The organism is Azospirillum sp. BE72 (assembly GCF_031455875.1).
Classification (GTDB): Bacteria; Pseudomonadota; Alphaproteobacteria; order Azospirillales; family Azospirillaceae; genus Azospirillum.
This window is the reverse complement of record NZ_JAVDTO010000024.1, coordinates 1-54,050: the sequence shown is the minus strand read 5'-3', so window position 1 is coordinate 54,050 and position 54,050 is coordinate 1. Positions and strand designations below refer to the sequence as shown.

Genomic DNA, 54,050 nt, shown 5'->3' with positions numbered 1-54,050 from the left:
CTCATGCGCCTGCTCGGCCTGGAGCTGCCGGTTCCGGATCCTACGGCGTTTTCCCCGCGCAGCGCCGGTCTGGAGATGGCGTCGACCCTGGTTGCGACGGATGGGCCAGTCACCGTGATAACCGACTCCACGGGGCTGAAGGTGTTCGGGGCTGGCGAGTGGCACCTGGAGAAGCACGGCGGCAAAGCGCGCCGGACCTGGCGCAAGCTGCACTTGGCTGTCAGCCCCGACACCGGGGAGATCATCGCCTTGGAGCTGACGAGCAACGAGGACAGCGACGCCTCTCTGGTCCGGCCGTTGCTCGACCAGATCACCCGCCCGATGGACGCAGTCACCGCAGACGGCGTGTACGACGCCGAGCCCGTCTATCGCGACGTTGCCGAGCGTGCGCCGGACGCCGAGGTGATCATCCCGTCGCGCGCCACCGCGGTGGTGAGCGACAGAGCCGAGACCGCCCCCACCCAGCGCGACCGCCACATCCGAATCATCAAGGAGCGCGGGCGTCTTGGCTGGCGACGCGCGGTCCAGTATGGACGGCGCGCTCTCGTCGAAGTGGCGATGCTCCGCTACAAGGTTCTCAACGGACGCAGCCTCTGCGCTCGAACTCTGCACGTGCAGAAAGTCGAAGCGGCCATCGGCTGCAAGGTCATGAACGTCATGACTGGCTTGGGCATGCCGGTCACCCGCAAGGTCGCCTGATTACCTCTGCTCTGGGGAGGGATCCGCCGGCACACCCATTTGCGCACCAAAGTTCACCCAGATCCTTCAAAAGCCAAAACAGAAATTAATCCCGGCTATAGTACTAAACGCCCAGCGGCCTCCAACGGGCCACGATCCGGATCAAATCCGCAAAATTATACGACTTCTGGAGCACCGGCTTGTCCTTGTCGCTCTCACGCAGGCCCTCTATCCCGTAGCCGGTGGCGAAGAGATAGAGGAAACTGCGCTCGCTCAGGATGTCCGCCATCTTCAGCGCACGTTCGAGCGCCATACCCACCAGCACCTCGTCCTCCACGATGAGCAGGCGCAGCCCCTGCACGTCGGATTGCGCTATGGCTGAAGTCGTCATGAGGTCGATATCCGATCCAGCGGCAATTCCATCACGCACTGCACCCCCTGCCGCCGGAAATCGAGGTGAACGGTGCCGTCGAGTTCGCCCGCCAAGCCGCACTCGATCAGGAGGGATCCGAAACCCTGCCGGTGGGGCGCCTCAACCCCCGGCCCCTCCGTCTCGCGCCATTCCAGGCATAGGCGCCGGTCCACAGACTTCTTCCGCTCCCAGCTGACGGCAACCTTTCCCGACGGGATGGAGAAGGCTCCGTACTTGGCGGCATTCGTCGCCAATTCGTGGAAGGCCAGCGCGAGCGTCACTGCCGCTTTAGGGCTGACGGAAACGTCGTCGCCATCGATGCTGAAGCGGTCTTCCGTGCGCTACCACGCGGTGGCAACTCGGGAAGCACCACGTCGTGAAGGTTGAAGTCGTGCTAGACGGTGCGGGTGAGGAGATTGTGGGGCTTCGACAGCGCCATCAGACGTTCGATGAAGCCCTTGTGAAAATCGTCCAGGCTGTCGGAATAATGGAAGGTCTGCGTGGCCATTGCCTGCACGATGGCCAGGATGCTCTACACACGGTGATTGAGTTCGTCGGTCAGAAGCTTCTGGCGCTTCTCCGCGCGTTCCCGCTCTTCCAGGTCGTCCAGGAAAGCGTTAAGGCCGCGCGTCAGTTCGGCGATTTGGTCGTCGCCGTGGGCCGGGAGACGGGTCCGCAGGCTGTTCCGGCCCTCCCGCAGCCGCCGGAACTGTCCGGCAATGCGCCGGATCGGATCCACCACCCCTCGTGAATAGGACAGGGCGGCCAAGCCGACCACGACCAGGCAGGCCAGCCCCACCAAGGCCGTCGCCTTACCGATCCCTGCGGCCTGCGTCTCTGGGGGGAGGATAGTAAAGGGCGCTGGACGCCCCCGAACGGGGGGCATTGACGTGGCGGGTCATGGTGGAAGTGACGGGCGAGGACGGCGCGGTGATGCAGCACGTGATCTCCGAGGCTGATGCGGACGGTCACCCGGAGCCGCGGATCAACCGCAGGATGCCCCGGGTCAGCGGATCGTCCCGGCAGGTCATGCCCAGGATGATGTCGAAATGGTTGCGGCCGGGGACTTCGACGAAGCCGGTCGGGTTCCCCTGGCATTCGAGTGCCGCCCGGTAGAGTGCCGTCTGCCGCTTGAACTCGCCGGTGTCGCTGGGGGCGTAGCTCAGTAGCACCGGCAGGTCGGGGCGCGGCAGCCGGCGGAGCGGGCTGTTGGCGGCGGCGCTCTCCGCCGTTAGGCGTGCCCACTCGTTGACATGGCAATGGCGCAGCGGCTCCAGGTCGTAGAGGCCGCTGATCAGGGTGGCGCTCCTCACCGCATCGCGCGGCAGGCCGGAACCGTCCTGCCAGCTGTCCGCGGCCAGCATGGCGCCGAGATGTCCGCCGGCCGAATTGCCGCCGACATGGATCCGCGCCGGGTCGCCGCCGTAGCGGGCGATGTTGGCATGGACCCAGGCCAGCGCGGCGCGGCACTGGCGCACCGTCTCCGCCAACTCGACGTTGGGCAGCAGCGCGTAGTTCACCGTCACCACCATCACGCCCTCCGCCGTGATCAGCGGCGCCATGAAACCGCTGTCCGCCGCGTCGAGCAGACGCCAATAGCCGCCGTGGACGAAGACGAAGACCGGCACCGGCCGGTCGGCTCCCGGAACGCGGTAGATGTCCAACCGCTCCGGCTCGCTCGGGCCATAGGGTACCCCGGTCTCGCAGGGCAGCGCCGCCTTGGCCTCGTCGGTCAGGCGGCGGTAGCGAGCCAGGATCGGCCAGATGTCGTCCACCGTGCCTCGGGCGTCGTATTCCCGGTCCAGCCGCACCCGGTCGAAGCCACGCCACGCCTCTGAATCAGACGCCGACATAGGCTTCCACCCGCAACTTGTCGCGCGACAGATCGTCGGAGCGGCCGGACCAGACGATGCGGCCCTTCTCCATCACGTAATGGCGGTCGGCGATGCGCATCAGATGGTCGATGTTCTTGTCGATCACCAGGATCGCCTGTCCCTCCGCCTTCAGCCGCTCCAGGCAATTCCAGATTTCCAGCCGGATCAGCGGAGCCAGCCCCTCCGTCGCCTCGTCCAGGATCAGCAGGTGCGGGTTGATCATCAGGGCGCGCCCGATGGCGACCATCTGCTGCTCGCCGCCCGACAGAGTGCGCGCCTTCTGCCGCCGCCGCTCGTGCAGGCGGGGGAACAGCGCAAACACCCGCTGCAGGGTCCAGGGGGCGGCGTGGCCGGTGCGGTTGGCGGCGGTGGCGACCAGATTCTCCTCAACCGTCAGGGTCGGGAAGACGTGCCGCCCCTCCGGCACCAGCCCGAGGCCGAGCGCGCCGATGCGGTGCGCCGCCAGCCCGTGGATCGCCTGCCCGCGCAAGCTGATCCGCCCGCCCGACGGACGGACCAGCCCGGTCACCGACTTGACCAGCGTGGTCTTGCCCATGCCGTTGCGGCCCATCAGCGTCACCATCTCCCCCGGTGCCACCGCCAGATCGACACCGAACAGCACCTTGCTGCGGCCGTAGCCGCTCTCAAGTCCGGCGACCTCAAGCATGGATCTTCTCCTCCCCCAGATAGGCGGCGCGCACACGGGGGTCGTTGCGGATCTCCCCGGCGGTGCCCGACGCGACGATCCGACCGGCGACCAGGACCGAGATGCGGTCGGCCAACGCGAACACCGCGTCCATGTCGTGTTCCACCAGCAGGATGGTTACCCATCCCTTCAGCTGGCGTAGGATGGAAACCACCTGCCGCGAGTCCGAAGCACCCATGCCGGCCATCGGCTCGTCCAGGATCAGCACCTGCGGCTGGAGCGCCAACGCCACCGCCAGTTCGAGCTGGCGCATCTCGCCATGCGACAGATCCTCTACCAGCGTGTCGGCCCGAGCGGTCAGGCCGGTGGTGGCAAGCGCGTGGCGCGCCGGGTTGCGCAGCCGGGTGTCGCTGCGGGCGTCGGTCCAGAAGCGGAAGGAATGGCCGGCGCGTGCCTGCACCGCCAGCGCAACATTGTCCTCCACCGTGAAGCCGTGGACCAGCTGCGTGATCTGGAAGGAGCGGCCGAGACCGGCCAGGGCGCGGCGTTCCACCGGCCAGCCGGTGACGTCGCGCCCGTTCAGCAGGACCATGCCGGTGTCGGGGCGCAGCTCTCCGGTGATCTGCCCGATCAGGGTCGATTTGCCGGCCCCGTTCGGGCCGATGACCGCATGCACCTCCCCCGCCGCGAGGTCAAGCGACAGCCCGTCGGTGGCGATCAGGCTGCCGAAGCTCTTGCGCAGCTCGCGCAAGGACAGGGCCGGGCTCATCGCCGCACCTTTCCGAACATGCTCAGCAGTCCCCCTTCGAGAAGCAGCACGACCAGCACCAGGATCGGCCCCAGGATCAGCATCCAGTGCTCGGTCAGGTCGGCCAGCCAGACCTCCAGCAGGACGAAGGCGGCGGCGCCGATCACCGGGCCGATAAGGGTGCCGACCCCGCCCAGCACCACCATGACGATCACCTCGCCGGAGCGGATCCAGCTCAGCATCTCCGGACTGACGAAGCGGGCCTCGTTGGCGGCGAGGGCGCCGGCCAGACCGGCGATGGCGCCGGACAGCACGAAGGCGGCCAGACGGTAGCGGGTGACGTCGTAGCCCAGCGCGCGCATTCGCCGCTCCGACACGCGGGCTCCCCTCAGCACCATGCCGAAGCGGGCGTTGGTCAGCCGCTTCAATCCGAAGAAGACCAGCAGCAGCATGGCGAGGCAGGCGTAGTAGAAGACCGCCGGTTCCGACAGCGCCAGCCCCGGCATGCTGTTGCGGGCGGACATGATGAGGCCGTCGTCGCCGCCGTAATACTTCAGCCCGACCATGACGTAGAAGATCATCTGGGCGAAGGCGAGCGTGATCATGATGAAATGGACGCCGCGGGTCCGCAGGCTGAGGAGCCCGATCGCCAAGGCGGCCAGCCCCGACACCGCCATCGCCAGCGGCAGCGTGACCAGTCCCGACCGGCTCCCGGCGAAACCCAGGATCGGCACGCCCTCGTCCAAGTGGAAGCCCAGGACCGCCACGGTGTAGCCGCCCAGCCCGAAGAAGGCGGCGTGACCGAAGCTGACCAGCCCGCCGTAGCCGAGCACGAGGTCGAGGCTGAGCGCCAGCATCGCCATGATGACGATGCGGGTGGCGAGAGTGACCAGATAGCTGTCGTTCAGCAACTGCGACAGCGGCGGGATCAGAACGAGGACGGCGAACAGGGCCGCCGCCTCCATCAACGGCCGCTGGGATGGACGGCGGATGCCGGCCGGTGCGGCGGTGCTTGCGACGAGTGCCATCAGCGTTGCTCCGGAAACAGGCCCTGCGGGTGCAGGATCAGCACCACCGCCATGACCAGATAGATCGCGACCGAGGCCACCGACATGCCGAGCGCGTCGGCGACCGAGCTGCTGAACAGCAGCTTGAACAGGCCGGGCACGAAGGCGCGGCCCAGCGTATCGACCAGTGCTATCAGCATCGAGCCGGCGAAGGCCCCCTTGACCGAGCCGACCCCGCCGACCACGACGACGACGAAGGTCAGGATCAGGATCTGCTCGCCCATGCCGATCTGGGTGGACTGGATCGGGGCGGCGAGGATGCCGGCCAGCCCGGCCAGCCCGGCGCCCAGCGCGAAGACGATGGTGTAAAGCCAGGCGATGTCGACGCCCAGCACCGCCACCATGTCGCGGTCGCTGGCCCCGGCCCGCACCAGCATGCCCAGCCGCGTGCGCTCCACCAGCAGGTGCAGCACGACCGCCACCGCGGCTCCCACACCCACCACCGCCAGCCGGTAGACCGGATAGGACAGCCCCGGCATCAGCTGGACCGAGCCGTTGAGCCAGTCCGGCACCGAGACCAGCAGCGGGGCGCGGCCCCACAGGATGGTGGCCAATTCGTTGGCGGTCAGGATCAGGCCGAAGGTCGCCAGCACCTGATAGAGATGGTCGCGGTGGTAGAGCCGGCGGAAGATCGCCATCTCAACCGCCAGCCCGACCGCGGCCGCCCCGGCCATGCCGGCGAGGATGCCCAGCGGCAGCGACCCGGTGCGGGCGCCGACCGTGGTGCCGACGAAGGCCCCGATCATGTAGAGTGACCCGTGGGCCAGATTGATCAGCCCCATGATGCCGAAGATCAACGTCATCCCGGTCGCCAGCAGGAACAGGGTGAAGCCGAGCTGAACGGCGTTCAGCGACTGTTCGACGAGAAGTTGCACGGGAACGGCCTCCCAGTGAGTGGGCTTGGTTCGTGCCCTCTCCCCTCCACGACGCTTTGCAGAACTCCAACCACCTGTCCGTCGTCATTCCCGCGAAGGCGGGAATCCAGCAAGAGCCGCGTCTGCGGCGACGTAAGTCGGTGTCCCGGTACGAGACCCATAAGGCTCGCGGGCGCTCGCACTGGATCCCCGCCTACGTGGGGATGACGATGCAAGGGGGGCTGCTGAAAGCATGTTCAGGGAGAATGGGCTTTACAACTTGCACGCTTCCGCGTGCGAATCGCCGTGGGAGCCGAAGATCAGTTCGCCGGTCTTCAGCGCCACCTGCCCATCGGATCCTGCCACCGCCTTGACCTGATACCAAGCCTGGACCGGATGCTGGTTGGGGCCGAAGCGGAAGCTGCCGCGGGTTAGCTTGACCACCGACGACAGCATGGCGCCGCGGAAGGCTTCCGGTTCCAGCTTACCCTCCGTCTTGCGCAGGGCGGCGCCGATCAGCAGGGCGGCGTCGTAGCCCTGGCTGGCGTAGACGCTGGGGCCGCGCCCATAGGTCTCGGTAAAGGCTTTGACGAACTTCTGGTTCACCGGATTGTCGAAGTCGGTGTTCCAATGGGTGGAGCCGAGCAGACCGGCTGCGGCCGGGCCGGTGGCGGCGACGGTGCGCTGCTCCAGCGACGGTTCCGACAGCACCATCGGGATCTCGTCCTTCAGGCCGGCCTGGGCGTACTGCTTGAGGAAGGCGATGCCCTGGCCGCCGGAATGAGCCTGGAACACCACGTCGGGCTTCAGCGAGCGGACCTTGGCGATCTCCGCCGAGAAGTCCGTCTGATCGAGGCGGGTGTAGATCTCCTCCGTCACCTCGCCCTTGAAGAAGCGCTTGAAGCCGGCGATGGCGTCCTTGCCGGCGGGGTAGTTGGCGGCGAGCACCACGGCGCGCTTGTAGCGCAGGTTGGTGGCGAGCTGCCCGGTCGCCTCGTGCAGGGAATCGTTCTGCCACGCGGTCTGGAAGTAGTTCTTGTGGCAACCCGCCCCGGCATATTGCGACGGCGCGCCGTTCAGCCCGACGAACAGCGCGTTCTTCTCCAGGATCGCAGGCACCGCGGCGAGGACCGCGTTGGAGAAGATCATGCCGGTGAACAGCCTGACGCCGTCGCGCTGCATCATCTTCTCGGCGATCTGACGGGTGGTGGCCGGCTTGAGGTTGTCGTCCTCCACCAACACCTCCACCGGGACGTAGCCCAGCTTGCCGCCACCCTCCTTGACCGCCAGCAGGAAGCCGTCGCGCACGTCCTCGCCCAGATAGCCGGCGGTGGTGGACAGCGTGGTGATGAAGCCGATCTTCACCGCGTCCTCCGCCAGTGCCGGCCCGGCTGCGGACGCCGTCAGCGACAGCGCCACCAGGCTTGCAGCGAGCGTCTTGCCTGCCGTCATGTCCCTTCTCCCTCTTCTGCGATCTGGTTGGATTTTCTTGCGCGGCCGTCCGCGCCGCGCCCACGGTCGGGGCGGCGGACGGGAAACCGGCCGGATTTGGAAATTGGAGTGCGGGGACAGCTTCCCCCCGCCTCACATTCCGATCAAATGAGTTTTCTCGAATTGGCTATTCAAAGATTGAATAGCGAACGCCACTCCGCCTCTTCCCGGCGCAGCGTCTCTGCGACGATGCGCATCTCGGCCAGCAGGGCTTCGCAGACCGGCGACAGCTCGCTGCCGGCGCGGCGGGAGATGCCGACCGGTCCCAGCGTCTCGGTCAGCGGGACCGGCAAAATGCGCACCTGCCCGCTCTTGGCCAGGGTGCGGATGGCCTGGAACGGCATGATGCCGATGAAGTTGGCGTCGAGCAGCAGGCGCAGATTGTTGACCAGCGACACGCTTTCGATCACCTGCACCGGAGTGGCGACGCCGACGTCGTAGAACACCTTCTCCACCTGTCGGCGCAGGGTGGTCTCCGGTGACGGCAGGATCCACTCCCAGGCCGCCAACTCGGCGAGAGAAGGTTTGTCGCGTCCGGCCAGCGGATGTTCCGCCCGCACCGTCAGACAGGCGATCTCGCGGTAGAGCGGTTCCTGCTCGATCCCCTCACGCTCGCGGTATTCCGGCAGGCGGCCGACCACCACGTCCAGCTCGCCCCGGCGCAGCGCCGGCACCAGGATGTCGTTTGCCCCCTCGCGCACCGCGACCGAGACGCGCGGGCGCGCCTTCTTCAGCCGGATGATCGCTTCCGGCAGCAGCCGGACCGAGGCGGCGATCAGCGAACCGACCGCAACCCGACCGCCTGCCCCGTCGCGCAGATCCGTCAGTTCCTCCTCCGCATGGGTGAGCTGGGCAAGCACGAGGCGGGCGTGACGGGCCAGCGCGGTGCCGGCGGCGGTCGGCTCCACCCCACGGTTGGTGCGGTCGAACAGCGGCGATCCCACCGCCGCCTCCGCATCCTGCAGGGTCTTGGTGACGGTCGGCTGGGTCAGGTTCAGGTGCTGCGCGGCACGCACGATGCTGCGGTACTGATCGACCGCGACGACGACGTTGAGCTGGCGCATGGACAAGCGGCGGGCGAGAGACATGCTGCCATGCTATGTCGCCGCTATTCCTATTGTGAATAGCCAATTCGATAAATCTCATTTGATCGGAATGCCGGGGCCGGCCATCCTGCCTGTCACCGGGCCGCCGCAGCGACGGCCGCCCCACCCCGACAGCATCCGCCGCTTGGACGGAGCCGCCTCACCGCGGCCCCGCAAGACCACCCGCGTTCCTTTGAGAGATGGACAGGCCATGAGGGCTTTGCTTCGCAATTACGTCGGCGGCGCCTGGGTCGAGACCGGCCGGACCTTCGCCAACATCAATCCGGTCAACGGCGCCAAGGTCTGCGACGTGTCGGAGGCCGACGCCGCCACTGTCGCCCGCGCCGTCGAGGCCGCCAGCCGGGCGCGCGACGGCGACTGGGGCCGGATGGGCGACGAGGAGCGCGCCGCCCTGCTGCGCCGCGTTGCCGACCGGATCGAGGCGCGCTTCGACGATTTCCTGGAGGCGGAGGTCGCCGACACCGGCAAATCCTATCCGCAGGCGCGCACCATCGACATCCCACGCGGGGCGGCGAACTTCCGCATCTTCGCCGACTTGATCAAGGCCTACCCCAACGAATCCTACGAGATGACGACCCCCGACGGGGCGGGCGCGCTGAACTATTCCATCCGCCGGCCTCTGGGGGTGGTGGCGGTGATCGCGCCATGGAACCTGCCGCTGCTTCTGCTGAGCTGGAAGGTCGCCCCGGCGATGGCCGCCGGCAATGCGGTGATCGCCAAGCCGTCCGAAGAGACCCCCTCCACCGCCACCCTGCTGGCCGAGGTGATGGACGAGGTCGGCGTGCCGGCCGGCGCCTTCAACCTCGTCCACGGCTTCGGCCCGGATTCGGCAGGCGAGTTCCTGACCCGTCATCCCGATGTGGACGCCATCACCTTCACCGGGGAAAGCCGAACCGGCACCGCGATCATGAAGGCGGCGGCGGAGCGGGTGAAGCCGATCTCGTTCGAACTCGGCGGCAAGAACCCGGCGGTGGTGTTCGCCGACTGCAACCTGGATGCCGCGATCGCCGGCGTGGCGCGGGCGGTGTTCACCAACTGCGGCCAGGTCTGCATGTGCACCGAACGGGTCTATGTCGAGCGCCCGATCTTCGACCGCTTCGTCCGCGGCTTGAAGGAAAAGGCGGAGGCGTTGACTCTCGGCCGCCCCGCCGATACCGGCGTCGATACCGGCCCGCTTATCTCCGCCGGCCACCGCGACAAGGTGCTGTCCTATTACCGGCTGGCGGTGGAGGAAGGAGCCACGGTCGTCACCGGCGGCGGGGTTCCCCGCTTCGGCGACGAGCGCGACGAGGGCTTCTTCATCCAGCCCACGGTGTGGACCGGCCTGTCCGACGAGGCCCGCGTCTGCCGCGAGGAGATCTTCGGCCCCGTCTGCCACGTCGCCCCCTTCGATACCGAGGAGGAGGCGGTCCGCCGGGCCAACGACACCGATTACGGCCTGTGCGCCTCGGTGTGGACGCAGAACCTGTCGCGCGGCCACCGCGTCGCCAAGCGGATCACCGCCGGGCTGGTCTGGGTCAACAGCTGGTTCCTGCGCGACCTGCGCACCCCGTTCGGTGGAGTCAAGCTGTCCGGCATCGGGCGCGAGGGCGGCATCCATTCCCTGAACTTCTATTCCGAACCCTCCAACATCTGCATCAAGCTGTGAGGAGCCGCATGAGCGACCCTATCACCAAAGCGGCCAATTCCCTTTGGGAAGCCGCTCGAACCGGCCGGGCCTGCGCCCCGGTCCGCCTTCTGCTGGGCGAGAGCGGCGTCGAGGCTGCCTATGCCGTCCAGGAGCGCAACACCGAGCGGCGTCTGGCCGAGGGCGCGCGGCTGGTCGGGCGCAAGATCGGCCTGACTGCCAAGTCGGTGCAGGCGCAGCTCGGCGTCGATCAGCCCGACTACGGCATGCTGTTCCACGACATGGACGTCGCCAACGGCGGTGAGATCCCCTGGGGCCGGCTGATCCAGCCGAAGGTAGAGGCGGAGATCGCCTTCATCCTGGGCCGCGACCTCGACGACGACCGGCTGACCACCGCCGACCTGCTGTCCGCCATCGCCTGGGCGGTGCCGGCGCTGGAGATCGTGGACAGCCGGGTGGAGGGTTGGAACATCCGGATCGCCGACACCGTGGCCGACAACGCCTCCTCCGGCCTGTTCGTGCTGGGTCACGAGATGCGCCGGCTCGACGCCCTGGACCTGATCGGCTGCGGCATGGCGCTGGAGCGTGACGGGGAGCTGGTCTCTTCCGGCGCAGGGGCCGCCTGCCTGGGATCGCCGGTCAACGCCGCCCTGTGGCTGGCGCGGGTGATGGCGCGCGCCGGCCGGCCGCTGAAGGCCGGCGACGTGGTGCTGTCGGGGGCGCTGGGGCCGATGGTCCCGGCGACGCCGGGAGCGGCGTTCGAGGCGCGCATCGAAGGGCTCGGCACCGTCCGGGTCGGCTTCGGCAAGGAAGGTTCGTCGCAATGAGCAAGGTGAAATGCGCCATCATCGGGTCGGGCAACATCGGCACCGACCTGATGATCAAGATCCTGCGCCTGTCGCAGACGCTGGAGTTGGCCGCCCTGGTCGGCGTCGATCCGGACTCCGACGGCCTCGCCCGCGCCGCCCGCATGGGGGTGGCGATCACTGCGGACGGTGTCGACGGGCTGCGGGCGATGGCGGCGTATCCGGAGATCCGCATCGTCTTCGACGCCACTTCGGCCAAGGCGCATGCCCGCCATGACGAGGTTCTGCGCGCCGACGGCAAGCAGGTGATCGACCTGACCCCGGCGGCTGTCGGCCCCTACGTCGTGCCGCCGGTCAACCTCGACCAGCATCTGGCCGCCGGCAACCTCAACATGGTGACCTGCGGCGGGCAGGCGACCATCCCGATCGTCCATGCCGTCAACCGGGTCGCCAAGGTGCATTGGGGCGAGATCGTCGCCTCCATCGCCTCGAAGTCGGCCGGACCCGGCACGCGGGCCAACATCGACGAGTTCACCGAGACCACGGCCCGAGCCATCGAGACGGTGGGTGGGGCCGCCCGCGGCAAGGCCGTCATCATCCTGAACCCGGCCGAACCGCCGCTGATCATGCGCGACACCGTCTATTGCCTGTGCGACGACGCCGACACCGACGCCATCCGCGCCTCGGTCGAGGAGATGGTGGAGACGGTGCGTGGCTATGTCCCCGGCTACCGGCTGAAGCAGGCGGTGCAGTTCGAACGGATCGGCAACAACGACCCTCTGCACATCGCCGAACTCGACCGTGCCTTCACCGGGCTGAAGGTCACCGTCTTTTTGGAGGTGGAGGGTGCGGCCCATTACCTGCCGGCCTATGCCGGCAACCTCGACATCATGACCTCGGCGGCGCTGAAGACGGCGGAACGTCTGGCCGACCGGCGCGACTGGGGCGGAAAGGCCAACTGAGATGTCCGCGATCCCCAACCGACTCTATATCCAGGACGTCACGCTGCGCGACGGCATGCATGCCATCCGTCACCGCTACGATCTGGGCCATGTCCGCGCCATCGCCGAGGCGCTGGACGACGCCGGCGTCGATGCCATCGAGGTGGCGCACGGCGACGGGCTGTCCGGCTCCTCCATCAACTACGGCTTCGGCGCCTGCACCGACTGGGCCTGGATCGAAGCGGCGGGCAAGGTCTGCCGCCGGGCGAAGCTGACCACGCTGCTGCTGCCGGGCATCGGCACCATCGAGGATCTGAAGCGGGCGCGCGACCTCGGCGTCCTTTCCGTCCGGGTGGCGACCCATTGCACCGAGGCAGACGTTTCGGCCCAGCACATCGCCGCTGCCCGCGACCTCGGCATGGACGTCTCCGGCTTTCTGATGATGAGCCACATGACGCCGCCCGCGGCCCTGGCCGCCCAGGCGAAGAAGATGGAGAGCTACGGCGCCCACTGCGTCTACGTCACCGACAGCGGCGGGGCGCTCACCATGCGCACGGTGGCCGAGCGCTTCGGCGCTTATGACGAGGCGCTGAAACCCACCACCGAGCGTGGCATCCACGGCCATCACAACCTGTCGCTCGGCGTCGCCAACTCGGTCGCCGCGGTGGAGGGCGGGGCGCAACGGGTGGACGCCTCGCTGACCGGCATGGGGGCCGGGGCCGGCAATGCGCCGCTGGAGGTGTTCATCGCCGTCGCTGACCGCTATGGCTGGAGCCACGGCTGCGACCTGTTCAAGTTGCAGGACGCGGCGGAGGAACTGGTCCGCCCGCTCCAGGACCGCCCGGTGCGGGTGGATCGCGAGACGCTGACGCTGGGCTATGCCGGCGTCTATTCCAGCTTCCTGCGCCATGTCGAGCGCGCCTCGCAGACCTATGGGGTGGAGACGCGCGAGATTCTGGTCGAACTCGGCCGCCGCGGCATGGTCGGCGGGCAGGAGGACATGATCGTCGACGTGGCGCTCGACCTGCTCTCCCGCAAGGAGGCAGCGGCATGACCATCAACCTGGAGCAACTGGCCGAAGCGGTGGACGAAGCGGCGCGCACCGGCACCGCCATCGCGCAACTCACCGACGCTCATCCCGATCTCGACTCCGTCACCGGCTATGCGGTGCAGCGGCTGTCGATCCAGCGCCGGCTGAATCGGGGGGAACGGCAAATCGGCATCAAGATGGGGCTGACCTCGCGCGCCAAGATGCGGCAGGTCGGTGTCAACGAGGTGATCTGGGGCCGCCTGACCGACGCTATGCGCATCGAGGATGGCGGGGAGATCGCGCTGTCCGGCCGCATCCATCCGCGGGTCGAGCCGGAAATCGCCTTCCTGCTGAAGAAGCCGCTGTCCGGCCGGGTCAGCCCGGCGGAGGCGCTGGCGGCGGTGGAGGCGGTCGCCCCGGCGATGGAGATCATCGACAGCCGCTACCGCGACTTCAAATTCAATCTGGCCGACGTGGTGGCGGACAATGCCTCCTCCTCCGGCCTGATCCTGGGAGCACCGCGGCCGGTGGGGACCGACTTCGCCAATTCCTGGGCCAATCTCGGCATGGTGATGCGGTTCGCCGGGCAGCCGGTGCAGATCGGTTCCTCCGCCGCCATCCTCGGTCACCCGCTGCGCTCGCTGGTCGCCGCCGCGCGGCTGGTGGCGGAGGCTGGGGAGATTCTGTCGCCCGGCGACATCGTGCTGGCCGGTGCGGCGACCGAGGCGGTGGCCCTGCGCCCGGGCCTGCACGTTCGCACCGACATCCAGGGGCTGGGATCGGTCTCCTTCACCGTGCGGGGAGAGGCACCATGACGGTCAAGGCGACCCTGGTCGCGGGCAAGGCGACGCCGCGCGGCCGCTTTCCCCACATCAAGCGGGCGGGGGACTTCCTCTACGTCTCCGGCACCTCGTCGCGCCGGCCGGACAACAGCTTCGCCGGGGTGGCGGTGGACGCCATGGGCACCACCGACCTGGACATCCGCGCCCAGACCCGGGCGGTGATCGACAACATTGCCGACATCCTGCGGGCCGAGGGCGCCACTCTCGGCGATCTGGTGGAAGTCATCGCATTCCTGGTCAACATGAACGACTTCAAGGGTTACAACGAGGTCTACGCCGAGCATTTCGACGAGACCGGCCCGACCCGCACCACGGTTGCGGTTCACCAACTGCCGCACCCGCACCTGCTGATCGAAATCAAGGCCGTGGCCTACAAGCCGCTGCCGCGGCCGTAACCGGGGGGAACCAGACGATGGCGCGTCTTCAGGGCTTCAACTTCCAGAGATGGATCGACGAGCACCAGCACCTGCTGAAGCCGCCGGTCGGCAACCAGCAGATCTGGGAGAACGCCGACCTGATGGTGACGGTGGTCGGCGGTCCCAACCGCCGCACCGACTACCATGACGATCCGGTGGAGGAGTTCTTCTACCAGTTAAGGGGCAACATGGTGCTGAAGGTGGTGGACAACGGCGAGTTCTACGACGTGCCGCTGCGTGAGGGGGACATCTTCCTGCTGCCGCCGCACGTCCGCCACTCGCCGCAGCGGCCGATGGAGGGGTCCATCGGGCTGGTGGTGGAGCCCAAGCGCCCGCCTGGCGCGCTCGACGCCTTCGAATGGTACTGCTTCGAGTGCCGCCACCTCGTCCAGCGGGTGGAGGTCAGCCTGGTCTCGATCGTTCGCGACCTGCCGCCGCTCTACAAGGCGTTCTACGAGAGCCACGACAGGCGCGTCTGCCCGCACTGCGGCACTGTCCACCCCGGCAAGGAACCGCCGGCCGGCTGGGTGACGCTGTAGCTTCCTGCCCTCTTCCGCCCTGGGAGAGGGTTTGCAAATCCACCCGATGCAAGGACCCGACATGTCCCTCGTGATCGACATGCACAGCCACTTCCTGCCCGAATCCTGGCCGGATCTTGCCGAGCGGTTCGGCGAGCCGGACTGGCCGTGGATGAAGCACCATGGTGGCGGACAGGCCATGGTGATGATCGGCGACACGCCGTTCCGCCCGGTCTATTCCGCCTCCTGGGACGTCGCCAAGCGGCTGGAGGAGATGGACCGCGACGGCATCGACCATCAGGTGATGTGCGCCACCCCCGTTCTCTTCGCCTATCTGCGCCAGCCGCGGCACGCGCTGGACTGCGCCCGCCTGTTCAACGACATGGCGCTCGAGATGTGCGCGCGCTCCGGCGGGCGGATCCATGCAATGGCGCAGGTGCCGTTGCAGGACATCGACGCCTCCTGCCTCGAGATCGAGCGGGCGATGGCCAACGGCCACATCGGCGTGCAGATCGGCAACCATGTCGGCGAGAAGGATTTCGACGACGAGGGGATCTTGACCTTCCTGCATCACTGCGCCGACATCGGCTGCCCGATCCTGGAACACCCGTGGGACATGATGGGGCGGGAGCGGATGAACCGCTACATGATGCAATGGCTGGTCGCCATGCCGGCGGAAACCCACCTGTCGATGCTGTACCTGATCCTGTCGGGGGCGCTGGAGCGGCTGCCGCAGAGCCTGCGCATCTGTTTCTCCCATGGCGGTGGCAACTTCGCCTTCACGTTGGGCCGGGTGGACAATGCCTGGAGACACCGCGACATCGTGCGCGAGAAGTGCCCCAGCCTGCCTTCCAGCTACTTGAAGCGCTTCTGGGTGGATTCCGCCGTGTTCGACGAGAACGCGTTGCGCTATCTGGTGAACACGATTGGCGACGACCGGGTGATGTTCGGCACCGACTACCCCTTCCCGCTGGGCGAGCAGCGAATGGGCTCGCTGGTGCGCGAGGCCACCAGCCTGTCCGCCGCCGAAAAGAGCCGGATCCTGGGGCTGAACGCGGTGGATTTCTTCGACCGCAACTTCGCCCCGGTCGGCCGAGTGGCCGAATTGCCGATGCGCGACAGCAGCAGGGCAACGACGTTGACTGGTTCGCGCGGGGCTTAGTCACCGGGCGCGGCACCCACTGCCTGGATGCCGCCAGCCACGCTCGGAACCTCCAGCACCGGAATGGCGCGCTCGTGCGCCCGGCCGATCCAGGCAGCGGCCCGGGTTCCGTTGCAAAGTCTGCCGGCATGCGGAGATCGGATAGAACCCGGCCTTCTCGGCGGCTGGGGTGACACGGTGATGCGCAGCAGGAAGAGCCCGTTCAAGGGTCGGCGGTTCACGACGGAGCTGATCCTGTGGGCGGTGCGCTGGTGCCTGCCGTTCCCGATCAGCTACCGTGATCTCGAACGGATGCTGGCCGATCGTAGCATGGCGGTGGACCATACGACCATCTTTCGCTGGATCCAGGTTTACGCACTGGATTTGGACAAGCGCCTCCGCTCGCTCCTGAGCATGACGAATGGCTCCTGGCGAGTGGACGAGACGTATGTGAAGGTGAAGGGGCGGTGGATGTACCTGTACCATGCCGTCGATGCGCGCGGGCAGACCATCGACTTCCTGCTCAGCGCCAAGCGCGATGCGGCCGCGGCCCGGCGCTTCTTCCGCAAGGCGCTGAAGCAGACCTGCATCGTCGACCCGCGCGCCCTCGCCGTGGACAAGAACTCTGCCTGCCCATGCGCGGCCACGGCAATGAAGAAGGCCGGCGAACTGTGGCGTTTCACCGAGCTCCGACAAAACAAATACCTCAACGACATCGTTGAAAAGGATCACCGGCGGATCAAACGGCTGGTCCGGCCAGGGCTCTGCTTCAAGAGCTTCCACACGGCGCGCCGGACGGTCGCCGGCTACGAAATCATGGCGATGGTGCGCAAGGGGCAGGTCCCCGCCATTCCCGCCAACGACATGCCCGCCCAGGTGACCTTCATCGCCCACCTGTTCGGGTTGGCTGCCTGACGACACGGGCGCCGCGACTCTCCGCGCCTACCGTCAAACTTTGGAACGGAACCCTCCCGCCCGCATGCTGGATCGCGGACGCCCGCACTCGGTCCGCATCGCCTGATCATCGACGGCGCCGGGGCGGATTCTACCCTTCTCGACCCCGCTGCAACCCGCCGACGTGAGCCTCAGGCGCCCGCTGCCTCGGTTTTGAGAAGGCTGACGATGGCGTCGGCGATCATCCGCTTGTGACGGGTGCGGGTGTCGGCGGCGGCGAGATTCTGGTGAAAGATGAGGTTGAAAGTGTGGCGGTTCGATACCCTGAAGAAACAGAAGGCACTGATCATCAAGTGCAGGTCGATCGGCTGGATGTCGGCCTTGAACACGCTCGTTGCGCGGCCGCGCTCCAGAATGCGGGCCAGCGTATCGATGACCGTGATGTTCAGGTTGGCGATCGCCTTCGACTTCTTCATATGTTCGGCACGGTGGATATTCTCGATGCTGACCAGTCGGATGAAATCCTCGTGCTGCTCCTGATAGTCGAAGGTGAAGTCGATCAGCGCGCGGATCGCCGCCTCCGGTTCCAGATCCTGGAGGTTCAGGCGATTCTCGATGGCGCGGATATCGCCGTAGACCTTCTCCAGCACGGCAAGATACAGCTCCTCCTTGCCGCCGAAGTAATAATAGATCATGCGCTTGGTGGTGCGGGTGCGGGCGGCGATGGCGTCGACCCGGCCGCCGCTGAAGCCCAGCGAGGAGAACTCCTCCGTCGCCACCTCGAGGATGTCCTGGCGGGTGCCTTCGGGGTCGTTCTTGCGGCTCGGCTTGGCCTTGCGGTTCGTCTCGGTCGCGTCGTCCGCGGTCATGCCCCGCCCCATGCTGATATGGCGCGCCAGCGCCCACAACGGAGGTAATGAACGAACCGGACCAAAAGCTCAATCCCGGAGTGGCGGAGCGGGCGAACCCGCTCCACCCGGCAGGCCGGCTCAGTTCGACGCGCGCTTCTTCTCGATTGTCGCATAGGCCTGGGATACCAGCGCCTCGCCGATATCGGCCTTGTACTTGTCGACCACTGGCTTGACTTTCTCGCGGATTTTGGTGAGCTCATCGGCCGGCAGTTCGTTGATGGTCATGCCCTTCGCCTTCAGCGACGCCAGCGCGTCGGTTTCCTGGTCGCGCGACAGCTTGCGCTGGAAGACGGTGGCCTCGGCGGCGGCGCTCTGGAACAGGGCCTTCTCGTCGGCGTTCAGGGTATCCCAGAACTTCTTCGAAATGAGCAGTGACTGCGGATTGTAGATATGCCGCGTGATCGTCATGTATTTCTGGACTTCGTTGAACTTGGTCAGTTCGATGGTCTTGGCCGGGTTCTCCTGCCCGTCGACGGTGCCGGTCTCCAGGGCGCCGTACAGTTCGGGGAATGCCAGCGGCACCGGGTTGGCGCCCAGCGACTTGAAGATGTCGATGTAGATCGGCGTCTGGATGACGCGGATCTTCAGGCCGGCGATGTCGGCGGCGGTCTTCACCGGCCGGCGGTTGTTGGTCAGGTTGCGGAAGCCCAGATCCCAGAAGCCCAACCCGACCAGCCCCTTTTCCGGCAGCTTCGCCATCAGCTGCTCGCCCACCGGACCGTCCAGCAGCGCGTCGACCTCCGCCCCGCTGTTGAACAGGAAGGGCAGGTCGACCAGTGCGAATTCCTTGGCCTGGGAAACCAGGATGCCGGCGTTCATCACCGACATCTCGACGATGCCGCCCTGCAGTGCCGACACGGTCTGCACGTCACCGCCCAGCGTACCGCCGGGGAACAGCTTCACCTTGATCTTGCCGCCGCTCTTGGCCTCGACGATGTCGGCGAACTTCTGGGCGCCCTGGCCCTGCGGGTGCTCCTTGACGTTCTGGAAGGCGAACTTGACCGAACGCTCCTTGTACTCCGCGGCGGCGGCGCTGCCGACGAACAGCAGGCCCGGCAGGATCAGTCCGGCCAGCAGTGATTTCATAGACGTCTTCATGGGTTTCCTCCGGGTTTGTTCTTGAAGAATGAGCGGATCAGCGCGTGAGCCAGGACGCCGGCACCATTACCAGCGACGGGAACAGGGTCAGCAGGACCAGCACGAAAAGCTGGACGAGCAGGAAGGGCCAGACCCCCTTGACGAGCGCTTCCATGCGAAGCTTCGACACGCCGCAGACGACGTTCAGCACGGTGCCGACCGGCGGCGTGATCAGCCCGATGGCGCAGTTCATGATGAACAGCACGCCGAAATAGACGGGGTCGATGCCGGCCTGCTTGCACACCGGGACCAGGATCGGCGTCAGGATCAGGATGGTCGGGGTCATGTCCATCGCCGTGCCGATCGCCACCACCAGCGCCATCATCGCCAGCAGAAGCAGGGTCGGGTTGTCCATCAGCGGTTCCAGCAGGTCGGACACCATGCCCGGCAGGTTGGCGACCGTGATCAGCCAGGACGACACCAGCGCCGCGGCGACCAGGAACATAACGATGCTGGTCGTCTTCGCCGCCCCCAGCAGGGCCGGGTAGATGTCGGCGACGCTCATCTCGCGATAGACGCAGACGGCGACGAACAGCGAATAGACGGCGGCGACCACGGCGGCTTCGGTGGGCGTGAACACGCCGAACTTCAGCCCGACGATGATCACCGGCAGCATCAGCGCCCACACGCCCTCGCGCATCACCGACAGCACCTCGCGCAGCGGACGGCGCGGCGGCGGAACCAGATTTTCCTTGCGCGATACGTACCACCAGGCGGCGCAAAGCCCGACGGCCAGCAGGATTCCGGGGAAGAGGCCGGCCAGGAACAGCTTGGTGACGGAGACGTTGCCGGCCACGCCGTAGATGACGAAACCGATGGAGGGCGGAATGATCGGCGCGATGATCGATCCGGCTGAGATCAGACCCGCCGACTGGCTGCGGTCGTGCCCGGCCGCCACCATCATCGGCACCAGCAGGGTGGCGAGCGCCGCCGCATCCGCCACGGCGGACCCGGACAAGCTCGCCATCACCGTCGCCGCCAGGATCGCGACATAGCCGAGCCCGCCGCGGATATGGCCGACCAGAGCCATGGCGAGATTGACGATGCGCTTGGCCAGCCCGCCGGTGTTCATGATCTCGCCGGCCAGCATGAAGAAGGGCACGGCCATCAGCGGAAAGCTGTCGGCGCCGTTGATCAGGTTCTGAGCCACGATCTGCGCGTCGAACAGGTCGAGATGGATCATCAGCGCCACGCCGCACAGCAGCAGGGCATAGGCGATGGGCATGCCGATGGCCATGGCGCCCAGCAGGGAGCCGAGGAAGATGGTGATGGTCATGGTCCGCGTCCTCAGCGGCTGGGGGCGGTGCGGGGAGGCATCGGCAACACCTCTTCCCGATTGGTGCCCTGGTGCGTGCGGTGGCCTCCGGTATGGACGCCATGGGCGGTTGCTTCCGGCAGATCTTCCGATTCCGCGACCATCACGAGGTCGGCGTCGGAGATTTTGCCGGTCAGCAGCAGATACATCTCATGCAGCAGGATGGCACCGGTCGACAGTCCGAACACCACGCCGATGCCGTAGAGCAGCCCCATCGACAGGCCGGTGGCCGGCGCCTGGGCACTCCAGTTGATCAGGGTCTGGGTCCAGCTTCCCTGCAGCACCAGCCAGGTGACCCACAGCATCAGGCCGCAGCTGGCGACGGCGCAGGCAATCCTGCCGGATCTTGGCAGGCGCGCCACCAGGACGTCGACCCCCAGATGCGCCCGCTCGCGCAGGCCGAGGATGGCGCCGAGGAAGCACATCCAGACGAAGAACAGGCGCGACATCTCCTCCGACACGGTGATGCCGCTGTTGAAGGCATAGCGCAGCACCACATTGCCGAACACCAGCACGACCATGCCGGCCATGCACAGCGCCATCAGGATCTTGATGAGGGTGAAATAGGCCTCGACCAGCTGTCTCATGCGGTCCTCCCGGTGCCGGCCTTCCGGGCCGGATTCTTGGTGTCGATTGCGGCCGAGTATCAGGCTGCCGGCGTGCCGGCGTCCATCGACGCGAAATGCGCGCGGACGCGCTCGGCATCCGGCGAAACTCCGGTGAACAGGCGGAAGGCGTCCACCGCCTGGAACACCGCCATGCCACCGCCGTCCAGGGTCCGGCAGCCGATGGCGCGGGCAGTGCGCAGCAACTCGGTCTCCAGCGGGAAATAGACGATCTCCGCCACCCACAGCCGCGGATGCAGCATGTCCGCCGGCAGTGGCAGGCCGGGGAATTTCGCCATTCCCGTGGGGGTGGCGTGGATCAGCCCGTCCGCCGCCGCCGCGGCGGCCCGCAACTCGTTCCGATCGGCGATCGCCGCGGCCCGCCCGGCGCCGAACCGATCGTTGAGCTGATCGGCCAGCAGCACGGCCCGCGCCGGGTCGGCGTCGACGATGTCCAGCCGGCCCGTCCCGAGATGGAAGGCGGCATGACCGACTGCCGCACCGGCCCCACCGGCGCCCAGAAGCACCACCCGGTCCATCGGCACGCTGCCGAGGCCGCGGCGGAAGCCTTCGGTGAAGCCGGAACAGTCGGTATTGTAGCCGACCCGCCGGCCATCCTTCAGCACGACGGTGTTGACCGCCCCGATGGCGCGGGCATCGTCCGACAGCTCGTCCAGCAGCGGGATGATCGCCTGCTTGCAGGGAAAGGTGACGTTCAGGCCGGTGTAGCCCATGCGTTCGGCACCCGACAGCAACTCCGGCAGGGCGTCGGCACCGATGCCGAGACGGTCGAGGTCGATCAGCCGGTAGATGCAGCGCAGGCCGAGCGCATCGGCCTCCCGCTCATGCATCGCCGGGGTTCGCGAAGCCTGAATGCCGGCGCCGATCAACCCGACGAGGATCGAGTTTCCGGGGATGGGGGCGGGGGCGGGGACGGCGGTCGGCCGGGAAATGGCGTTCATTTCGCGGCGCTCTCAAGCAGCCGGGCCATGCGCTGGAGGGCCAGCGTGTAGCCCTGTGTGCCGAAGCCGCAGATCACCCCGGCCGCGACGCGTGACACATAGGAGAAGTGGCGGAATTCCTCGCGCCTGTGGATGTTGGAGATGTGGACCTCCAGGATGGGGAAGGCGCAGGCCGACAGCGCGTCCATCAGCGACACCGAGGTATGGGTCAGGCCGGCCGGATTGATGACCAGCCCGTCGACCGTCTCGCGCGCCTCGTGAATCCAGTCGATCAGCACATGTTCGGCGTTGGACTGCCGGAAATCGACGGCAAGCCCCAGACTTTCGCCGGTGCTGCGGCAGTCGGCTTCGACGTCGGCCAGGGTCTCGAAGCCGTAGATGTGCGGCTCGCGCTTGCCCAGCAGATTGAGGTTGGGTCCGTTCAGGACCAGGATCGGGCGGCTCATGGTGGGGCATCTCCAAACAAACGCACTATTTCGTTCATTTCTAGTCGAGATAAAGTTCGGGCCGTGCGCCTTCGCGCAGCTGTGCCTGCACCGCCATGCGCACGGCGGCATTCACCGCACCGAACTGCCGGTAACCGCCACGCCGCTCCACCACCTCGAAGAAGAAGCGGTCGTCGAAGCTGTCGGTGTAAGCGTGAAGAAACTCCCCGTCCCCCTCCCCCTGGGCGTCGCGGTCATACAGCAGTTCGTGTTTCTTCAGCATCGCCAGTGCCGCATCGTCCAGCGGGTGCTTGACCGCGAGGTCGTCGTAATAGTTGGCAGGGATCGGCAGGAAGGGGGCACCGGCGGCGAGACGGTCCTTCACAAGCGCGGCGGCGTCCGCAGTGGCGAAGGCGATATGGTGGACGCCGGCGCCGGAGGTGGCGCTGACGAAACGGCCCGTGGCGGTCCGCCGGCTTTCCGAGATGTTCAGAGGCAGCCGCACGCCCCGGCCGGGTTCCGCATCGGGGCTGACCAGCGCCCGGCTGCGGATCAGGCCGTAGGGGTCCGGCAACTCCCACAGGCTTTCCGGCACGAAGCCGAAGACCGTGCGGTAGAACAGCACGAAGCTGTCCATCCGCCCGAAGGGCAGGGCCTGCGCGACATGATCAATCCCAAGCAGCGGGCCGCGTAGCGGCGTTGGGCTGGCGGTATGTCCGGGGGGCTCTTCCGCAAACAGGTGGAAATCGTCCTCCCAGATGCTGCGACGGGCCTCCTTGTCGTCGACCAGATAGATCAGCGTGCCGTCGGGTGCCCGCAGTGCCGGGATGCGGCGTTCGCCGTCGCCGACCCGCTCGCGCCACAGCACGCATTGCAGCGCCTCGGCACGGGCGATGGTGCGGGCGGCATCGTCCACCGTGAAGGCCATGGCGCAGACCGACGGGCCGTGCATCTGGAAATGCTCCGACGCCGCGGAATCCTCCTCGCTGTTCAGCACCAGATTGACCCCACCCTGACGGTAGAGATCGACATCCTTGGAGCGGTGGCGCCCGGCATGGCGGAAGCCCAGGTTGCCGAGCAGGGCCGACAGCTTATCCCGCGCGGCTGCGTCGACGGCGAATTCGAGGAACTCCACGCCACGGCAGACCGGCGGCGCCGGCAGGCCGGGACCGAAACCGGATTCGGCCTCCGCATGGATCAGCGAGCGCAGCCCGTCGAGAGCGGTCAGGCGGGCAGGGGCGGCGCGGAACTCGTCATTGAAGATCTCCAGCGACAGCGGGCCGCGGTAGCCGGACGCCAGAACGGCGTCCAGAAAGCGCCGGACCGGCAACTGGCCCTGGCCCGGGAAACTGCGGAAATGGCGGCTCCAGGACAGCACGTCCATCGACAGCTTGGGGGCGTCGGCCAACTGCACGAAGAAGATGCGCTCGCCCGGCAGATCGGCGATGCCGGACGGATCGTCGTCCAGGGCCAGCGTGTGGAAGCTGTCGACGATCAGCCCCAGCGCCGGGTGGCTGGCCCGCTCGACGATGTCCCAGGCTTGGCGCCAGCGGTTGACGTGCCGGCCCCAGGCAAGAGCCTCGTAGCCGACACGCAGGCCGTGGCGCTGTGCCCGCTCCGCCATTTCGGCGAGGTCGGCGGCGGCACGGGTCGGGTCGTCGATGGCGGTGGGCTGGACGTTGGAGCAGACCAGAACGAGGTCGGTGCCCAATTCCTGCATCACGTCGAACTTGCGCTCCGCCCGGTCGAGGTTGCGGGCGCGGATCGGGTCCGGCATCGCCTCGAAGTCGCGGAAAGGCTGGAACAAGGTGATCTCAAGACCCAATGCCTCGGCAATGCGGCGCACATCGGCCGGGGACCCGTCGAAGGTCAGCAGATCGTTCTCGAAAATCTCGACACCGTCAAAGCCGATGGTGGCCGCCGCCTCGAGCTTCTCCGGCAGGGTGCCGCTCAGCGAGACGGTGGCGATCGACTTTTTGAAGGTAAAGGCGCTGGACGGCATGGGAGCCCTTTCGGCAGCGGCATGGTTCGTACACCTCAACAAACGTACCAGTTCGTACATTTCTGCGCAATACGCTTTGTCAGCCGATGATTCGCTGTGCTAACTAATGGGTGGAGAGGCGGGGACGAAGCACGTCATCGCTTTCTCACCACCTTCAGGAGTTGCGGCGGAACCGGGCGAGCGTCTGGTCGCCGTGGACGGTGCGGACGTCCTTGCGCATTGAACAGGCGCGGAAGCCGCCCGAGCAGCCAGCCGAGCGCCGCCATCAGACCGCCCTCGGCGACCGGGACCAGCGCCGCCCGCCAGGGATCGACGGCGGCGGCCCCGCTGACGTCGTGCCCTCCACCGCGAACAGCAGGTGATGGAGCGACTGCACCGCCGTGACGATGCCGGCGACGAGGCAGGCGGCGCCGATCCCGATCCCGGCCGCCAGCACCGCCAGCCAGACCTCGTCGCTGCGCACGATGGCGCGCACGATGGCGTGCAGCCAGGCCGGGGCCCTGATGCCCGTGCCATTGTCCGGAAGGTGGTCCGGAGGGAACAGCCTGGCTTTCAGCGATCGGAGCATGCGCCGGCGCGCCGGCTCCGGCGTTGGGGGATGTGGACGGCCCCGCCGTCAGCCGAGCATTGCCCGGGCATAGAGGTCGGCGACGTGCGCGGTGACCGGCCCCGGCTTTCCGTCGCCGATCTGCCGGCCGTCGATCCGCACCACCGGCGTGATGCCGCCCAGCGTGCCGGTGACGAAGGACTCGTCGGCGCCATAGACCTCCGCCAGGGTGAAATCATGCTCGCGCACCGTGCCGCCGTCCTTGCGGTAGAGATCGATCGTCTTGGCGCGGGTGATGCCCTTGAAATTGAAGCGGCCGGTGGAGGTCCAGAGTTCGCCCTTGCGGACGATGAAGAAGTTTGTCGAGTTGCAGCTCGCCACGAAACCATGCGGGTCGAGCATCAGCGCCTCGTCGGCCCCGGCGTTGATCGCCTGGATCAGCGCCTGGATGAAGTTGAGCCGGCTGTGCGAGTTGAGGCGCAGGTCGAAGACGTCGGGGCCGCTGCACCGGATGGTCGAGGTGAACAGCGCCAACCCGGTGGCCTTCGATTCCGGCTTCGGCGTCTTGTATTCGGCGATGATGACGATGGTCGCCTGTCCCAGCGCGAAGCGCGGATCCTGGTTGGGCGTCTTCTTGCGGCCGCGGGTGATCATCAGGCGGATGTGGGCGCCGTCGGTCATCCCGTTGCGGTCCAGCGTGGCCTGGATCGCCGCGACCAGCTCCTGCCGCGTCATTCCGATGTCGAGCTGGATGGCGTTGGCGCCCTCGTAGAGGCGATCCATATGGTCGTCCAGCGCCAGGATCCGGCCCTTGACCAGCCGCAGCCCCTCCCACACCCCGTCGCCCAGCACGAAGCCGGCGTCGAAGACCGAGACCTTTGCCTCGTCGCGCTTGAAGAACTCGCCATTCACATAGATCAGCACCTCGTCGTTGCGGCTGTCGTCGACATAGCCCTGCGAACTCGTCCGGCTGACCGTGCTGTTCGAAACCATCACATTGCCCTTTCCCGGCGGCGGCCGGCCATTCCGGCCGGCACTGCGCCGCCTGTTTCTCGGATGCCCAGAAGGAAGATCGGATCAGAAGGAAAATTCGGTGAAACGCTCCAGGAAGGCGCGCGTGCGCTCCTGTTTGGGATGCTTCAGCACCTCGTCCGGCGTCCCGACCTCGTGGAAGACGCCATCGGCGAGGAAGATCACCTTGGTGGCGAAATGGTAGGCGAAGCCAAGCTCGTGGGTGACGAGCAGCATGGTCCGCCCCTCCTCCGCCAGTTGCCGGATGACGCGCAGCACCTCGCCCACCAGCTCGGGGTCGAGCGAGGAGGTCGGCTCGTCGAACAACAGGATTTCCGGCTCCATGGCGAGCGCGCGGGCGATGGCCACCCGCTGCTGCTGGCCGCCCGACAGCCGTCCGGGATAGACGTCGGTCTTGCCGCCCAACCCGACCTTGTCCAGTTCGCGCAGTGCCCGCTCGCGCGCCTCCGCCTTCTTCATCCGCTTGACCGTGACCAGCCCTTCCATGGCGTTCTCCAGCACGGTCATGTGCGGGAACAGGTTGAACTGCTGGAACACCATGCCGACGCGCTCGCGGACCCGGCACAGCTCGCTTTCGGGATAGCGCACTTCGTCGGGCTTGCCGGCGGGCGTGCGGCCCAGCGGCCTGCCGTCGAGCGCGATCCGGCCGGAGGTCGGCATCTCCATGAAATTGAGGCAGCGCAGGAAGGTGCTCTTCCCCGATCCGCTGCCGCCGATGATGGCGACGCGTTCGCCGGCTGCCACGGAGAAATCGATCCCCTGCAGCACATGCAGCGCCCCGAACCATTTGTGGAGGCCGGACACCTGGAGGATCGGCGGCGGCGTTATGGGATCTGGCATGGACGGAGACTCCGCTTGCATGACGCTCAGCCCTTGCCGGCCATGCGGCGTTCGAGGGTCATCGACAGGAGGGTGGCCGGATAGATCAGGACGAAATAGACGACTGCAACGGTCGTGAGGATTTCGAAGGGACGGTAGTAGGTCGAACTCAGCAGCCGGCCCTGATACATCAGCTCATGCACCGACAGCACGGAAGCCAGCGACGACATCTTCGCTACCTCCACCGCGCGGTTGGTGAAGGCCGGCAGCATCAGCTTGAAGACCTGCGGCAGGATGATCCGGCGCAGCACGTCGGCGTGCCGCATGCCCAGCGCCTTCGCCCCTTCCCATTGGCCGCGGGCAATCGACTGGATTCCGCCGCGGAAGATCTCCGCCCCATAGGCCGAGGTGTTCAGCGCCAGCCCGAGCAGCGCCGCCGTGAAGGGCGACAGCTGCACCCCGATCAGGATGGGGAAGGCGTAGTAGAACCAGATCAGCTGGATCAGCACCGGCGTGTCGCGGAACAGCTCGATGTAGACGAGGCTGCCGCCGCGCAGCAGCCGGCTGCGCGACAGCCGGGCGAGCGCCAGGACGAGGCCCGCGGCCAGCCCGATGGCAAGGCTGGGCAGCCAAAGCTGCAGCGTCACCAGGAAGCCGCGCATCAGGATCGGGAAGGTCTCCACCACCAGGGCGAAGTCGAAGGCGTAGTCCATCTCCCGTTCTCCTCAGCGGTAGGCGGTGAGCCGCGCTTCGGCGACCCGGGCCAGCGCGCTGCACGAGACCAGCAGCACGAGATAGAGCAGGGCGACGGCGGTGTAGACCTCCAGCGGCCGGAAGGTTTCGCTGTTCACCATCATCGCCTGATAGAGAAGCTCTCCATAGGCCAGCGTGGAGGCGAGCGCCGTGGTCTTGATCAGCTCGAAGGAGCGTTCGACGAAGGGGGCGACCATGCGCGTCGCCGCCTGCGGCACCACGATGCGCCGCATCAGCTGAGTGTGGGGCATGCCCAGCGCCTTGGCTCCCTCCCACTGGCCGCGCTCGATGGAGCGGATGCCGCCGCGGAACACCTCGGCATAGAAAGCGCCGGACTGGGTGGACAGGGCGAGCACCGCGGCGACCAGCGGATCGAGGCTGATGTTCAGAACCACCGGCAGGGCGTAGAAGAACCAGAAGAAATGCACGATGGGCGGCGTGTTCCGGTAGAACTCGACAAAGACCGCCGCCGGCAGACGCAGAATCCGGCGCGGCGACAGCCGCAGCAGAGCCAGGACCAGCCCGACGAGAACGCCGAAGACGATGGCGATTGCAGCAATCTTCACCGTGTTGAGCAGACCGTCGAGCAGCATCGGCCATCGCGTCAGGACCGGCGAGAAATCCCATTGATAGCTCATGCGGCGTCCTTGTGGATGGCCCCGTCGATGTCTTCTTGCGGTGACAGACGATGCGCCCCTCGGCCGTCATTCCCGCGAAAGCGGGGATGACGGCCGAAAAGGACCGTCCGAGACCTTGCGGGCTTGCCGCCGTTCAGCGCCAGGCTTCCTTGATCAGGCCCGGGATCTTCGATGCGTCGACGTTCTTCGACTTCAGATAGCCGGCGAACAGCTGGTCGGGAACGCCGTCGGCGTAGAGCGTCTTGAGCTGACCGTCCAGCCAGTCGCGGAAGGCCGGGTTCTCCTCCTTGCGCAGGCCGACGCTGGTGGCCACCGGCTCCACCGGTTCGGGCAGGATGACCTTGCCCAGCCGCAGGCGGGTCTGCTGGACGACGAGCGCCGGATGGAACTGCACGGCGACGTCGATGCGCTTGGCGGCGAAGGCGGCGATGGTCTCGTCGTTGTTGGAGAAGCGGTTGATCGCGGCCTGCTTCACCATCGCGGTCACGTTCTTGTCGAGCGAGGTGCCGAGCGTCACGCCGATCCGCAGTCCCGGCTTGTCGATGTCCGACCAGTTCTTGATGGTGGAATCGCCGGCGACCAGCGCCCCCATGGCATAGTAGAAGAGCGGGGCGTCGGGGAAGTCGATGGCCTTGCGCCGCTCCTCGGTCGGGTCGAGGACGAACATCAGGTCGATCTGGTCGGCCTGGAGCGCTCCCACCGCGTTGGCCCAGGTCGTCTCCACCGGAACGAGGGTGGCGCCGAGGCTGGCGGCCAGCCGCTGACCCATCGCCACGCCGACGCCGGTCCAGGTTTCGGTCATCGGATCCTTAAAGAACCAGGGCTCGGCCGATGTCACGCCGATGCGCAGGCGCTTGCTCTCCTTGACCCTGTCCAGGGTGGAGGGCGAGGCGGCGAGCGCCGGCAAAGCCGACAGTCCGACAGCGGCGCCGGCGGCAAGGCCGAGCAGGGTCCTGCGGCCCATTTTCCCCTGGTCGATGGTCATCTCAAAGCCTCCTCTGTCTGTTCGTCGTCTTTTTGCGGGTCGGGTCAGCGGCGTTCCGTCAGAGACCCTGGACGGCGCGGGCCTCGCGGCCCCGCAGGAAGTCTTCGGTCTGCCGGCCGCCACGCGCCATGTGGTCGGTGATTTCGGACTTCAGCGCGTCGAAATCGTCGGAGAGCGCCATCTCCACATAACGGTCGTGGCCGTCGCGGCGCGGACCGCGGATGCCGTGCGCGCGGTGGTGCGCTGCCCAATAGAGCTGCAGACGCCCGCGGATGCTGTCCCAGGTCCGGAGCAGCAGCTTGTGACCGGTCGCCTCATAGACGAAGCCGTGCAGTTGCAGTTCGGCGACGATGCTGGCGGCATCGTCCTCGGCATCGATGCAGGCGGTGAGCGCGTCGCGCCGGGCGACGAGGCCCTGGCGGAAGGACTGGTCGCGCCGCGCCCAGATCTGCTCGAAGGCGAAAATCTCCAGGGTGACGCGCATCGAATAGATCTCGCGCACGTCATCGACCGACAGGCCGACGACGTGGGTGCCGGTGTAGGGCACGGCAACCAGCAGCCCCTCGTCGATCAGCTGCCGCATGGCTTCGCGCAAAGGCCCGCGGCTGACTCCGAACTGGTCGGCAAGCGCGGTCTCGACAAGCTGTGCACCGGGCTCGATGTCGCCGTTCAGGATCGCGGCCCGCAACCCTTCCGCGATGTGGGCGCGGAAGGTCGATTTCGGCACGCGCCCCAGGACAGATCCCGCAGCCTTTGCCTTCGCTCCCTCGGACATGCGATCTCGCCGTAGACAGTCGATTGTTAACAATGTGAGCCGCAAGGATGGACCTGTCAACCGACATCGCTTTGTGGTCGAAGGACCATGGTGCGACGGCCATGGCCCTTCACGACACCGGAAGCGGCACCCCGTCAATAGCCAAGCGCGCACCCGTCCTTTCGGTGGTCGGAGCCGCCCAGCAGGGTTCCGCGCTCCCAGTCGATGGCGATGGCCTGGGCACCGCCGATGGCCCAGCTGGGCGTCGTCACGGTGAAGCCCCGGCGGGTCAGTTCCGCCCCCGCTTTGGTACGGATTGCCGTTTCCGCCTCCACGGTGAGGGTGCCGGGCAGGGGGAACAGGCGCGGCAGGTCGATGGCGCTTTGGATATTCAGGCCGTGGTCGAACAGCTTCGACAGGAAATGGGCATGGCCCATCGCCTGGTAATGCCCGCCCATGACGCCGAAGGTCAGTCTGACGCGCCCGTTCTCTGTGACCATGCCCGGAATGATGGTGTGCATCGGCCGCTTGCGCGGCGCCACCATGTTGGGATGCCCGTCGACCAGGGAAAAGCTCTGGCCACGGTTGTGGAACAGCACGCCGGAGCGCGGTGCCATCAGCCCGCTGCCATAGGGATGGAAGATCGAACTGATGAAGCTGACCGCCGTACGCTGCTTGTCGACCACGGCGATGTAGACCGTGTCCTTGTGCTCGACGCCGTCGAACACCCCGCCGATCTCCAGCGCGCGGGCGGTGTCGATGCGGCCGGCCAGTTCGTCGGCCAGCGCATCGGACAGCAGATGATCCACCATCGACGGTCCGGTCTGTGCCGGATCGGCCAGGAAGGCGTCGCGCGCGGCATAGGCGAGCCGCGTCGCCTCGATCTCCACATGCAGGCTGTCGGGGTCGAGCGGATCGCCGGCGGGCCGGAAGCGCTTCAGGATGTTCAGAATCATCAGGGTGATGATGCCCTGTCCGTTCGGCGGGCATTCATGGATTGTGCGCCCGCGATACTCCGTCCGGATCGGCGTCACATACTCGCCCCCGGCGCCTGCGAAATCCTCCAGGCTGTGAAAGCCCCCCGCCGCCCGCAGGACCTCCACCATGTCCTCGGCGACAGTACCGCGGTAGAAGGCGTCCGGCCCCTCGTGTCCGATGGCCTCCAGCGTGTCGGCCAGCAGCGGCTGGGTCTGGACGGTGCCGGCCGCGGGGGCCTCTCCGTCTACCAGGAAGGTTGCTGCGGCGGCCGGGTTCTGGCGCAGCAGGTCGCTTTGCTGGGCGAGGTCGTGCGACACCCGCGGCGTGATGACATAGCCTTCGCGCGCCATGGCGATGGCCGGGGCGAAGATCTCGCTCGGGGGGAGGCGGCCATGGTCGGCGACCAGCCGCGCCCAGGCATCCACCGCGCCCGGCACCGTGACCGCGTGGGGGGAGTGGCGGTCGATGGCGGTGACGCCCGCCGCCCGCAGACGCTCCAGCGTCATCGCCGCCGGAGTGCGGCCGGAGCCGTTGTAGGCGCGGATGTCGGTCCCGCCCTGCGGAGCGACCATGGCGAAGCAGTCTCCGCCGATCCCGGTCGAGCCGGCTTCGACCACGCTCTGGACCGCGCAGGCCGCCACGGCGGCATCCATCGCCGTGCCGCCGGCCTTGAGAATCTCGACCGCCGTCAGGGTGGCCGCCGGGTGCGAGGTGGCTGCCATGCCGTTGCGCCCCATGGCGAGCGACCGGCCCGGTTCTTCGAAGTTGCGCATGGTCTCCGTCGACTCCCCGATATTGGTCTTTGCGGTGAAGGGCCGAGTGCGACGGCGTCCTCCACCACGCCACCGATATGGTATACCAAATCCCACCGTAGCAAGCAGATCTGAAGCGGGATTACCGGCCGGCGATCTCCTCCCGTGTCAGGGTCATGAACAGATCGACCACCGGCGTCCTGGCCCGGTCGCTGTGGACCGCGATCTGGAACGGCGAGTGATAGGACAGCACCCGTGGCAGCAGGGCGCGCAGCCGTCCGGCCTGGATGAATGGAGCGGCGTAATGGTCGGGAAGATAGCCGAGATAGCGGCCGGACAGGATCAGCCGGGCGGCCCCTTCCATGTCGCTGACGGTCGCATGCGGCGCGCTGATGGCGAAGATCTTGATGTCGCGCGCCCCCCAATAGCTGCGGGCCACCAGCCGGTGACTGCGCACCTCGTCCAGATCGACCATGTCGTCCGGACGGTCGAACAGCGGATGGCCGGCCCCGCAGTAGAACAGGTTGGTTTCCGTGTAGAGGTCGATGTAGGAAAGGCCCGGCACGATCCGCGGAAAGCTGGCGATGGCAAGATGCAGCTCACCGCCGATCACGTCGCGCAGCAACTCGTTCGGTGGCCGGGTGGCGATGGCGAGATTGACCTCGGGGGCGGCGTCGGCGAAGCGGGTGATCACGCGCTCCAGCGGGAAATTTGCATCGGTCAGCGTGTTGTCCACCAGCCCGATGCTGAGGGTGCCGGTCAGGCGGTCGCGCAGCCCCCGAACCCGGGCGCCGAACCGGTCCAGCGTATCGAACACCCGCCGCAGCTCGTCATAGACCGCCTGCCCCTCCTCCGTCAGCTTGAAGCCGGAGCGGCCGCGCCGGCACAGCCGCACCCCCAGCCGCCCTTCAAGTTCGGCGAAATGGGTGGAGATGGTGGAAAGCGACAGGTTCAGTTCGCTTTGCGCCGCAGTAAACCCTCCGGCTTCGACCACCGTCATGAATAGGCGAAAGAGCCGCAGATCGGCGGTCTCGATGGTCATCCGGCTCATGCGATCGGCAATCCTCCGGCCTGAATGGGGGCGGGGCCGGCCATACTTCGGCTCCTGTCGAAGTAAGATACAAAAAATTCGGGATGTGTGAGAACGCAAAGTCGCCGTCTAATTCCAGCATGCAATTCCAGCCGGGCGGGGCAGGGCGGGGTGACGCCCGGCCCTCTCCCCGCCGGCAGTCGGACTGCCTGCTTCGCCCGCCCTCCATCGGGGCTGACCAACGACGAGACGGAGATACGCTATGAAGATCGGCGCAGGACTGGACAGACGGGCGGTGCTGGCGGGGGCGGGCGTGGCGGCCGCTGCTGCGGCTGTGGGGGCTGTGGGGTTTCCCTCCATCGTCCGGGCCCAATCGAAGTCGCTCAAGGTCGGGGTGTATGGCGGCTATTTCAAGGACAGCTTCGACAAGCACATCTTCCCGGACTTCACCAAGGCGACCGGCATCGCGGTGGAGGCGGTGGCCGAACCGACGGGCGAGGCTTGGCTGATCCAGCTTGAGCAGGCGGCCCGTGCCAGGCAGGCTCCGGCCGACGTGTCGATGATGTCCCAGGTGGCGATGCTGAAGGGGATGGCCGCCGAGCTGTGGGCGCCGCTCGATCCCGCCAGGCTGCCGAATGCCGCGAAGGTCAAGCCGGCGCTGATCAACAAGTATCCCGACGGCCGGCTGTCGGGCGTCGGCGCGGTGTCCTGGTACATCACCCTGGTGACCAACACCAAGGCCTTCCCGCAGGCTCCGGAGAGCTGGGCGGCGCTGTGGAACCCGGCCAACAAGGACAGGCTTGGCCTGCTGGCGCTGGTCTCCAACTCCTTCCTGCTGGACGTGACCGCCGCCACCTTCTTCGGCGGGGCCAAGCATCTCGACAGCGAACAGGGCCAGCTGGAGTGCTTCAAGAAGCTGGCCGAGCTGAAGAACAATGTGAAGCTGTGGTACCGCGACGAGGCGCAGTTCGAGGCGGCGCTGAAGTCGGGCGAAGTCCCGATGGGGCAATATTACCACGACGTCACCGGGCTTGCCGCCGCCGACGGCCATCCGGTGCGCTCCACCTTCCCCAAGGAGGGGGGCATCCTCGATTCCGGCAGCTGGGCGGTGTCCAAGGCGTCCAAGGCCGGCGATCTGGCCCATGTCTTCATCGACTATATGTGCCAGCCGCAAATCCAGGCGCTGCTGTCGCGCAAGGTCGGCACCTCGCCGACCATCGACCGGTCGGCCACCGACCTGACGGACAAGGAATTCGCCGCGGTATCCTCCGATCTGGCGCCCATCGTTCCGCGCTATGACCTCTATGTGTCGAAGGCCGACTGGCTGAACCAGAAATGGACGGAAATGATCGTGGGCTGACCCGCGAGCGCCCTTCCCCGGGATGCGGGGGAAGGGCTCCGTCCTTTCCGAACGATCCGAAGGCCCGCCCATGTCCGCCCTCGTTCTCGACGGTCTCACCAAGCGTTACGGCAGCTTCACCGCGGTACACGGGGCGAGCTTGCGCATCCCGCACGGTCAGTTCGTCTGCCTGCTGGGGCCCTCCGGCTGCGGCAAGACCACGCTTCTGCGTATGATCGCCGGGCTGGAGGAACCCTCCGGCGGCCAGCTGCTGATCGACGACCGCGACATCACCACGACCCCTGCCCACAAGCGGGATTTCGGCATGGTGTTCCAGTCGCTGGCATTGTTCCCCCATCTCAGCGCCGGGGAGAACATCGCCTATCCCCTGCGCATCCGCGGTGTTCCCGCCGATGAGCGCCGCCGCAGGGCGGAAAGCCTGCTGGAGCTGGTACGCCTGCCCGGCATGGCCGACCGGCCGGTCTCGCGGCTGTCGGGCGGCCAGCGCCAGCGCATCGCCATCGCCCGCGCCCTGGCGCTTGAGCCGAAACTGTTCCTGCTCGACGAACCGCTGTCGGCGCTCGACGCCAAGCTGCGCGAGGCGATGCAGATCGAACTGAAGCAGCTGCAGCGGCGGCTGGGTATCACCACCATCGTCGTCACCCACGACCAGCGCGAGGCGATGACCATGGCCGATCTGGTGGTGGTGATGTCGGAGGGGCGGATCCGTCAGGCCGCCCCGCCGATGGAGGTCTACCGTCGGCCGGCCGACGCCTTCGTCGCCGATTTCATCGGCATGACCAACCTGCTGGAGGGGGTGGTGACGGCCCCCGGCCGCGCCAGCGTGCCGGGAGGCGAACTGATCCTCGAAGGCCTGCCGCCGCATGGGTGCGCCCTGCTGTCGGTCAGGCCGGAGGAGGTGCTGCTGCATCCCGCCATGGGCACCGGGCAGGAGGGCCGGGCGAACCGGCTCACCGGAACCCTGTCCTTCGTCCGCGATCTCGGCGCCAGCGTCGAGTTCCGCATCGACGTCGCCGGGCGGGAGATCGTGGCGCTGACCCGGCCGCAGGACCGCCCGGCTGTCGAACCGGGGGGTGCCGTCATCGTCGAGATTCCGGCCGAAGCCTGCGTCGTCCTTCCGCCGGAAGGCGGAACCGCCGGGGAGCGGCCATCATGATCCGCCGCGCCCCCCGTAGCCTGGGCGAACATGCGCCGATCCTGTTTCCGGCGCTGATGCTGGTCGTCTTCTTCGTCATTCCCTTCGGCCTGATGATCGCGGTCAGCGTCGCCCGTCGCATTCCCGGCGGCTTCTACGAGCCCGATCTGGTGCTGGCCAATTACGAACGGTTCCTCAGCGCCTTCTTCGGCGGGGTCCTGTCCTTCTCGCTGGAGCTGGCGGCGCTGGTCGCCGTGGTGGCCGTCGGCATCGGATTTCCCTTCACCTACCGGCTGGCGCGGCTGCCGCGGGCGGCCCAGGTGCGCTGGCTGGTCTTCCTGCTGTCGATCCTGTCGCTGTCGGAGGTGATCATCGGCTTCGCCTGGTCGACCCTGCTGTCGCGCACCGCGGGTATCACCAACCTGCTGGTGGCGGTCGGGCTGATGACGGAGCCGCAATCGCTGTCGCCCAGCTTCGGCGCGCTGCTGGCCGGCATGGTCTATCAGGCCTTCCCCTACACCGTGCTGGTGCTCTATCCGGCGCTCGCCCGGCTCGACCCGGCGCTGGTGGAGGCGTCGCGGACGCTGGGCGCCTCGCCGCTCAGGGCCTTCTTCACCGTGGTGGTGCCGGCCCAGCGCAACACCATCGTGGCCACCCTGATCATGGCCTTCGTCTTCGCGCTGGGCAGCTACCTGCTGCCGCAGCTTCTGGGACGGCCGCAGCACTGGACCCTGTCGGTGCTGATCACCGATCAGGCGATCTACCAGTCCAACATGCCGTTCGCGGCGGCGATGGCGGTCTTCCTGGTGCTGGTCAGTCTGGCGCTGGTCGGGTTGTCCCTGCTGTTCGGACGCAAGGAGGAGGCGTGATGCTGCGCTGGCTCAACAGCCTGATGGCCGGCCTGATCGGCCTCGTCCTGGCAGCACCCATCCTGGTGGTGGCGGGGGTGTCGCTGAACGCCAAACGCTCGCTCGACTTCCCGCCCAAAGGACTGTCGGCTGCCTGGTATGCCGAGATCTTCACCGATCCCGGCTGGCGCGGCGCGCTGGTCGCCAGCCTCGTGGTGGCGGCAGCGTCGGCAGCGCTGGCGGTCGCCATCGCCTTTCCGCTGGCGTGGTTCATCTGGCGCTGGCGTGCGCCCTGGGCGCGGGCGTTCGAGGTGCTCGGCATGGCCCCCTTCATCCTGCCGCCGGTCATTACCGCGCTCGGATTCCTCAGCTTCTGGTCCACCTTCGGGCAGTATGGCGAGCCGTGGACGGTGGTGGTCAGTCACGCCATCTTCTTCGTCACGCTGCCGCTGGTCACGCTGTCGCTGGGCTTCGGTGCCGTGGACCGCAGCTATGTCGAGGCCGCCTCGACCATGGGGGCCGACGACCGCACCGTGCTGCGGACGGTGGTGATGCCGCTGGTGCGGCCCTACATGATTTCCGGTTTCGCCTTCGCCTTCGTGCTGTCGCTCAACGAATACATCGTCGCCTACATGGTCGCCGGCTTCACGCTGGAAACGCTGCCGATCAAGATCTTCAACGCCCTGCGCTACGGCTACACGCCGACCATGGCCGCCGTCACCGTGCTGTTCGTGCTGCTGACCGCGGCCGTCTTCGGGCTGATCGCCCGCTTCGGCGACCTGCCGCGCCTGCTGGGCGCCTGGATCAAAGCCGACTGACTGGTTCCGACCGACCGGCCCGACCGACCTTCCGACAGGAGACCTTTCAAAATGATCGATCCGGACAAGCTCAACCGCCTGCGCGAGAAGTACAGCGGCAGCGGCGGCGCCGACATCCACTCGCCGGAATTCCAGCGCGTCGCCGCCCTGCAATTCTCCGCCGGGGGGCGGCGGACCCAGCCCTTCGCCGGGGTCTCCACCCTGCTCGACGCGCCATACCGTCCGGATGCGCCCGAACTGCCCGATTTCGGCGGGCTGGAGGTCGCGCTGATCGGCGTGCCGATGGATCTGGGGGTGACCAACCGTGCCGGCGCCCGCTTCGGTCCGCGGGCGGTGCGGACCATCGAGCGGATCGGTCCCTACGAATATGTGCTGAGGATGGTGCCGTCGGCGGCCTGCCGGCTGGCCGATGTCGGCGATGTGCCGCTGTCCAGCCGCTTCAGCCTGGAAGCCTGCCACCACGACATCGAGAGCTTCTACAACAAGGTGGTGGATGCCGGGGTGATCCCGCTGTCGGTCGGCGGCGACCATTCGATCAGCCAGTCGATCCTGAAGGCGCTGGGTCGGGACCGGCCGGTCGGCATGATCCATTTCGACGCCCATTGCGACACCGGCGGCCCTTACGAGGGGTCCAAGTTCCACCATGGCGGTCCGTTCCGCCAAGCGGTGCTGGACGGCGTGCTCGATCCGGAGCGCACGGTGCAGATCGGCATCCGCGGCAGCACCGAGTTCCTTTGGGAGTTCTCCTACGAATCCGGCATGACGGTGATCCATGCCGAGGAGGTGGCGCAGCGCGGCATTCCCGCGGTCATCGAGCAGGCCCGCCGGGTGGTCGGCGACGGGCCGGTCTATGTCTCCTTCGACGTGGACTGCCTCGACCCGGTGTTCGCTCCGGGCACCGGCACGCCGGAGGTCGGCGGGCTGACCACGCGGGAGGCGATCGAGCTTCTGCGCGGGCTGGCCGGGCTCGACGTCATCGGCGGCGACGTGGTGGAAGTGGCACCGCAGTATGATGCCAACACCACCACCGCCCAGGCCGGTGCGCAGATGCTGTTCGAGATCCTGTGCCTTGCCGTCAAGGCGCTGGAGCAGCGGCGGGGGTGATCCCCGCCGGCACGGCGACGCCATCGTCGAGGATGACGCCTATGGCGCGCTGCCGGCCGGCGGGCCGGTTCCGATGGCGGCCCTGGCGCCGGACATCGTCTTCCACATCGCCGGCGTGGCGAAGATCCTCGGGGCCGGCCTGCGCATCGCCTATCCGGTGGTTCCCGAGGCGCGCCATGTCTGGCACAGCTGTCCGCCTTCCTGCGGGCAACGACGGAGCTGGCCTCCGTGTTTCTGTAACCCGTCGATCGGCCGCTCTCCGTCCGATTGCCGCCTGTGCACGGACGGACGGGCAACAGCCTCCTCCGCGGCACGCCGACTGCCTTGCTTGTCCAGGAAGAGAGGCGGCGTAGGATCCGCCCCTGGTCATTTCCGAAGTGGACATCTTCGGAGCAGGGCAGGGAGGGCGTCATGGTGCAAGCGGATTTGGCGTGGCTGCGGACCCTTTACGACCGCTATGGAGCCGGCGAGGTCCAGGCGGTGTTCGATCACCTGTCTCCCGACGTCGAATGGGTGTCCAGCCGGGGGTCTCCGGCCTTCGCGTCCTTTTCCGGGACATTCCGGGGGGCGGACGGCGTGCGCCGCTACTTTGACGGACTGATGCAGGAGTGGATCATCGACCGGCACGAGATGCTCGACATGACGGTCGAGGGCGATGATGTCCGGGTGCAGAATCTGGTCGGTGCCACCTACCGCAAGACCGGCAAGCGGATCGAGACGGTGACCCACCACCATTTGCGCGTGAACAACGGCCGCATCGAACGTTTTGAAGAGCAGTTCGACGATGCAGCCGTTGCCACGGCCTGTGAGGCCGATTGCGCTGAGGGACACCCCGGTCAGGTGAACCAGTAGCGGGTGAGGTGGAAGAACAGCGGCGCCGAGAACACGATGGAGTCGAGGCGGTCGAGGACGCCGCCATGGCCCTCGATCATGGTGCCCCAATCCTTGACCCCGAGGTCGCGCTTGATCGCCGACAGGACGAAGCCGCCGAAGAAGCCGGCGATCACGATGAGCAGCGACATGCCCGCCGCCTGGAGCGGCGAGAAGGGCGTGATGACGTGCAGCCCGGTGCCGATGGCGACGGCGGTCAGCCCGCCGCCGACCAGCCCCTCCACCGTCTTGGACGGGCTGATGCCGGGCGACAGCCGGGTCTTCCCCCACAGCTTGCCGAACACGTACTGGAAGACGTCGCTCAACTGCGCCACCGTCATCAGGTACAGCAGCAGCAGGGCGCTGGGCAATTGGTAGCCGGGGATGTCGAGCCACAGCAGCGCCGGCGCGTGGCTGGTGCAGTAGACCGCCACCATCAGCCCCCACTGCGCCTTGGCGGTGCGGGTCAGGAAGTCGGTGGCGTCGGCGCCCAGAACCGACAGCGACGGCAGCGCCATGAACACGTAGACGGGGATGAAGATCGAGAACAGCCCGTACCAGCCGATGCCGATCAGCCAGTATTGCAGCGGAACGACCACGAAGAACGACAGGAACAGCCCGGCATGGTCGCCGCGCCGGGTCGGCGTCAGCGTGATGAACTCGCGCAGCGCCAGATAGGACAGAATGGCGAACAGCACCAGCGTCACCACGCTGCCCAGCAGCATGGCCGCGGCGAACAGCGCCACCATCACCCACCAGGAGCGGATGCGGGCGTTCAGGTTGCGCACGGTGTCGCGCCCGGCCGGCGTCCGCACGCGGTAGGCGAGGACGGCGCCGATCAGGGTGGAGACGACCAGCAGGCCCAGGGCGGCGCTCGACAGCCAGAGGAACAGCGGCTCGGTGGTCGTGAGGAAACTCGTCACGGCGTTCATCATGCTGCTCATCGGACGGTCCGTTGGCCGGAGGACTGGGAGTCGGGTTTGGAATCGGTCTGGGAGGCGGATTGCGATTTGGGCCGGGACAGCGACACCAGCGCCTCGCGCGCCCGCTCCAGGAACGCCGCCTTGTCCTCGCCCTCGATCCCTTCCAGCGGTGTGCCGAAGCGCATGGTGCAGATCAGCGGCACCAGCAGCGGCATGCCCTTCGGCATCACGCGGTGCAGGTTCTCGATGAAGACGGGCACCAGCTCGGCGTCCGGCACCCGGCGGGAGAGGTGGTAAAGGCCGCTCTTGAACGGAGCCACGGTGCCGTCGCCGCGCGTGCCCTCGGGGAAGAGGATCAGCGACCGGCCGCTTTCCAGCACCGCCGCCATGGCGTCCATCACCTCCGCCGTCGCCTTGCCAGTGCGGTCGACCAGGAGCGCGTTCAGGCAGCCCACCGCCACCGCGCGCCGCAGGGCCGATCCGCCCCAGTAATCGAGTGCAGCTACCGGATGGGTGCGCTCCCGCAGCTCCGCCGGCAGGGCCGCCATGACAGCGAGCGTGTCGAGGTGGCTGGTGTGGTTGGCGAAATAGATGCGGGGAATGTCCACAGGCGCGCTGCCTTCCCAGCTCGCGCGGGCGCCGACCAGCAGGCGGGTCAGCCCCAGCAGACCGCGGCGGAGCGCCGGTTGGAGAAGAGGGATCATGACCGGGCCTCCGGCTGACGGGCTTCTTGATGTTGGGCTTCCAAATGCTGGTTCTTCAACCGGCAGGCGATGCCGAGCGTGCGCGTCGCGACGGTGAGCAGGCTGCCGCCCGTGATGATCCAGGCCGCCGCCAGCAGGCTGTATCTCGTCCTCCACAGCGCATGCTCGACCGCCTGGGCCAGCAGGGCAATTGTGAGGGCGGCCATGCGGCGCTGCTTGGCCATCACGCCGCCGAAATCCTGCGCCAGACCCAGTGCGCCGCCGAAGGTCCGGACATAGGCGGTCATCATGGCGGCCAGCGCCGCCGCCCAGCCGAGCCAGGGCAGGCCAGCGGCGTATCCCAGCGGCACCAGGAAGGCGGTGTCGGCAATGCGGTCGGGGATCTCGTTGTAGAGCGCGCCGACCGGCGATCCCTTGCCGCCCTCCACCGCGACCATGCCGTCGAGCAGGTTGCACAGCAGGCGCAGCTGGACGCAGAGCGCGGCGAGAACCCAGCCCAGCACGCCGCCATGCAGCAGCAGCGCGCCGCCGATCCCCGCCCACACCGCCGACAGCAGCGAGATCTGGTTCGGCGTCACCGGCGTCGTGGTCAGCCACGCCGCCAGCCGTTGCGCCCAGCGGGCGGAGCGGGTGGCGATGGGGCGCCGGTCGGCGGCCGGCTTGGCGGCGGCTGCGGTGTTCTCCATCATGCGGTCTCCTTGGGAAAGGCCCCGGTGATGATGTCGGCGAGGAACGGCGGCAGGAAGTGCGGCGAGGCGAGAAGCGCGGAAGCGTTCATCGTCCGGCTCCGGTCCTGGCGGTGGCGGTTGCGATGCCGGTGAGGATCGCGTCGGCGATTGCGCCGGCCAGCGTGGAGAGCGGCGCCGTCTGCCGGCCATAGACCTGCGACTGGACGTTCAGCACGATGGCGCCGATGACGATGTAGGACAGCGCGTCCCGGTCGGCCGGAACGATGCTGCCCTCGGCGATGCCGTCGGCGACGATGCCGCAGATCACGTCCACCGGCGTCTCCTGGCTCCTGGGCACCAGCGGCAGCGATTCATGCTGCGACAGCAGAAGGAAGCGGGTGCGGTCGGGGGCCGCCTCCGCCAGATGGAAGGCATGGTGGATGACCCGCCGCAGCCGATCCGGCGCCGGACCCTGGCCGGCCGCGTCGCGCAGGCTTTGCGACATGGCCGTGTATTCCGCCGCGAACAGGTCGGCCGCCAGCTCCTCCTTGCTCGGCCAGTGGCGGTAGAGCGCCCCCTCCGACACCCCGGCGGCGCGGGCGATGTCGCGGACCGTCGTCGCCTTCACCCCCTTCTGGGCGAACAGCGAGATGGCGGCATCGCGGACCTTTTGGCGGACATCGGTGGACATGGCGCCCCTATGTGAATGAATGTTCACTCACACGGTGGCGATGCCATTTCATCTGCGCAACAGCGAAAAAGGATAGGTCGCTGCCTCCGCCCTGCGGCCCGGAGGCTTACCGCTTATGATCCGGCGCGGCTCGACCCACACCGGCCCGTCCGGCCTTGTCGGACGTCTGCAAACGGTGCAACGCTGTGGGGTGGCGATGCAACGTTGGATAAAGGTATGCCGTCGGTTCTCCAATCTCTGACCACCCTGCCGTCATACCTGCTCTTCGCCTTGGTGATGCTGGGGTTCCTGCTGCTGTTCATCCTGGCCTACACCGCCGTCACCCCCTATCGCGACCTGGTCCTGGTCCGTCAGGGGAACACGACCGCGGCCCTCACCCTGGGCGGCGCCATGATCGGCTTCGCCCTGCCGTTGACGAGTGTCGCGTCCAACACCAGCAGCATCGTCGATCTCGCGGTGTGGGGAGTGATCGCGCTGGTGTCGCAGCTCCTGGCCTATGTCATTGGTTCGCGCGTGCTATTGCCGGAATTCCGTGCCGGCGTCGAAGCCGACCGCACCGCTTACGGCATCCTGCTCGCCAGCCTGTCCATAGCGGTCGGGCTGTTGAACTACGGCTCGCTGACCTATTGATCGAAGGATGGTTTTCCGATGAAGCGCTCGCGCACCGTGGCGGCCCTGCTGCTGGGCGGCATCAGCCCGATCCTGGTCGCCTGCGGCGAGGACAGCCCCGAAGAGGCGACCGTCTATCCCTCTGTCGAAGCCTGCACCGCCGAGATGCCGGCGGGCGACTGTGCCGCGGCCTTCGCCGCCGCCCGCGAGGAGCATCGGTCGGGCGCCCCCCGCTTCGCCAGCCGGGAGGCCTGCGAGGCGGAGATGGGCGAGGGAGCCTGCACCCCGGCCAATGAAGGGGCGAACGGAGGCGGGGGCGTCGGCATGGGGAACGTTTTCGTCCCGGCGCTGGTCGGCTTCATGATCGGCCGCAGCCTGACGGGCGGTTACGCCCAGCCGGTCTATTTCGACCGCCAGGGCTATGCCCGCAGCGGCAACGCCCGGATCAGCCAGATGCCGCTCCCGCCGCAGCGCCGGGAGGAGGTCCGTCCGGGTTCCGGGGGCACGGCCTCCAGTTCCGGCTCCTACTACCGGCCGGGCGCGGGCAACGCCGGCAAGTCCTTCACGGTCACCACGACCGGGCGCAGCGCCGGCTTCGGTTCGACCGGTTCGTCGCGCGGCTTTTCGGGGAGCTGAAGCCATGGAGCGCGTGCCGACGCCGCCCCGCCCGCAGTGGCAGGCCAGGCTCGAGGAGATCGGCTTTCCGTTCCATACCGACGCCGACGGCACGGCCTATTGGGACGAAAGCGCCCATTGGCGCTTCTCCCTCGCCGAGATCGAGACGCTGGAGGCCGCCGCCGAGGAGGTCTACCGGCTGTGCGAGCAGGCGGTCGGCCATGTCGTGGAGCGCGGTTTGTACGAGGCGGTCGGACTTCCCCGCTGGGCGGCCCCGGCCATCGAGGGGAGCTGGGCGGAGCGTGACGGCCGGGACATGGCGCTCTACGCCCGCTTCGATTTCGCCTGGGACGGCAAGGGCGGGCCGCCGAAGGCGCTGGAGCTGAACGCCGAGACGCCGACCTCGCTCTACGAGACCGCCGTCGCCCAATGGTGCTGGCTTCAGGACACACATCCGGACGCCGACCAGTTCAACAGCCTGGAGGAGGCTCTGGTCGGGCGCTGGCAGGCGCGGATGCAGGCCTTTCCTGCCCTGGCGTCGCAGGGGGAGGCGGTTCATTTCGCCTGCCTGATGCCGCATCCGGAGGACGAGGCGACCGTCGCCTATCTCCAGACCCTGGCCTTGCGCGCCGGCATGACCACCAAGGCGATGCCGATCCAGGCGATTCGCTACGACGATGTCTCCGGATGTTTCCTGGACGATGCCGGCCTGCCGATCCGGCAGCTGATGAAGCTGTATCCCTGGGATTGGATGATCCGGGAAGAGACCGGCCGCGAGCTGGTGACCGCCGCGGCTCAAGGGCGGATCCGGATGATCGAGCCGGCCTGGAAGATGGTGATGGCGTCGAAAGGGCTGTTCGCCCTGCTGTGGGAACTGAACCCCGGCCATCCCAACCTGCTGCCGACGGCCCTCGACCGCACCGGTTTTTCCGCCGGCAGCATCGTGGTGGCGAAGCCGCTGCTCGGCCGCGAGGGCAGCAACGTCAGCATCGCCACCCTCGACGCCGCCGGCTTTCCGGTCGGTCAGCCGATCGCCCAGACCGAGGGACCCTATGTCGACGAGGGATGGGTGTACCAGGCCTTCACGCCGCTGGCGGAGACCGACGGCAACCACGCCGTCTTCGGCGTCTGGATGGCCGGCGACAAGGCTTGCGGCCTAGGAATTAGAGAGGACCGCGCGCTCATCACCGGCAACACCAGCCGTTTCGTCCCGCATGTGATCGCGTCAGCCTGAGGACGCGGCCGGCCGGCGAATTGACAAATTCTGCCATAGCTCGACGCTGTTGCACCGAGGCAGCAAAGGCTGATGCCGGCGGGCTGGCGATCCCTGATCACACAACGCTGACGGAGTCCGGGCGTCCGAGATCGAGCATGCGATTCAGGATTAGGATGGCGACGCCGATCTCGGTCTGTTGCCGGTCGTCGGTTTGGAACCGTAGACCATCCCCGATGACGTGTTTGTAGCGGCTAAAGAAGGCCTCCACGAGCGCCCGCAAGTTGTTGCCGGACGTCGCCTGCCACGCCATGCGGCCACCTGCGACGATAGTCTGCAGATGCCGATCCCGCGGTGTCGGTGCGCTCTGCACGGTATCGCTGGGTACCGCGGTAGAGCGCGGCGGCACGACTAAGCCCGCCCCGGTTGCCGCTTCTTCACGGCGCCGGCGCGTGCCGGGTTTCTCGACTATTACTACAGCCGAGCATCCTCGACCTTCAGCAGGTCGGAAGCGATGAAATGGAATGGCTGTCCCTTGCCGGCCGTGTCGCCGAACCTGCCACTGAAATGGCCGGTGAAGGTCATGTGGACGGTGACGCCCAAATCCGGCACGGCGATGCGGAATGCGCGGGTGGCGAAGGCCGGTCCCTCCGGTCCCTGTGGCCGTCCGGCAGGCAGGGTACGGTCGGTGAAGCGGTCGGAAATTGCCTGCTTCAGATAGGCCTCGTCTCCGGTGTTCCAGAAATCATAGAAGGCGCGCACCGACCCGACGGTCGCATCGCTGCGGGCATCGGGCATCGGGCATCGGGCTGCGGCGCCGACATGACCAGATCACGGATCATGAGGCCGTCCGCAGCCAGGGCGGCACCGGCGGGGATGGAGCCCAGGACCGCCGCGAACAGAGCGGCGCGGGCGAAATTGTGGATCGCAGCAGTCATCGTGATCTCCGGAACATGGGGTGCAATGGGCGGGCAAGGCGGGTCAAGCGATGGCGCCGCCGCCCTCCACGCGCACGGTGGAACCGGTCGCGAAGGGCGTGGTGGCGAGGAACAGCAAGGCATTCGCGATGTCCTCGGGCTGTCCAACCCGGCGGGATGGCAGGCGCTAGGCCGCGCTGGCGAACATCGCTTCCCGTTTCTCTTCGGACAAGCCCGACCACAGCGGTGTTTCGATCAGGCCGGGCGACACGGTGTTGACCCGCACCGGGCCGCCGGAGGTTTGCGCCGCGGAGACGACGACGTGGTCCCGTCAGTGAAATAGCTCTCGATGGCCTGCAAGTCGCGGGTGTCCAGCACGGCGGCGCAGCACGGCGGCGCGCGCATCGCCGCCAATCCTGGCCACCTTCGTTTCAGCCATGCACGGCGTATGCGTCCATCAGGCGGGTGGAATAGACCAGCGCCGCCCCGGCGTTCAGTGCGACGACAACGCCCATCGCGATCAGTTCCCATTCCGGGCGCCTCATCCGACCCTTTCGATGGCGATGGCCGTGGCTTCTCCGCCGCCGATGCACAGCGACGCGACACCCCGGGTCAACCCGCGCGCGGCCAGCGCGTGCAGCAGAGTCACGATCAGCCGCCCCCCGGTCGCACCGATCGGATGGCCGAGCGCACAGGCGCCGCCATTGACGTTCAGGCGGTCGGGGGCGATGCCCAGGTCACGCTGGGCCGCCATGGCGACGACTGCGAAGGCTTCGTTGATCTCGAACAGGTCGACATCGCCCACCGACCAGCCGACCTTGTCCAGCAGCTTGGCGATCGCCGGGATCGGGGCGGTGGTGAACCAGGCCGGGTCCTGGCTGTGGGTGGCATGGCCGCGGATTTCCGCCAGGATCGGCAGGCCGGCCGCTTCGGCAACCGACCGCCGGGTCAGCACCAGCGCGGCGGCGCCGTCAGCATTGGTGGACGAACTGGCGGCGGTGATCGTTCCATCGCGGCGGAAGGCCGGCTTCAGCGCCGGGATCTTGTCGGGGGAGACCTTCAGCGGGTTCTCGTCCTGCCCGACGATCCGCTCCCCGCCCTTGGCCGGGACGGCGACCGGCACGATCTCGGCTGCGAAGGCGCCGCTCTCCACCGCCTTGCGGGCGCGGGTCAGCGTCTCGGCCGCATAGGCGTCCTGTTCGGCGCGGGTGAATCCGTAGGCTTCGGCCGTCGCCTCGCCGAAATCACCCATGGCCCGGCCGCCCTCATAGGCGTCCTCCAGCCCGTCCAGCATCATGTGGTCCAGCAGCCGGTCATGGCCGATGCGGTAGCCGCCGCGCGCCTTCGCCAGCAGATAGGGGGCGTTGGTCATCGATTCCATGCCGCCGGCAACCACGATGTCGGCCGATCCGGCACGGATCAAGTCATGGGCCAGCATGGTGGCCTTCATGCCCGACCCGCAGACCTTGTTGATCGTCGTGGCACCCGTCGCATCGGGCAGTCCGGCGCCGCGGGCCGCCTGCCGGGCCGGCGCCTGCCCCTGTCCGGCGGGCAGCACGCAGCCCATCAGCACCTCGTCGATGCCGGTGGACGGGATCCCTGCGCGTTCCACCGCCGCAGCAATCGCGCGGGCGCCGAGCTCTGTTGCCGGCAGCGCCGCCAAGTCCCCCTGGAAACGCCCGAGCGGCGTGCGAACGGCGGACACGATGACGACGGGGTCCTGGATGGAAAGGGCTCGGTTGAGGTCGTTCTGCATGGTCGCGCTCTCCGGATCGGTCACGCCCTGTGGACGGGGCATTTAAATGATGAACGTCATGTTTGCATAATTGATGATGACCGTCATATAATTTGTCAACGGACCTCGGAGAGTTTTTCGCGAGAGACGCCGGTCGGGCTCCGGCTACGGAAGGTGCATCATGCGGGTGAGCAAGGAACAGGCGGCGGAGAACCGGCGCCGGGTCGTGGAGGTGGCAAGCGCCCTGTTCCGCGAACGCGGCTTCAACGGCATCGGCGTCGCCGACCTGATGAAGGAGGCCGGACTGACCCATGGCGGCTTCTATGGGCAGTTCGCGTCCAAGGAGGATTTGGCTGCTGAGGCCTGCGCCAGCGCGATGGCGATCACGGCACGGCGCTGGGCCGAGGGGCCGGGAACGAAAGGCGATGACGGGCTGGCCGCGATGCTCGAAAGCTATCTGTCGCCGCGTCACCGCGACCACAGTGCCGCCGGCTGTCCCATCGCGGCGCTTGGCGTCGACGTGGCCCGGCAAGGCGGGGTGGCGCGCAGTGCCTTCACCCGGGGATTGCGCCCCTTCATCGACCTGCTGCAGGGGCTGGTGCCGGGCCGCTCGGAGGAGGCGAAGCGCAAGGCGGCGCTCGCCACCCTGTCGGGCATGGTCGGCGCCCTCATCCTCGCCCGTGCCGTCGACGACCCCGCGTTGTCGGACGAGATCCTGGAGGCGGCACGCACCAGCCTGACCAAGCCCTGAGCCCGGAGCGGGCCATCCGGTCAATCCGCCACCTCTGCCGGAATCGTGGTGTCTTTGGCATTTCAGACAAGGCGGCTGCGTCATAATCTGAGTCCTGCCGCCGCATCCACAGGCTTGCGGCTTGCGGGCAAGACAAGGCTGACAGGGCAGGGCGGGAATCGGCCGCGGGCTGGCCGAGGCGTTTCACAAGCTGGGCAATCAGGTCATCGTCGCCGGCCGGCGCAAATCCCTGCTGGAGCAGGTGACCGCCGCCAACCCCGGCATGAAGGCCGTCGAGCTGGACATCGCCGATCCGGTCAGCATCCAGGCCGCGGCCGAGCGTCTGATCGCCGAGAACCCGACGCTGAATGTCCTGATCAATAACGCCGGTCCGAACGAACATGCGCTGGTGATGGGCTTCAACAGCTACATCGCCGAGAATCCGATTCCGGTCTGATCGGATACGACGCAGGAAAGGGCCGCCGGACGAAGGTTCGGCGGCCCTTTCCATTGCGTGTGCTTCATTCGGCCGGGGCCTCGACCATCCGCGGCGCCTTGGCCGGGGCGAATTCCGGCAGGCAGGCCAGCACGACGCAGAACGCGCCGACCCAGCCCAGCTCGCGCACGCTGCCGACGCTCAGCACCAGCCATCCCAGAGCGACTCCTAGCGAGAAGCCGGAATAATGGAAGGAGGCATTGACCGACAGGATGATCGGCGCATGCTGCGGCCCGGTGATCAAGCGGGTGCAGAAAGCGCTGATGGAGGCCCAGGCCAATCTCAGCCATGCCGGGCGCCTGTCGCTGGTGAGGGGCGTAGTGTCCGCGCACCGTGTCGTCCCGCCCGTGTTGGGGGCGAAACATCCTTCAGGCCTTGAAGAAGGCCAGCAGGTCGGCGTTGATGGTTTCCGCATGCGTGGTCGCCATGCCGTGCGGAAAGCCCTTGTAGACCTTCAGCGTGCCCTTCGGCAGCAGCTTGGACGACAGCAGGGCGGAATCGGCGATCGGTACGATCTGGTCGTCGTCGCCGTGCATCACCAGGACCGGGACGTCGATCTTCTTCAGATCCTCGGTGAAGTCGGTTTCCGAGAAGGCCTTGATGCAGTCGTAATGGGCCTTGGTGCCGCCCATCATCCCTTGCCGCCACCAGTTGTCGATGATGCCCTGAGAGACCTGGGCGCCGTCGCGGTTGAAGCCGTAGAAGGGCCCCGACGGGATGTCACGGAAGAACTGGGCGCGGTTGGCGGCCAGCGCGGCGCGGAAGCCGTCGAACACCTCCAGCGGCAGGCCGCCGGGATTGGCCTCGGTCTTGACCATGATCGGCGGGACGGCCCCCAGCAGCGCCGCCTTGCCGGCCCGCGAGGTGCCGTGACGGCCGAGATAGCGCGCGACCTCGCCGCCGCCGGTGGAATGGCCGACATGGAAGACGTTCTTCAATTCCAGCCCGGTGACGACGGCCAGCACGTCGTCGGCGTAGGTGTCCATCTCGTTGCCGGTCGCCGTCTGGGTGGAGCGGCCATGTCCCCGCCGGTCATGGGCGACGACGCGGTAGCCCTGGTTCAGGAAGAACAGCATCTGGGCGTCCCAGTCGTCGGCGGTCAGCGGCCAGCCATGGTGGAACATGACTGTCTGGGCGTCGTGCGGTCCCCAATCTTTGTAATAGATCGATACGCCGTCCTTGGCGGTGACGAACCCGTCTTCGGTCTTGCCGTTGGTCATCGTCCGTTTCCCTTCCCCTTGCTGAACAGAGCCGTTTCCGGCGGGCTGGCGTTCGGCCGCCGCGGCGGTGGTCGCGATGGCGGTCCCGGCGATCACGGTGCCGACGGTTCCAACGATGAAGCTGCGGCGCGTGGCATCCTGCGCCGACGTCGAATCCTCGGATCGCATGGTTCAAGTCCTCATATGTATGCGTCGACGGTTCGGCTGATTGGCGCCGCGGTTCGCCAGTGCTCCAATGGGTACCGGAATTGGGCACTTTTCAAAGCTATCCCTAGGTATTGACAATATTTTTAGGGAAATAGCCGGGGTGCACAAAGGGGTTGGTATAGATTGTTTTGTATCTTTATTTGCGGTTATCTCGCAAAAAAGGGACGCAACCTCCTCCATTCGATATCCCGGATATGCCGTTTACCTTGGTTTGCGGAGTCTAAATGACGGAATTCTCATAAAATTCTTCGTGCGTTCCGGATGGTCGAAATAAGGGGAAGGGTTATGGCATCGTCGAAATCCGCCCGCGCCGTCGCGTCCCACCGCCATCCTGGCACTATCGATCGGCAATGCGGTGGAGCTTTACGACTTCACCATCTACAGCTTCTTCGCCCTGACCATCGGCAAACTGTTCTTTCCGGTCCAATCGGAGTTCGGTCCGCTGCTGCTGGCGCTGCTGACCTTCGGCATCGGCTTCGTCGTCCGGCCGCTGGGCGCACTTCTGTCGGATCGCCTGGACCGGCGCCGTCCCTTCGTCGTCTGGACCGCCCTGGCGAGTGCGCTGCCGACCTATCCCGCCTTCTGGGTGCTGTCCCATGTCGCCAGCGTTCCGGCGGCGTTGGCGGCGGTCGGGCACGTCACGGCCTGTGCTTTGGCCACCGTCTGCGGCGCCTCGAGAATGTGCGAAGCGCAACGGTCGCGGCAATCCAGTGTCAATCTGCTCGAGATTGGGACCCTGGGTCGGCGCGGAAAAGGGATTCCGTAGAACTGGTAAGGACGTGTCGCCCAGGTGGTCGGCACGACGCGGTACGGCGGACCTTCGCGATCCTCTCCACAATCGGGCATCCCTCGACTGGCCTCCATGGCAACAAGGCGTCGATATCCGAGGTCTCGACCATAGCTCAGGGGTGTGTTCGGCAGGCGCTTATGGTCTGCTGGTTTCGTTATTCTTCTTCGCTCGATCCTTCTTCGCTTGATCGTGATGCCACTTGATGGCGAAGAACATGCCTGTGCCTAACACAATAATCTTGAACGGAAAGAAGACTAAAGGGAACCAATCATACATTTTGAATATCTCCAAGCTATGACGCCAGCTATCGTCAGGAGAACCTGACGGCAGTCAGGTCGAGCGCGAGTTTTTGCCTGCGGGCGAGACCACAGGCGGCTGGGTTGGCGTGGCTGTACCGAAACGGGCTTCCTCGGCCTTGTAGAAGTACTGGCTGGCCACCAGCCAACCCTTCAACGGCCGCAAGGGTGGAATACAGGTCAGCAACAGGAACGGCAGGGTCGTGACGAGGTGCACCCAGTAAGGGGCCTCGAACTTGGCCTCGATCCAGAGCGCCAGGATGACCGTGGGAATGCAGGCGAAGCAGATGACGAAGAAGGCGGGGCCGTCAGCCGGATCGGCGTAGGAGTAGTCCAGGCCACAGACCTCGCAGTGGGAGCGTAGCGTCAGGAAGCCGCTGAACAGATGACCCTGGCCGCAGCGTGGGCAGCGACCACGCAGGCCGGTGCTGAAAGGCGGAAGAGGCGGCCATTCCTGGTCGGATGACATCGCGTGTTCCTTCGGGAGGCAATCGCAGACAATGTCTGCATGCAATGGAAAATCGTATGCTCCATGGAAGCCTACAATGTCAACCCAAATGCATGCAATATGCCGGCGGAATTCATACAACCATGGAAGACATGGCAGGTGCCTCGGCAAGAAGGTCGGCCACTTGCCGCAATGCCTCGCGCACACCCTGGCGGTCCTTCGGGGCGCCGAGCGCGACACGGACAGCCTCCGGCGGCGTCGACACGGCAAAGGCATCGCTGCCGACGATACCAATCCCCGTCCCACGCAGCCGCATGATGAACTCGCCGCGGGTCCACTCGTTGAGCAGCCTTAGCCATAGGTGGAATGCACAAGGGCTGGCCTCGACGGCCCCTGACGGCAGCGTTTCCCTCGCAATCGCGTGCCGCGCCGCCGTCTCCTGCCTGATGCCCGCAATGATGCTCGCTGCCTTGCCATTGTCGATCCAGCGTGTCGCCAGCGCCGTGGTCAGCGGCGACGCCATGCCCGTCGTGGCCCGCACAGCCGCGGCCAGCCGGGAAACCTGGCGGGGCTCGGCCACGGCGAGGTAGGCGATGCGGAGTGCCGGTGAGACGGATTTGGCCAAGCCAGAGACGTGGAAGACGGACTCGGGCGCCAGCGCCGCCAAGGGAGGTGGCGCATCGGGTGCCAAGGCGCCATAAGCGTCATCCTCGATGATGCGCACGTCATACTGGCGCGCAATGGCCACCAACGCCTTGCGTCGGTCCAGCGGCTGTGTCGCTGTGGTGGGATTGTGCAAGGTCGGGGTGCAATACAGCGCCTTGGGGCGATGGGTCCGGCAGGCCTCCTCGAAGGCCTCGGGCAGCAGGCCGTCGCCGTCCATGGCCAGTGGCGCGAGCCGCAGCCGCAGATGCGCCGCCAAGCTGCGGAAGCCCGGATAGGTCAGTGCTTCGCAGCACACCACGTCGCCCGGCTCGCACAGGACGCTGAGCGAGGCCAGCAAGGCGCCCTGTGCGCCCGCGCAGACCAGCACCCGCTCCGCAGGCACGGCTAAGCGGCCTTCCAGCCAACGCGCTCCGGCCTGACGGTCGGCTTGGCTGCCGCCGACCTGCTGGTAGCGAAGCAGCAGATCCAGGTCCAACTCAGCTGCGAAGGCGCCCATGTCGTGCCGCAGGTCGTCCTGCAAGCCCCGCCCCATGGGCAGAGGCGGCGCGTTCATCTGGAGATCGGCGGGATGCGCCGCATGCCGGGGGTCGGGCGGCATCGGCGGTGCGGCTCGGTTTGCGCACACGAAAGTGCCCCGGCCGACGCACCCTTCCACCAGACCGCGTCGGGCCGCCTCGGCATAGGCGCGCGTAACGGTCGTGAAATCGACGCCCAGCTTCCTGGCAAGGAGACGCTGCGGCGGTAGGCGAGTACCCGGTGTGACGTGCCCTGCCCGAATGCCCTCTTCCAGGGCATCGGCGATGGAGCGGTACACCGGGCCTGCCGAGCGATCGATTGTCGGCACCCAAACCAGATCGTCAGCGGAGTGCGACACGCATCAACCTCATCTACATACAATGCGGCATTGTAGTCCCAAATTGTATGCAGTTAAAGGAAATAGACGTTGACCCGCAGGCGTGGCTGGTCGACGTGCTGGCGCGCATCGCCGACATGCCGCAGAACCGCCTGCCCGAACTGCTGCCCTGGAACTGGAAGGCAGCCTGACCCCGGCACTCACCGGATGCTTACCCCATAGGGACAGGCCCCATGATTCAGCTTCCCAGGGCCGTCGCAAGGCGGCACTCGGCGGAGGGGTCGCCCGGACCGTCGGGTAAACTTGGATCACCGGGGCGCCCGTACTGGCACAAAAATAGCCCGCTCCGCTGCCGTGTGTGCCACGGCAACGGAGCGGGCTGCCTGCCCGTGCAGCGTTACGCCGCCAGGAGGTGCGGATCGATGTGGTCCGCCAGCGTGTGGACGGCGTCCAGGTTCATGCCGGACAGGTCATCGCTCACCGGCATGTGCGCGACCTGGTCCGTGACATTGGTCGCCGGGGTCGCGTCCTGGCTGGAGGCCACGTGCGCCCACACGTCCGTCTGCGCGTCGGCCGGCTCGACCGACAAAGCGGCGACCTTGGCGGCCGGGAAGAACGACTTGTCGGCGTTGACGACGAGCGTGCCGTTCCACCACAGGCCGGCCTGGCCATTGACCACGTGCTTGCCGTCCAGCGCGCCCTTGTCGTAGGTGACGGTGCTGTCGGTCGGCAGCACGGCCTTGCCGTTGATGGTGATCTTGTTGACGTACAGGGTGCGGTCCTGGCCGTTGATCACGGTGTCGTTGTCGTACTGCACCTGCACCTTGTGGGCCGCATCAAGAGTCGCGGAGGTGGTGAAGGTGTAGTCCTTGGCCGTCTGCGTGCTGTAAGCCTGGCCGATCGCCTTGCCGTCCATCAGCACCTTGAAGTGCGCGTTCGTGCCACCCGCCGGGGAGCCGGAGATGTTGACGGTGATGGAGGACGTCCCGAGCGTCGGCGTCGGGACCGGAGTCGAGGCCGGCGGCGCGGGGACGTTGGTGGCGCCGGTCTCATGGGCGCCGAGGTCCGGAGCGGAACCGTTGAAGGAGAGACCGACGTTCACGCCCTTGTCGATCAGGCTGCTGCCCGACGACAGACGCAGGAAGTCCAGCGTGGGCAGCGCACCGTCGGCACCGCGCGCGCCGAACGCGCCGCTGCCGTTGAGCGACAGAAAGTCGGAAGCCTTTGGCGCCGCGGCCATGGTCCAGGAGTTGTGATCGCTGGTGCCCGAGGTCTGCACCTTCCCGGTGCCGAACGAGACATCGTTGCGGAAGGTGTGGGCGCCGTCCCAGAAGCGGTAGTTGTACTGGCCGTTGTTGTAGGCGGTGTTGTTGTTCAGCGTGAGCGGCTGGTTGGCGC

General features: G+C 67.1%; 60 protein-coding genes and 2 pseudogenes (1 of these 62 running past the window's edge). 23 read left to right on the top strand and 39 right to left on the bottom strand.

Annotated features, from left to right (window positions below):
* Nucleotides 1–699: pseudogene (locus tag J2Y49_RS30320) on the top strand (IS5 family transposase) (its annotated part extends 74 nt beyond the left edge of the window); the annotation flags it as partial.
* Nucleotides 700–802: 103 nt separating this feature from the next.
* Here J2Y49_RS30320 and J2Y49_RS30315 read toward each other — a convergent pair.
* The 11 genes from J2Y49_RS30315 to J2Y49_RS30265 form a co-directional block, all read right to left on the bottom strand.
* Nucleotides 803–1,069 (bottom strand): hypothetical protein, encoded by a 267-nt coding sequence (locus tag J2Y49_RS30315; RefSeq protein WP_310119333.1) that lies wholly within the window; start codon nt 1,067–1,069, stop codon nt 803–805.
* The gene (locus J2Y49_RS30310; RefSeq protein WP_310119331.1) at nt 1,066–1,371 is read right to left on the bottom strand and encodes a sensor histidine kinase; all 306 of its coding nucleotides are present in this window, start codon (nt 1,369–1,371) and stop codon (nt 1,066–1,068) included. Before J2Y49_RS30310 ends, J2Y49_RS30315 begins: the two co-directional genes overlap by 4 nt.
* Nucleotides 1,372–1,484: 113 nt before the next feature.
* A complete protein-coding gene (locus tag J2Y49_RS30305) occupies nt 1,485–1,607 on the bottom strand; it encodes an HWE histidine kinase domain-containing protein (protein ID WP_310119330.1) in 123 nt (40 codons plus the stop codon).
* 15 nt (nt 1,608–1,622) lie between these two features.
* Nucleotides 1,623–1,889: a HAMP domain-containing protein gene (locus J2Y49_RS30300; RefSeq protein WP_310119352.1), complete on the bottom strand. Its 267-nt coding sequence runs from the start codon at nt 1,887–1,889 to the stop codon at nt 1,623–1,625.
* 169 nt (nt 1,890–2,058) lie between these two features.
* Complete coding sequence (locus tag J2Y49_RS30295) at nt 2,059–2,943, bottom strand: alpha/beta hydrolase (protein ID WP_310119329.1); 885 nt, start codon at nt 2,941–2,943, stop codon at nt 2,059–2,061.
* Entirely contained in the window at nt 2,930–3,631 is a 702-nt protein-coding gene (locus tag J2Y49_RS30290) for an ABC transporter ATP-binding protein (protein ID WP_310119328.1), read from the bottom strand. The genes J2Y49_RS30295 and J2Y49_RS30290 overlap by 14 nt, the downstream gene beginning before the upstream one ends.
* Entirely contained in the window at nt 3,624–4,379 is a 756-nt protein-coding gene (locus J2Y49_RS30285) for an ABC transporter ATP-binding protein (RefSeq protein WP_310119326.1), read from the bottom strand. Before J2Y49_RS30285 ends, J2Y49_RS30290 begins: the two co-directional genes overlap by 8 nt.
* A complete protein-coding gene (locus tag J2Y49_RS30280; RefSeq protein ID WP_310119324.1) occupies nt 4,376–5,386 on the bottom strand; it encodes a branched-chain amino acid ABC transporter permease in 1,011 nt (336 codons plus the stop codon). The genes J2Y49_RS30285 and J2Y49_RS30280 overlap by 4 nt, the downstream gene beginning before the upstream one ends.
* Nucleotides 5,386–6,300, bottom strand: coding sequence for a branched-chain amino acid ABC transporter permease (locus tag J2Y49_RS30275; protein ID WP_310119323.1), 915 nt, complete (start codon nt 6,298–6,300; stop codon nt 5,386–5,388). The genes J2Y49_RS30280 and J2Y49_RS30275 overlap by 1 nt, the downstream gene beginning before the upstream one ends.
* A 252-nt stretch (nt 6,301–6,552) precedes the next feature.
* The gene (locus tag J2Y49_RS30270) at nt 6,553–7,731 is read right to left on the bottom strand and encodes an ABC transporter substrate-binding protein (protein WP_310119322.1); all 1,179 of its coding nucleotides are present in this window, start codon (nt 7,729–7,731) and stop codon (nt 6,553–6,555) included.
* A 170-nt stretch (nt 7,732–7,901) separates the two neighbouring features.
* Nucleotides 7,902–8,858, bottom strand: coding sequence for a LysR substrate-binding domain-containing protein (locus J2Y49_RS30265; RefSeq protein ID WP_310119319.1), 957 nt, complete (start codon nt 8,856–8,858; stop codon nt 7,902–7,904).
* A 208-nt stretch (nt 8,859–9,066) separates the two neighbouring features.
* Between J2Y49_RS30265 and J2Y49_RS30260 the strand changes: the two genes are divergently transcribed.
* The 9 genes from J2Y49_RS30260 (at nt 9,067) to J2Y49_RS30220 (ending at nt 17,112) form a co-directional block, all read left to right on the top strand.
* Nucleotides 9,067–10,524, top strand: coding sequence for a 2-hydroxymuconic semialdehyde dehydrogenase (locus tag J2Y49_RS30260; RefSeq protein WP_310119318.1), 1,458 nt, complete (start codon nt 9,067–9,069; stop codon nt 10,522–10,524).
* An 8-nt stretch (nt 10,525–10,532) separates the two neighbouring features.
* On the top strand, nt 10,533–11,330 hold the full coding sequence (locus tag J2Y49_RS30255) for a fumarylacetoacetate hydrolase family protein (RefSeq protein ID WP_310119317.1): 798 nt from the start codon (nt 10,533–10,535) through the stop codon (nt 11,328–11,330).
* Complete coding sequence (locus J2Y49_RS30250) at nt 11,327–12,271, top strand: acetaldehyde dehydrogenase (acetylating) (protein WP_310119315.1); 945 nt, start codon at nt 11,327–11,329, stop codon at nt 12,269–12,271. The genes J2Y49_RS30255 and J2Y49_RS30250 overlap by 4 nt, the downstream gene beginning before the upstream one ends.
* A gap of 1 nt (nt 12,272) precedes the next feature.
* The gene (gene dmpG / locus J2Y49_RS30245) at nt 12,273–13,304 is read left to right on the top strand and encodes a 4-hydroxy-2-oxovalerate aldolase (protein ID WP_310119313.1); all 1,032 of its coding nucleotides are present in this window, start codon (nt 12,273–12,275) and stop codon (nt 13,302–13,304) included.
* On the top strand, nt 13,301–14,095 hold the full coding sequence (locus J2Y49_RS30240) for a fumarylacetoacetate hydrolase family protein (protein WP_310119312.1): 795 nt from the start codon (nt 13,301–13,303) through the stop codon (nt 14,093–14,095). Before dmpG ends, J2Y49_RS30240 begins: the two co-directional genes overlap by 4 nt.
* Nucleotides 14,092–14,517 (top strand): RidA family protein, encoded by a 426-nt coding sequence (locus J2Y49_RS30235; RefSeq protein WP_310119311.1) that lies wholly within the window; start codon nt 14,092–14,094, stop codon nt 14,515–14,517. Before J2Y49_RS30240 ends, J2Y49_RS30235 begins: the two co-directional genes overlap by 4 nt.
* A gap of 17 nt (nt 14,518–14,534) precedes the next feature.
* On the top strand, nt 14,535–15,077 hold the full coding sequence (locus J2Y49_RS30230) for a 3-hydroxyanthranilate 3,4-dioxygenase (protein WP_310119310.1): 543 nt from the start codon (nt 14,535–14,537) through the stop codon (nt 15,075–15,077).
* A 61-nt stretch (nt 15,078–15,138) separates the two neighbouring features.
* On the top strand, nt 15,139–16,218 hold the full coding sequence (locus J2Y49_RS30225) for an amidohydrolase family protein (RefSeq protein ID WP_310119309.1): 1,080 nt from the start codon (nt 15,139–15,141) through the stop codon (nt 16,216–16,218).
* 180 nt (nt 16,219–16,398) lie between these two features.
* Nucleotides 16,399–17,112 carry an IS6 family transposase gene (locus J2Y49_RS30220; RefSeq protein ID WP_310119351.1) on the top strand — a complete coding sequence of 238 codons (714 nt, stop codon included), beginning with the start codon at nt 16,399–16,401 and terminating at the stop codon, nt 17,110–17,112.
* Between the two features lie 170 nt (nt 17,113–17,282).
* On the opposite strand, the gene J2Y49_RS30215 is transcribed toward J2Y49_RS30220, so the two are convergent.
* The 16 genes from J2Y49_RS30215 to J2Y49_RS30140 all read right to left on the bottom strand — a co-directional run bounded on the left by J2Y49_RS30215 (nt 17,283) and on the right by J2Y49_RS30140 (nt 32,757).
* On the bottom strand, nt 17,283–17,960 hold the full coding sequence (locus J2Y49_RS30215) for a TetR family transcriptional regulator (RefSeq protein WP_310119308.1): 678 nt from the start codon (nt 17,958–17,960) through the stop codon (nt 17,283–17,285).
* A 120-nt stretch (nt 17,961–18,080) separates the two neighbouring features.
* Nucleotides 18,081–19,100 (bottom strand): TRAP transporter substrate-binding protein, encoded by a 1,020-nt coding sequence (locus J2Y49_RS30210; protein ID WP_310119307.1) that lies wholly within the window; start codon nt 19,098–19,100, stop codon nt 18,081–18,083.
* A 37-nt stretch (nt 19,101–19,137) separates the two neighbouring features.
* Nucleotides 19,138–20,415 carry a TRAP transporter large permease subunit gene (locus J2Y49_RS30205; protein WP_310119306.1) on the bottom strand — a complete coding sequence of 426 codons (1,278 nt, stop codon included), beginning with the start codon at nt 20,413–20,415 and terminating at the stop codon, nt 19,138–19,140.
* 11 nt (nt 20,416–20,426) lie between these two features.
* Nucleotides 20,427–21,041: a TRAP transporter small permease gene (locus J2Y49_RS30200; RefSeq protein ID WP_310119305.1), complete on the bottom strand. Its 615-nt coding sequence runs from the start codon at nt 21,039–21,041 to the stop codon at nt 20,427–20,429.
* Nucleotides 21,042–21,100: 59 nt separating this feature from the next.
* Nucleotides 21,101–22,021: a shikimate dehydrogenase gene (locus J2Y49_RS30195; RefSeq protein ID WP_310119304.1), complete on the bottom strand. Its 921-nt coding sequence runs from the start codon at nt 22,019–22,021 to the stop codon at nt 21,101–21,103.
* Nucleotides 22,018–22,467 (bottom strand): type II 3-dehydroquinate dehydratase, encoded by a 450-nt coding sequence (gene aroQ / locus J2Y49_RS30190; protein ID WP_310119303.1) that lies wholly within the window; start codon nt 22,465–22,467, stop codon nt 22,018–22,020. The genes J2Y49_RS30195 and aroQ overlap by 4 nt, the downstream gene beginning before the upstream one ends.
* Before the next feature lie 40 nt (nt 22,468–22,507).
* Nucleotides 22,508–24,448, bottom strand: a complete 1,941-nt coding sequence (locus tag J2Y49_RS30185; RefSeq protein WP_310119301.1) for a TIM barrel protein — start codon at nt 24,446–24,448, stop codon at nt 22,508–22,510.
* Nucleotides 24,449–24,713: 265 nt separating this feature from the next.
* Nucleotides 24,714–25,016, bottom strand: coding sequence for a hypothetical protein (locus J2Y49_RS30180; protein WP_310119300.1), 303 nt, complete (start codon nt 25,014–25,016; stop codon nt 24,714–24,716).
* A 48-nt stretch (nt 25,017–25,064) separates the two neighbouring features.
* Nucleotides 25,065–25,988 (bottom strand): aminotransferase class IV, encoded by a 924-nt coding sequence (locus J2Y49_RS30175; protein WP_310119298.1) that lies wholly within the window; start codon nt 25,986–25,988, stop codon nt 25,065–25,067.
* A gap of 84 nt (nt 25,989–26,072) precedes the next feature.
* The gene (locus J2Y49_RS30170) at nt 26,073–26,867 is read right to left on the bottom strand and encodes an amino acid ABC transporter ATP-binding protein (RefSeq protein ID WP_310119297.1); all 795 of its coding nucleotides are present in this window, start codon (nt 26,865–26,867) and stop codon (nt 26,073–26,075) included.
* 26 nt (nt 26,868–26,893) lie between these two features.
* The gene (locus J2Y49_RS30165) at nt 26,894–27,559 is read right to left on the bottom strand and encodes an amino acid ABC transporter permease (RefSeq protein ID WP_310119296.1); all 666 of its coding nucleotides are present in this window, start codon (nt 27,557–27,559) and stop codon (nt 26,894–26,896) included.
* Nucleotides 27,560–27,571: 12 nt separating this feature from the next.
* Nucleotides 27,572–28,237, bottom strand: a complete 666-nt coding sequence (locus J2Y49_RS30160; RefSeq protein ID WP_310119295.1) for an amino acid ABC transporter permease — start codon at nt 28,235–28,237, stop codon at nt 27,572–27,574.
* Between the two features lie 133 nt (nt 28,238–28,370).
* On the bottom strand, nt 28,371–29,222 hold the full coding sequence (locus J2Y49_RS30155) for a transporter substrate-binding domain-containing protein (protein ID WP_310119293.1): 852 nt from the start codon (nt 29,220–29,222) through the stop codon (nt 28,371–28,373).
* A gap of 58 nt (nt 29,223–29,280) precedes the next feature.
* The gene (locus tag J2Y49_RS30150; protein WP_310119291.1) at nt 29,281–29,997 is read right to left on the bottom strand and encodes a GntR family transcriptional regulator; all 717 of its coding nucleotides are present in this window, start codon (nt 29,995–29,997) and stop codon (nt 29,281–29,283) included.
* Between the two features lie 134 nt (nt 29,998–30,131).
* Complete coding sequence (locus tag J2Y49_RS30145; protein WP_310119289.1) at nt 30,132–31,727, bottom strand: gamma-glutamyltransferase family protein; 1,596 nt, start codon at nt 31,725–31,727, stop codon at nt 30,132–30,134.
* A 121-nt stretch (nt 31,728–31,848) separates the two neighbouring features.
* Nucleotides 31,849–32,757 (bottom strand): LysR family transcriptional regulator, encoded by a 909-nt coding sequence (locus tag J2Y49_RS30140; RefSeq protein WP_310119288.1) that lies wholly within the window; start codon nt 32,755–32,757, stop codon nt 31,849–31,851.
* A gap of 241 nt (nt 32,758–32,998) precedes the next feature.
* Here J2Y49_RS30140 and J2Y49_RS30135 point away from each other — a divergent pair, with 241 nt between their 5' ends.
* From J2Y49_RS30135 to J2Y49_RS30110, 6 genes are all read left to right on the top strand, one after another.
* Nucleotides 32,999–34,096, top strand: a complete 1,098-nt coding sequence (locus J2Y49_RS30135) for an ABC transporter substrate-binding protein (RefSeq protein ID WP_310119287.1) — start codon at nt 32,999–33,001, stop codon at nt 34,094–34,096.
* Nucleotides 34,097–34,166: 70 nt separating this feature from the next.
* Nucleotides 34,167–35,252, top strand: coding sequence for an ABC transporter ATP-binding protein (locus J2Y49_RS30130; protein ID WP_310119286.1), 1,086 nt, complete (start codon nt 34,167–34,169; stop codon nt 35,250–35,252).
* A complete protein-coding gene (locus J2Y49_RS30125) occupies nt 35,249–36,100 on the top strand; it encodes an ABC transporter permease (protein ID WP_310119285.1) in 852 nt (283 codons plus the stop codon). The genes J2Y49_RS30130 and J2Y49_RS30125 overlap by 4 nt, the downstream gene beginning before the upstream one ends.
* Complete coding sequence (locus tag J2Y49_RS30120; RefSeq protein WP_310119283.1) at nt 36,100–36,897, top strand: ABC transporter permease; 798 nt, start codon at nt 36,100–36,102, stop codon at nt 36,895–36,897. The genes J2Y49_RS30125 and J2Y49_RS30120 overlap by 1 nt, the downstream gene beginning before the upstream one ends.
* 51 nt (nt 36,898–36,948) lie before the next feature.
* A complete protein-coding gene (speB, locus tag J2Y49_RS30115; protein ID WP_310119281.1) occupies nt 36,949–38,001 on the top strand; it encodes an agmatinase in 1,053 nt (350 codons plus the stop codon).
* A gap of 411 nt (nt 38,002–38,412) precedes the next feature.
* The gene (locus tag J2Y49_RS30110) at nt 38,413–38,853 is read left to right on the top strand and encodes a nuclear transport factor 2 family protein (RefSeq protein ID WP_310119280.1); all 441 of its coding nucleotides are present in this window, start codon (nt 38,413–38,415) and stop codon (nt 38,851–38,853) included.
* Here J2Y49_RS30110 and J2Y49_RS30105 read toward each other — a convergent pair.
* From J2Y49_RS30105 to J2Y49_RS30090, 4 genes are all read right to left on the bottom strand, one after another.
* Nucleotides 38,838–39,815 (bottom strand): phosphatidate cytidylyltransferase, encoded by a 978-nt coding sequence (locus tag J2Y49_RS30105; protein ID WP_310119279.1) that lies wholly within the window; start codon nt 39,813–39,815, stop codon nt 38,838–38,840. The genes J2Y49_RS30110 and J2Y49_RS30105 overlap by 16 nt on opposite strands.
* On the bottom strand, nt 39,812–40,498 hold the full coding sequence (locus tag J2Y49_RS30100; RefSeq protein WP_310119277.1) for a lysophospholipid acyltransferase family protein: 687 nt from the start codon (nt 40,496–40,498) through the stop codon (nt 39,812–39,814). The genes J2Y49_RS30105 and J2Y49_RS30100 overlap by 4 nt, the downstream gene beginning before the upstream one ends.
* Nucleotides 40,495–41,187, bottom strand: coding sequence for a CDP-alcohol phosphatidyltransferase family protein (locus J2Y49_RS30095; protein ID WP_310119276.1), 693 nt, complete (start codon nt 41,185–41,187; stop codon nt 40,495–40,497). Before J2Y49_RS30095 ends, J2Y49_RS30100 begins: the two co-directional genes overlap by 4 nt.
* Nucleotides 41,188–41,272: 85 nt before the next feature.
* The gene (locus tag J2Y49_RS30090) at nt 41,273–41,857 is read right to left on the bottom strand and encodes a TetR/AcrR family transcriptional regulator (protein ID WP_310119275.1); all 585 of its coding nucleotides are present in this window, start codon (nt 41,855–41,857) and stop codon (nt 41,273–41,275) included.
* Nucleotides 41,858–42,073: 216 nt separating this feature from the next.
* Here J2Y49_RS30090 and J2Y49_RS30085 point away from each other — a divergent pair, with 216 nt between their 5' ends.
* The 3 genes from J2Y49_RS30085 to J2Y49_RS30075 are packed head-to-tail and all read left to right on the top strand — an operon-like array spanning nt 42,074 to nt 44,315.
* A complete protein-coding gene (locus J2Y49_RS30085) occupies nt 42,074–42,487 on the top strand; it encodes a DUF350 domain-containing protein (RefSeq protein ID WP_310119274.1) in 414 nt (137 codons plus the stop codon).
* Between the two features lie 18 nt (nt 42,488–42,505).
* Nucleotides 42,506–43,102, top strand: coding sequence for a DUF1190 domain-containing protein (locus J2Y49_RS30080; RefSeq protein WP_310119273.1), 597 nt, complete (start codon nt 42,506–42,508; stop codon nt 43,100–43,102).
* Between the two features lie 4 nt (nt 43,103–43,106).
* Nucleotides 43,107–44,315, top strand: coding sequence for a glutathionylspermidine synthase family protein (locus J2Y49_RS30075; protein ID WP_310119272.1), 1,209 nt, complete (start codon nt 43,107–43,109; stop codon nt 44,313–44,315).
* A gap of 97 nt (nt 44,316–44,412) precedes the next feature.
* Here the strand turns inward: J2Y49_RS30075 and J2Y49_RS30070 are convergent, their stop codons facing one another.
* From J2Y49_RS30070 to J2Y49_RS30060, 3 genes are all read right to left on the bottom strand, one after another.
* Nucleotides 44,413–44,607, bottom strand: a complete 195-nt coding sequence (locus J2Y49_RS30070; RefSeq protein WP_310119271.1) for a hypothetical protein — start codon at nt 44,605–44,607, stop codon at nt 44,413–44,415.
* A 161-nt stretch (nt 44,608–44,768) separates the two neighbouring features.
* Nucleotides 44,769–45,092 carry an ester cyclase gene (locus tag J2Y49_RS30065; RefSeq protein WP_310119269.1) on the bottom strand — a complete coding sequence of 108 codons (324 nt, stop codon included), beginning with the start codon at nt 45,090–45,092 and terminating at the stop codon, nt 44,769–44,771.
* 660 nt (nt 45,093–45,752) lie between these two features.
* The gene (locus J2Y49_RS30060; RefSeq protein ID WP_310119268.1) at nt 45,753–46,967 is read right to left on the bottom strand and encodes an acetyl-CoA C-acyltransferase; all 1,215 of its coding nucleotides are present in this window, start codon (nt 46,965–46,967) and stop codon (nt 45,753–45,755) included.
* A gap of 160 nt (nt 46,968–47,127) precedes the next feature.
* On the opposite strand from J2Y49_RS30060, the gene J2Y49_RS30055 reads away from it, so the two are divergent.
* Both J2Y49_RS30055 and J2Y49_RS30050 read left to right on the top strand, forming a co-directional pair.
* On the top strand, nt 47,128–47,697 hold the full coding sequence (locus J2Y49_RS30055) for a TetR/AcrR family transcriptional regulator (RefSeq protein WP_310119266.1): 570 nt from the start codon (nt 47,128–47,130) through the stop codon (nt 47,695–47,697).
* Nucleotides 47,698–47,854: 157 nt separating this feature from the next.
* On the top strand, nt 47,855–48,133 hold the full coding sequence (locus tag J2Y49_RS30050) for an SDR family NAD(P)-dependent oxidoreductase (protein ID WP_310119349.1): 279 nt from the start codon (nt 47,855–47,857) through the stop codon (nt 48,131–48,133).
* 64 nt (nt 48,134–48,197) lie between these two features.
* Here J2Y49_RS30050 and J2Y49_RS30045 read toward each other — a convergent pair whose 3' ends face one another.
* Nucleotides 48,198–48,452, bottom strand: coding sequence for a hypothetical protein (locus J2Y49_RS30045; RefSeq protein WP_310119265.1), 255 nt, complete (start codon nt 48,450–48,452; stop codon nt 48,198–48,200).
* An 88-nt stretch (nt 48,453–48,540) separates the two neighbouring features.
* Entirely contained in the window at nt 48,541–49,392 is an 852-nt protein-coding gene (locus J2Y49_RS30040; RefSeq protein WP_310119348.1) for an alpha/beta hydrolase, read from the bottom strand.
* A 562-nt stretch (nt 49,393–49,954) separates the two neighbouring features.
* Here J2Y49_RS30040 and J2Y49_RS30035 point away from each other — a divergent pair.
* Nucleotides 49,955–50,365: a hypothetical protein gene (locus J2Y49_RS30035; protein ID WP_310119264.1), complete on the top strand. Its 411-nt coding sequence runs from the start codon at nt 49,955–49,957 to the stop codon at nt 50,363–50,365.
* 354 nt (nt 50,366–50,719) lie between these two features.
* Here the strand turns inward: J2Y49_RS30035 and J2Y49_RS30030 are convergent, their stop codons facing one another.
* On the bottom strand, nt 50,720–51,154 hold the full coding sequence (locus tag J2Y49_RS30030) for a DUF983 domain-containing protein (protein WP_310119262.1): 435 nt from the start codon (nt 51,152–51,154) through the stop codon (nt 50,720–50,722).
* Nucleotides 51,155–51,266: 112 nt separating this feature from the next.
* Entirely contained in the window at nt 51,267–52,673 is a 1,407-nt protein-coding gene (locus J2Y49_RS30025; RefSeq protein ID WP_310119260.1) for a PLP-dependent aminotransferase family protein, read from the bottom strand.
* A gap of 65 nt (nt 52,674–52,738) precedes the next feature.
* Here J2Y49_RS30025 and J2Y49_RS30020 point away from each other — a divergent pair.
* Nucleotides 52,739–52,843: pseudogene (locus J2Y49_RS30020) on the top strand (transposase domain-containing protein); the annotation flags it as partial.
* A 206-nt stretch (nt 52,844–53,049) separates the two neighbouring features.
* Here the strand turns inward: J2Y49_RS30020 and J2Y49_RS30015 are convergent.
* Nucleotides 53,050–54,050 (bottom strand): carbohydrate-binding domain-containing protein (locus J2Y49_RS30015; protein ID WP_310119258.1); only part of this gene is annotated, 1,001 nt, incomplete at its 5' end.

Excerpts from the sequence above, each read along its gene's own strand:
- J2Y49_RS30170 (WP_310119297.1), bottom strand. The coding sequence starts at position 26,867 with ATGCCAGATCCCATAACGCCGCCGCCGATCCTCCAGGTGTCCGGCCTC.
- J2Y49_RS30150 (WP_310119291.1), bottom strand. The coding sequence starts at position 29,997 with ATGTCCGAGGGAGCGAAGGCAAAGGCTGCGGGATCTGTCCTGGGGCGC.
- J2Y49_RS30090 (WP_310119275.1), bottom strand. The coding sequence starts at position 41,857 with ATGTCCACCGATGTCCGCCAAAAGGTCCGCGATGCCGCCATCTCGCTG.
- J2Y49_RS30100 (WP_310119277.1), bottom strand. The coding sequence starts at position 40,498 with ATGATCCCTCTTCTCCAACCGGCGCTCCGCCGCGGTCTGCTGGGGCTG.
- J2Y49_RS30120 (WP_310119283.1), top strand. The coding sequence starts at position 36,100 with ATGCTGCGCTGGCTCAACAGCCTGATGGCCGGCCTGATCGGCCTCGTC.
- J2Y49_RS30160 (WP_310119295.1), bottom strand. The coding sequence starts at position 28,237 with ATGAGCTATCAATGGGATTTCTCGCCGGTCCTGACGCGATGGCCGATG.
- J2Y49_RS30240 (WP_310119312.1), top strand. The coding sequence starts at position 13,301 with ATGACCATCAACCTGGAGCAACTGGCCGAAGCGGTGGACGAAGCGGCG.
- J2Y49_RS30165 (WP_310119296.1), bottom strand. The coding sequence starts at position 27,559 with ATGGACTACGCCTTCGACTTCGCCCTGGTGGTGGAGACCTTCCCGATC.
- aroQ (WP_310119303.1), bottom strand. The coding sequence starts at position 22,467 with ATGAGCCGCCCGATCCTGGTCCTGAACGGACCCAACCTCAATCTGCTG.
- J2Y49_RS30135 (WP_310119287.1), top strand. The coding sequence starts at position 32,999 with ATGAAGATCGGCGCAGGACTGGACAGACGGGCGGTGCTGGCGGGGGCG.
- J2Y49_RS30130 (WP_310119286.1), top strand. The coding sequence starts at position 34,167 with ATGTCCGCCCTCGTTCTCGACGGTCTCACCAAGCGTTACGGCAGCTTC.
- J2Y49_RS30235 (WP_310119311.1), top strand. The coding sequence starts at position 14,092 with ATGACGGTCAAGGCGACCCTGGTCGCGGGCAAGGCGACGCCGCGCGGC.
- J2Y49_RS30195 (WP_310119304.1), bottom strand. The coding sequence starts at position 22,021 with ATGAACGCCATTTCCCGGCCGACCGCCGTCCCCGCCCCCGCCCCCATC.
- J2Y49_RS30220 (WP_310119351.1), top strand. The coding sequence starts at position 16,399 with ATGCGCAGCAGGAAGAGCCCGTTCAAGGGTCGGCGGTTCACGACGGAG.
- J2Y49_RS30260 (WP_310119318.1), top strand. The coding sequence starts at position 9,067 with ATGAGGGCTTTGCTTCGCAATTACGTCGGCGGCGCCTGGGTCGAGACC.
- J2Y49_RS30105 (WP_310119279.1), bottom strand. The coding sequence starts at position 39,815 with ATGAGCAGCATGATGAACGCCGTGACGAGTTTCCTCACGACCACCGAG.
- J2Y49_RS30155 (WP_310119293.1), bottom strand. The coding sequence starts at position 29,222 with ATGACCATCGACCAGGGGAAAATGGGCCGCAGGACCCTGCTCGGCCTT.
- J2Y49_RS30250 (WP_310119315.1), top strand. The coding sequence starts at position 11,327 with ATGAGCAAGGTGAAATGCGCCATCATCGGGTCGGGCAACATCGGCACC.
- J2Y49_RS30225 (WP_310119309.1), top strand. The coding sequence starts at position 15,139 with ATGTCCCTCGTGATCGACATGCACAGCCACTTCCTGCCCGAATCCTGG.
- J2Y49_RS30175 (WP_310119298.1), bottom strand. The coding sequence starts at position 25,988 with ATGGTTTCGAACAGCACGGTCAGCCGGACGAGTTCGCAGGGCTATGTC.
- dmpG (WP_310119313.1), top strand. The coding sequence starts at position 12,273 with ATGTCCGCGATCCCCAACCGACTCTATATCCAGGACGTCACGCTGCGC.
- J2Y49_RS30070 (WP_310119271.1), bottom strand. The coding sequence starts at position 44,607 with ATGGCGTGGCAGGCGACGTCCGGCAACAACTTGCGGGCGCTCGTGGAG.
- J2Y49_RS30295 (WP_310119329.1), bottom strand. The coding sequence starts at position 2,943 with ATGTCGGCGTCTGATTCAGAGGCGTGGCGTGGCTTCGACCGGGTGCGG.
- J2Y49_RS30265 (WP_310119319.1), bottom strand. The coding sequence starts at position 8,858 with ATGTCTCTCGCCCGCCGCTTGTCCATGCGCCAGCTCAACGTCGTCGTC.
- J2Y49_RS30065 (WP_310119269.1), bottom strand. The coding sequence starts at position 45,092 with ATGCCCGATGCCCGCAGCGATGCGACCGTCGGGTCGGTGCGCGCCTTC.
- J2Y49_RS30205 (WP_310119306.1), bottom strand. The coding sequence starts at position 20,415 with ATGACCATCACCATCTTCCTCGGCTCCCTGCTGGGCGCCATGGCCATC.
- J2Y49_RS30030 (WP_310119262.1), bottom strand. The coding sequence starts at position 51,154 with ATGTCATCCGACCAGGAATGGCCGCCTCTTCCGCCTTTCAGCACCGGC.
- J2Y49_RS30145 (WP_310119289.1), bottom strand. The coding sequence starts at position 31,727 with ATGCGCAACTTCGAAGAACCGGGCCGGTCGCTCGCCATGGGGCGCAAC.
- J2Y49_RS30060 (WP_310119268.1), bottom strand. The coding sequence starts at position 46,967 with ATGCAGAACGACCTCAACCGAGCCCTTTCCATCCAGGACCCCGTCGTC.
- J2Y49_RS30055 (WP_310119266.1), top strand. The coding sequence starts at position 47,128 with ATGCGGGTGAGCAAGGAACAGGCGGCGGAGAACCGGCGCCGGGTCGTG.
- J2Y49_RS30200 (WP_310119305.1), bottom strand. The coding sequence starts at position 21,041 with ATGAGACAGCTGGTCGAGGCCTATTTCACCCTCATCAAGATCCTGATG.
- J2Y49_RS30210 (WP_310119307.1), bottom strand. The coding sequence starts at position 19,100 with ATGAAGACGTCTATGAAATCACTGCTGGCCGGACTGATCCTGCCGGGC.
- J2Y49_RS30080 (WP_310119273.1), top strand. The coding sequence starts at position 42,506 with ATGAAGCGCTCGCGCACCGTGGCGGCCCTGCTGCTGGGCGGCATCAGC.
- J2Y49_RS30110 (WP_310119280.1), top strand. The coding sequence starts at position 38,413 with ATGGTGCAAGCGGATTTGGCGTGGCTGCGGACCCTTTACGACCGCTAT.
- J2Y49_RS30185 (WP_310119301.1), bottom strand. The coding sequence starts at position 24,448 with ATGCCGTCCAGCGCCTTTACCTTCAAAAAGTCGATCGCCACCGTCTCG.
- speB (WP_310119281.1), top strand. The coding sequence starts at position 36,949 with ATGATCGATCCGGACAAGCTCAACCGCCTGCGCGAGAAGTACAGCGGC.
- J2Y49_RS30280 (WP_310119324.1), bottom strand. The coding sequence starts at position 5,386 with ATGGCACTCGTCGCAAGCACCGCCGCACCGGCCGGCATCCGCCGTCCA.
- J2Y49_RS30140 (WP_310119288.1), bottom strand. The coding sequence starts at position 32,757 with ATGAGCCGGATGACCATCGAGACCGCCGATCTGCGGCTCTTTCGCCTA.
- J2Y49_RS30290 (WP_310119328.1), bottom strand. The coding sequence starts at position 3,631 with ATGCTTGAGGTCGCCGGACTTGAGAGCGGCTACGGCCGCAGCAAGGTG.
- J2Y49_RS30040 (WP_310119348.1), bottom strand. The coding sequence starts at position 49,392 with ATGACCAACGGCAAGACCGAAGACGGGTTCGTCACCGCCAAGGACGGC.
- J2Y49_RS30230 (WP_310119310.1), top strand. The coding sequence starts at position 14,535 with ATGGCGCGTCTTCAGGGCTTCAACTTCCAGAGATGGATCGACGAGCAC.
- J2Y49_RS30075 (WP_310119272.1), top strand. The coding sequence starts at position 43,107 with ATGGAGCGCGTGCCGACGCCGCCCCGCCCGCAGTGGCAGGCCAGGCTC.
- J2Y49_RS30285 (WP_310119326.1), bottom strand. The coding sequence starts at position 4,379 with ATGAGCCCGGCCCTGTCCTTGCGCGAGCTGCGCAAGAGCTTCGGCAGC.
- J2Y49_RS30315 (WP_310119333.1), bottom strand. The coding sequence starts at position 1,069 with ATGACGACTTCAGCCATAGCGCAATCCGACGTGCAGGGGCTGCGCCTG.
- J2Y49_RS30125 (WP_310119285.1), top strand. The coding sequence starts at position 35,249 with ATGATCCGCCGCGCCCCCCGTAGCCTGGGCGAACATGCGCCGATCCTG.
- J2Y49_RS30085 (WP_310119274.1), top strand. The coding sequence starts at position 42,074 with ATGCCGTCGGTTCTCCAATCTCTGACCACCCTGCCGTCATACCTGCTC.
- J2Y49_RS30095 (WP_310119276.1), bottom strand. The coding sequence starts at position 41,187 with ATGATGGAGAACACCGCAGCCGCCGCCAAGCCGGCCGCCGACCGGCGC.
- J2Y49_RS30255 (WP_310119317.1), top strand. The coding sequence starts at position 10,533 with ATGAGCGACCCTATCACCAAAGCGGCCAATTCCCTTTGGGAAGCCGCT.
- J2Y49_RS30270 (WP_310119322.1), bottom strand. The coding sequence starts at position 7,731 with ATGACGGCAGGCAAGACGCTCGCTGCAAGCCTGGTGGCGCTGTCGCTG.
- J2Y49_RS30215 (WP_310119308.1), bottom strand. The coding sequence starts at position 17,960 with ATGACCGCGGACGACGCGACCGAGACGAACCGCAAGGCCAAGCCGAGC.
- J2Y49_RS30180 (WP_310119300.1), bottom strand. The coding sequence starts at position 25,016 with ATGCTCCGATCGCTGAAAGCCAGGCTGTTCCCTCCGGACCACCTTCCG.